The organism is Limimonas halophila (assembly GCF_900100655.1).
In the GTDB taxonomy this organism is placed as follows: Bacteria; Pseudomonadota; Alphaproteobacteria; order Kiloniellales; family Rhodovibrionaceae; genus Limimonas; species Limimonas halophila.
This window is the reverse complement of sequence record NZ_FNCE01000004.1, coordinates 112,390-157,331: the sequence shown is the minus strand read 5'-3', so window position 1 is coordinate 157,331 and position 44,942 is coordinate 112,390. Positions and strand designations below refer to the sequence as shown.

Genomic DNA, 44,942 nt, shown 5'->3' with positions numbered 1-44,942 from the left:
AGGCAGTTCGACGCCGTCAGTCAGGCTGACGGACACCCGGCGCGTTTCCCCTCAGCGTCAATCTTGTCCTGGCGCGGCGGTTCCTGGCGTGCCTGGTTCCGACCGCCGGACGGTAGGCATTTCGATCCCATCCGTCACGCCGATGGATGCCCGCGACGCCCGATCGCGGGAGAATCCCGGCAAAGGTGGGAGCCCGCTGGACGCCCGGCATTGCCCGCGCCACGTCCCGAACGCAAGCAATCGCGCGAACCGGGCGAGGAGGCGACGGGCATGGGTGCGACACACGACAGCGCCGCGTGGGCGCGGGTTTTGGAGGCGGCCGTGGCGCACGTCTTCGACTCCGTGATGGTGACGGACGCCGAGTCCCGCATCGTCCACACCAACGCGGCGTTCACGGAGCTGACGGGCTACACGCTGGCCGAGGTCGAGGGCCACACGCCGCGATTCCTCCAGGGGCCGGCCACCGACCGCGAGGTCATTGCCCGGCTGGAGCGCACGATCGCGGACGGCGGCGTGTTCGAGGGCAGCACGGTGAACTACCGCAAGGACGGCACCGCTTTTGACATCGCCTGGCGCGTGGTGCCGGTCCGCGATGACGCCGGCGCGCTCTCGCACTACGTCACGGTCCAGCGCGACGTCTCCGCCAGCAAGACCGGGTAGCACGCGGCCCAGCGGTTCCCCTCGCGCGTCTCCTGTGATCCGCTGCACCTCACAACGCCCCGATGCGGCGGTCCAGGGCGTCGATGCGCGCCTGAAGCTCGCGCACGGCCCACAGCAGCCCCTCGCCCGGCACGCCGCCGCCCATGCCGGCCTCGCGCAGCTCCACCCGCGCATCCACACCGTCCGCGACGCGGTCCGCGAGCACGCCCAGCGCCTCCATCGCCCCGCGCAGCTCCGCCATTTCAGCTTCAAGCTCCTGCCGCCACGTCGGGCCGGCCACGACGGCCGCTTCGCTCGCATCGGGCGCTGAATCGGGCATGACGACCTCCTGACATTCGGCATTTTGCCTAATCATAGGCATAACGCCGATCCGCCGCATGTCAAGCGTATCGCCCAATCTTGATCGCATCGCTGAACCTGGCTAAGCGCGCCGTATGACCCCAGCCCAATGCCGAGCCGCGCGCGGCCTGCTCGATTGGACGATCCCCGACCTCGCGGCTGCCGCCGAGGTCAACCGCAACACCGTCAGCCAGTTCGAACGCGGCAACCGCCACCCCAACCGCCACACCCTCCGCGCCATGCGCGAAGCCCTCGAACACCACGGCGTCGTCTTCACGAACGGGCGGGAACCGGGGGTGAAGTTGGGAGAACACTCACATTCGCAGCAGAAGAGCTAACCACACACAGCCGATGTCAGGCGCCACGCTTAACCCTTTCCCATTCACGCTTCAGAATTGCATTCGACAACCTAATTATAACTGTTATAAGATCTTTTCTTTGATCGTCATCAGTAATATCATAATTAAATCTACTCTTAAGATTCGCTTTTACCGGCTCGTCAATTTTTATTGGTTGAAAACCCAACGCTTGCCGCAGAAAGAACGACAAAGTTCTATGATCTGGTTCAGATGGGTTGATGAGCAATTCAAGTTTTATTCTTGCCTTATTTGCTTCACTATCTCCTGACAAATTTAAATTTTTCAAATCTATCTCGTATTCATTTACCGGAGAAGGAATGTGAGCTATAATCTTACCTATCTATGTTCTAAAATCGTTAATCCACTCTATCCGATTTTTCGACTGAACTTGCGCACGAATCTGTATAGCGCTTACGATCGCAGTTAAAAACAACACTCCGCCGCCGCCAATAGCCACCCTCCAGTAAAATTGGCCGTCTTGGCTCGGAAATTTAGGATCAAAAAAGAATGTTGCCCAAAACACAAAAATTAAGGCTGTAATTGACAAAAATATATACACTGCATTTCTTATAATATAACCGTATTTACAAAATTTATGCCATATATATCTTGTTATGCCCTTCAGACCTTCTTCTCCATAAATCGTCTTGATACCCTTTGTGGATTTAGTATTAACATCCCCAATGGGATCACTATCGATAATTGCCGCCACGTCGTCCCAAGATACGCCTGACCCTTTTTTCGATTTTGGATGCCACCAAGTCTCGCATCTCAAATTTGTCCAATACTTTATTGATATGCAAGAAACTATGGTAATCGCCGCGATAACCCATAAAGCAAACATATCTATCATGAGCGAATCTTCCAAGATTTTCTCCAGAAATTGCCAAATTGGTGATTTTTCATTTTTCTCAAAAACTACTGGAAAACGCACGCGCCCCAAGAATTTACTTTCGATCATGACACTCTACCCACCAAGTCATTCAACTCTGAAAAACCGCCACACACTCCGCACGATCAGCGCCAGCAGACCGTAGGCGACGGCCACGGTGGCGAGGATGAGCCACGCGGGCGTGTAGGCATGGCCGATCTCGACGGCGTTCCGGGCAACATAGACGCCGAGCGCAACGATCAGGCCGTCGCGCCCCTCCGGAAACCCGCGCGCCAACAGCGAGAAAAGCTGGTCTAGCATCGCTTCCATGCACGGCCCGCGCCGGTCTTTGGCTTCGGGTGCACGAAGCGCGCGAGCACGCTGGCGGCGACGAAGGCCATGAAGCCAAGGACGGTCAGCGCGTTCGTCCACATCGCCGGGGCAATGACGCTCGCGACGAGGCCGATCGCCGCGACCAGCAGACCGGCAAGCCCCAGCGCCACGACCAGCAGCTTGTAGGCGAAGGGCGCGTTCGATCCCGTCTTCCCGGAGCGGGTCGTGTAGGCGATCGTCTTGATCGGCGTCCGGAACGCTTCCGCATGCCAGCGCATCGTCATTGGCCGGTCGCCTCGTGCGCTCCCGTGTGGTACCAGACATAGCCGCAGTTGCCGCAGATGCGGACCCTGACGGGGAGCCCCACGTGCCCGTTCGCCGTGTCGGCCATCAGGATCGGCTGGAATCCCGCGCGCAGCTCTTCTTCCTCGGGCGTCGGCTCGCCCCACTGCTTGGCGTCGCAAATGGGACACGCCGGCGAGATGCGCTGGCCGTCCCGCGTTTCCAGGATCACTTCATGCGCCCGGTTGGACTCGTCATTGCTCATCGCGTGCGCCGCATTTGCTCCGTCACGGTCCGTCACCCGCATACGATTGAAGCGTGGCAGGCGCGTCAAGGCGCCGCAACACGGCCTGTTCCCGCCCGCGTGCCCATCTCGTGCACCGCACGCATGGACACACGCGCGGGCGCGCGGTAGGTAGCGCGTGTCGGAAACCGGATGGGGAATCGCAGCGGTGAAAGCGCGCGTTCACGTCACGCTCAAATCGGGGGTGCTCGACCCCCAGGGCAAGGCCATCGAGCACGCCCTTACGCAGCTCGGCTTCGAGGGCGTGGATAGCGTCCGCGCCGGCAAGGTCATCGACCTGGAGCTGAGCGACACCGACGAGGCCAGCGCCCGCGAGCGCGTGGACGCCATGTGCCAGCAGCTCTTGGCGAACACCGTGATCGAGACCTATTCCATCGAGTTGAGCGCGTGATGCGCGCCGCCTACGTCGTCTTCCCCGGCTCCAACTGCGACCGCGACGTGGCCGTCGCGTTGGAGCAGGCCACGGGCCGCCCGCCGCACGCCGTCTGGCACAAGGCCGCGGCGCTGCCGGACGTGGATCTGGTTGCCCTGCCCGGCGGCTTCACCTACGGCGACTATCTGCGCCCCGGCGCCATCGCCGCGCACTCCCCCGTCATGCGGGCGGTGTGTGCGCACGCGCACAAGGGCGGCGCGGTGCTCGGCATCTGCAACGGCTTCCAGGTGCTCACCGAGAGCCACCTGCTGCCCGGCGCGCTGATCCAGAACGCCTCGCTGCGCTTCGTCTGCAAGGACGTGCACCTGCGCACGGAAACCGCAACCTCGCCCTTCACCGCCGGCTACGCGCGCGGGCAGGTCGTCACCTTCCCGGTGGCGCACGGCGACGGCAACTACGTCATCGGCGACGACGACCGCAAGCGCCTGGAAGACCAGGACCGCATCGCCTTCCGCTACTGCGAGGCCCACGGCGCGCTGACCGAGAGCGCGAACCCCAACGGCTCGGTCGCCAACATCGCCGGGGTGCTGAGCGAGAACCGGCGCGTGCTCGGCCTCATGCCGCACCCGGAGCGCCTGGCCGACCCCATGCTCGGCGGCAGCGACGGCGCGCGCCTGTTCGCCTCGGCCGTCGAGCAGCTCGCGGCGGCGTGAGGCGAATTGCTGCTACGCGCGACGTGAAGGACAGGGCCTCATCCTGTCCTTCTCCTGAAGGAGAAGGAACCCAGCCGAAGCTCCGCAGAAGCCCCCTCTCCTTCAGGAGAGAGGCGCGAAGCCGGCCGGCTTTGCGGGGGTGAGGCAACGGCCCGAAGATCACCCCTTGGCGCCGCCATCCACGGAACAGTGCCAAATATCCCATGACCGATAACACCACCCCCGAAATCACCCCCGAGCTGATCGCCGAGCACGGTCTGACGCCCGAGGAGTACCAGCGCGTCGAGGCCATCCTGGGCCGCGCGCCCAACCACGTGGAACTCGGCATCTTCTCCGTCATGTGGTCGGAGCACTGCTCCTACAAGTCGTCCAAGACGTGGCTGAAGCAGCTCCCCACCGAGGGGCCGCGCGTCGTCCAGGGCCCGGGCGAGAACGCCGGCGTGGTGGACATCGGCGACGGCCAGGTGGCGATCTTCAAGATCGAGAGCCACAACCACCCCAGCTACATCGAGCCCAAGCAGGGCGCGGCGACGGGCGTGGGCGGCATCCTGCGCGACGTCTTCACGATGGGCGCGCGGCCCGTTTGCCTGCTCAACGCGCTGCGCTTCGGCGATCCGCAGGACTCGCGCACGCGCCGCCTGGTCGACGGCGTGGTGCGCGGCATCGGCGGCTACGGCAACTGCGTGGGCATCCCCACGATCGCGGGCGAGGTCGGCTTCCACCGCGCCAACAACGCCAACAACCTCGTCAACGCGATGTGCGTGGGCGTCGCCGACCGCGACAAGGTCCACTACGCCACCGCCGCCGGCACGGGGAACCCCGTGGTCTACGTCGGCGCGCGCACGGGCCGCGACGGCATCCACGGCGCCACGATGGCCTCCAGCAGCTTCGAGGCCGACAGCGGCGAGGACCAGCGCCCCACGGTCCAGGTCGGCGACCCCTTCACGGAAAAGCTGCTGATCGAGGCGTGCCTGGAGCTGATGGCGACCGACGCCGTCGTGGGCATTCAGGACATGGGCGCGGCCGGGCTCACCTCCTCCTCGTTCGAGATGGCGTCCAAGGCCGGCACCGGCATCGAGCTGGACCTGGACCACGTGCCCCGGCGCGAAACCGGCATGAACGCCTACGAGATCATGCTGTCCGAAAGCCAGGAGCGCATGCTGATGATCCTGCGCCCCGGCTGGGAGGACACCGCGCGCGCGATCTTCGAGAAGTGGGACCTGGAGATGGCCGTGGTCGGCCGCGTCACCGAGACGGGCCGCATGGTCATCCACAACGAGGGCCAGCGCGTCGCCGACCTGCCCATCGACCCGCTGGCCGAGGAAGCGCCCGAATACCAGCGCCCCTGGGAGGCCACCCCCGCGCAGGCCGTGGTGAACGGCGTCGACGTGCCGGCCCCGGCCGATGCGGCGGACGCGCTCAAGCGCCTCATGGCCTGCCCCGACCTGGCCTCGAAGCGCTGGGTGTGGGAGCAGTACGACCACATGGTGGGGGCCGACACCGTCCAGCGCCCGGGCGGCGACGCCGGCGTGGTGCGCGTCCACGGCACCCGCAAGGGCCTGGCGGTGACGACGGACTGCACGCCGCGCTACGTCGAGGCCGATCCTGTCGAGGGCGGCAAGCAGGCGGTCGCGGAATCCTGGCGCAACCTGACGGCCGTGGGCGCCGAGCCGCTGGCGCTCAGCGACAACATGAACTTCGGCAACCCCGAAAAGCCGCGCATCATGGGCCAATTCGCCGGCGCGGTGGACGGCATGCGGCAGGCGTGCACGGCGCTCGCCTACCCCGTGATCTCGGGCAACGTCTCGCTCTACAACGAAACCGGCGACACGGCCGTGCAGCCCACGCCCACGGTCGGCGGCGTGGGGCTGCTGCCCGAGCTGGACGCCATGAGCACCGCGGCCTTCCGGCGCGAGGGCGACAGCATCGTGCTGCTGGGCGCCACCGAGGGCCACCTGGGCGCCTCGCTCTACCTGCGCGAGCTGTGCGGACGGGAGGAAGGCGCGCCGCCGCCGGTGGACCTGGAGGCCGAGCGCCGCGCGGGCGATCTGGTACGCCGGCTCATCCGCGACGGCCGCGTGTCGGCCTGCCACGACGTTGCCGACGGCGGCCTCGCGGTGGCCGTGGCGGAGATGGCGCTGGCCGGCGACGTGGGCGCCGAGATCGCCCAGCCGGACGGGGCAAAGGGCCCAATCCACGCGTGGTTGTACGGCGAAGACCAGGGCCGCTACTGTGTCGCCACGCCGTCGCCGGATGCGGTGCTGGACGCCGCGGCGGCGGCCGGCGTGCCGGCGGTCGCGATCGGCCGCACCGGCGGTCGCGCGTTGAAGCTGCCGGCCGGGGAAACCATCTCCCTGGACGATCTGCGCGCGGCGCACGAGGGCTGGCTGCCCGCCTACATGGCGGGCGACGCCTGAGCCCGACGACCAAACATCCCGGCGACGGAGCGGTGGCCGCCATGGCGATGAACGCCCACGAGATCGAGCGCCTCATCAAGGAGGGCATCGAGGACGCCCAGGTCACGATCGAGGACCTGGCCGGGGACGGCGACCACTACGCCGTCTACGTCGTCTCGCCCGCCTTCGAGGGCAAGACGCGGGTGCAGCAGCACCAGATGGTCTACAAGGCGTTGCAGGGCGCGATGGGGAACGAGCTGCACGCGCTCGCCCTGCAGACCTCGCCGCCGCAGCGCCAGACCAGCTAAGCCGTTCACACATTTATTCGCACGCGCGATGCGAGGGATCGAGCCATGACCGAGCAGTCGGTGGAAGACCGGATCAGCCAGGAAATCCAGGATCACGATGTCGTCGTCTACATGAAGGGGACGCCCGTGTTCCCGCAGTGCGGCTTCTCCGCCGCCGTGGTGCAGGTGCTCAACCACCTGGGCGTGAAGTTCCACGGCGTGAACGTGCTGGAGGACCCGGCGCTGCGCCAGGGCATCAAGGACTTCTCGCACTGGCCGACCATTCCGCAGCTCTACGTGAAGGGCGAGTTCGTCGGCGGCTGCGACATCGTCCGCGAGATGTTCCAGACCGGCGAGCTGCAGGAGACGCTGCAGAACAAGGGCGTGCAGGCCGAAAACGCGGGCTGAGGCTCGCACCGGCGGCGGGGCCGCGCGCCCCTGACCGCCGGACAAGGCGGTGCTACCCTGGCTGGACAGACCAGGGGGATCGATGTCGGACGTTCGGGACCGGCCGCGCTATGAGCGGGACTTTTACGCCTGGACCCAGGACCAGGCGGCCCGCCTGCGCGCGCTGACGGGCAGCAACGCCATCGACAGTGAGCATCTGGCCGAAGAGGTCGAGGACTTGGGCCGAAACGCGCTGAATCAGGTGCACACGCATCGCGCATGATGCGACAACGCTGAAGCCAGCGCGCCGCATAATGCGCCGTTTCTCCTTCAGTATTCGGGCATGATTGCGCGCCTGCGGCGCGCGAGCCTGCTCAGGCAGGCTGTCCAGAGCCCAGGCCTTTCCAGACCTGACCTCATCATGCCCGTGTCCAGCTTTTCGCCCACCTCCTGGTCGCCGCGTGGTCGCCCAGCCGGGAGCCGCAAAGGTCTCATCGTGATGGACGGGTCAATTTTACGCCCAAGGTGTTCCACCTTGACCGAATTGACCCGTGGCGCAGCGAAATCCGCCAGCACCATCTGCACGCAACGGTCGCGTTCTCCCCAAGCATGCGGCAAAAACTGGATCTGGATCGCATCTGGCGCCAGGGCGTCGCGCTGGCCAACGACAAGCTGGCCGATGCGGGCGAAGCGCAGCTTCCCAGCTCGCTTGCCTGCCCCTTCACGCTCGACGAGATCTTGAGCGAGGCGCTGGATCTGGACGCCGCACGCTCGCGCGCAGCGGACACACTGAAAGCGGCGAGCCGTCCGGCGTAGCGCGCTCACCACCCTACTGATGCGGCTCCAGGTGCGAGCGGATGTCCTCGCGCAGGTAATCCAGCTCATCGATGCGGTTGCGCGCGGCGATCATGGCCTGGTCGATTTCGTCCAGGTAGTGCTCCCACATGCCGGAGGGCGCGCTTAGGTCCGCCAAGCCATCCGTGATCAGGCGGCGTTTTTCGTCCAGTTCCTGCAGGTGCTGGGTTTCCGTGCGCAGGAGCTGTTCCGTCAGGGCCAATTCCGCGTTCAGCCGCGCGCGTTCGGGCTGCTCACCCTGGGCCATGGCCGCCTCCCGTGCACACCCATCAGCCGCGCGTGAACAAGCCGGGCCGCACCATCCAGGCGAGCGCCCAGCCCTCGTCCGTCCGGTCCAGGCCCACGGCGCTGCCGGGCTCGAAGGCCACGGTCATGCCCGCCGGATCGCCCGTGAGCAGGCGGCTCGCCAGCCGGCCCAGAAAGGGCTGATGCCCCACGATCATCAGATCGCTCTGCCGCTCGGCAAGCTCGGCGGCGACCGGCTCGACGTCGTCGCTCGGCCCGAGGCCGTCGCGCGCCGCCGCGGCGTTGCCGACCGAGAGGGTTTCCGCCGTCTGCCGGGCGCGCGGCTTCCCGCTGTGCCAGACCGTCGGCGGCACGGCCTCGGCGCGGCCGAGAAAGCTGGCGAGCGCATCCGCGTCCCGCCGGCCGGTGTCGGTGAGCGGCCGGCTGGGGTCCTGATCCTTGGGAACGGCTTGCCCGTGTTGCACCAGCACCAGCTGCATCACGCGCCTCCCTGCTCACCGTCGTGTCGAGCCCCGCATGATGGACCCGCGCCCGTGCGAGCGTCGAGAGGCCGCCGAGCTCACTCGAACAGCATGAAGTAGCCGTAGGCTACCATCACGGCCGGCACCGCCGAATAGAGCGTGGCGACGATGGCAGCCTTCGGGGCGATGGCGATGGCCGGGAAGAGCGCGTCGCCGTCGTTGGAGATGGCGTTGCCCAGCTGGGCCGAGAGCGGCACCACCTCCTGGATGTAGAGCGTCGTCACGACGATCTGCGGGCCGCACCCCGGCAGGAAGCCGACCACCACCGCCAGCAGCGGCACGAGGTAGGCCCAAGTGTGGAAGATCCCGCCCAGGTCGATGCCCGTGAAGTGCACGCCCAGCTCGTAGACCAGGAAGCCCACGACCACCCACACGGTGACAAAGTTCGTGGTGTCCATCATCCGGGTCATGGGCCCACCCGACCGGCACACGCCGGGGTCGAAACGCTGCTCGGGGTCCAGCGTCCACATGCCGAGCGCGAGCAACGCGCCCACCATGCCGATCGCCTGGGTGGGCTCGTAGGCCGCGAGTGGACCGAAGAGCGCGTCGGTATCGACCTCCAGCAGCAACAGCACGCCCAGCACGAAGCCCGGCACGACGACCGCGAACCAAGCCGGCCGCAGCGGGTTCAGGCGCGCCCCATCGCTCTGGGGGATCTGCGGGCTGACGTCCAGGCGCGCCTGACGCATGAAGTTGGGGCCGTGGATCAGGTCGATGATGGTGCCGGAGACGATGCCGACGCCCGCGCCCAGCGCGTACACCGCCACGGCCGTGGTGGGTTCGGCCGCCAGCAGCAGGAACGCGGCGTCGCCCATCGTCGCCGTGAGCACGGCCACCACGGCGCCGAAGCTGATCGCCCCGCGCACGTATTGCACGACCACGACCACCGCGCCGCCGCAGCCCGGTAGCGCGCCCAGCAGCGCGGCGATGGGGATCTGCCAGCGCCGGTGCTGATCCAGAAAGGTGGCGAAGTCGGTCTTCTGCCGGGACTCGACGAAGTAGATCAGCCCCAGCGTGGCGGCGACGAAAACGGACACCTGCAAATAGGCGTCCGCCAGCATCGCGGCCATGATTTCGCGCGTCTCCGGCCCCACCAGCGCGAGCCCGGCCAGGATCGCCAACAACAGCAGCTTCGCCGGCCCCAGCGACCGCGCGTAACTGGCGGAGTACGTCAAACTCGTCATCGCGCTTGCAACCAGTGTCGTCATGCCCCGTCCCGCGCCGCGCCTGTCACCCGGAGGGTCGTTCAGCAATGGCTCCGGAATTCGGTATGGTCGTCAGAATTAAGCCGTGGCTAAACTTGGGCGCGGTCGCGGCTTTTGTCAATTCGGCTGCGTGCGGTAGAACGCCTCAGCGTGGCGACCCTGGAGCTTCCATGCCGACCCGCGACCCCAATCAGCCCAGCAGCGGCGATCAGCTGATCGCGCCGGACGCCCACGCGCGCCAGCACGAGCGCGTCCGCCAGGCGCACCAGACCGAGCTGATCGAGGATTACGTGGAGCTGATCGCGGACCTGATCGACACCAAGGGCGAGGCCCGCGCCGTCGAGGTCGCGCGGCGGCTGGGCGTGCGCCAGGGGACCGTGGGCAAGATGGTGGCGCGCCTGCGCGAACAGGGCCTGATCCACAGCGAACCCTACCGCGCCATCCACCTCACCGACGAAGGCCGCCGGATGGCCGAGGACTCGCGCGCGCGCCACGCTGTCGTATTGCGCTTTCTGCGGGCCATTGGGGTTTCCGAGGAAACGGCGATGACCGACGCCGAGGGCATCGAGCATCACGTCAGCGAGGAAACCCTGCGCGCCTTCCGCGACGTGGCGGCCAAGCTGGACCCGGAGTCCAGTCGCTGAAAAATCCCGTTCGCCGTTCCACCCAACACACACGAGCGCGCACAAAAAACCCCGGCCGTGAAGGCCGGGGCTTTTGTCGTCTCGGCCCGGTCGGGCGCCGCGCCGGGCACGCCATCTCGGCGAGTGATGCCGAGGGTGATTCGTGGCGTGTCTGGCGCGACCAGACCGGATTAAACTGCGTCCAGTTTATTAGCGCGAGTAGAACTCGACGACGAGGTTCGGCTCCATCTGAACCGGGTACGGCACGTCGGCCAGCTTCGGCGCCTGGAGGAAGGTCGCCTTGAGCGCGTCGTGGTCGACCTGGATGTACTCCGGCACGTCGCGCTCGGGCGCGTCCACGCCCTCGGCGATGAGCTGGTTGTCCTTCATCGCGTTCGCGACCTCGATCACGTCGCCGTCGCGCAGGGAGTAGGACGGGACGTTGACGCGCTTGCCGTTCACGAACACGTGGCCGTGGTTCACGAACTGGCGCGCGGCGAAGACCGTGGGCACGAACTTGGCGCGGTAGACCACCGTGGCCAAGCGGCGCTCCAGCAGCTCGATCAGGTTCTCGGAGGTGTCGCCCTTCCGGCGCTCGGCCTCCTCGTAGTACTTGCGGAACTGCTTCTCGCCGATGGAGCCGTAGTAGCCCTTCAGCTTCTGCTTGGCCTGGAGCTGCAAGCCGTAGTCGGAGGGCTTGCGGCGGCGCTGGCCGTGCTGACCGGGCGCGTACTGGCGCTTGTTGAACGGGCTCTTCGGGCGGCCCCAGAGGTTGACGCCGAGGCGGCGGTCAATCTTGTACTTCTGCGTCTTGCGCTTGGACATGGCGCAACGGATCTCCGGTTTGTTGGACGCGTCTCGCGTGGGCTCCCGGTCATCCCGATCCGCAGCGGTCCGTTCCATGCAGAGCATGCGAGCGAACCGCGGGTGGGCGGGGCACGACGGCCGGCGGCTTTGGGCACACCTGACCCTCGGCCCGCATCCCGGGAGGGGCGCACCGTACAAACCGGGGCGCCCGAGTCAAGGCGGGGTCAGCCCTCGCCGTCCCCGTCGTCGCGGCGCACCGGCGGCGCGCCCTTGGGCAGGCGCAGCAGGGCGGAGACGATGCCGTGCAAGGTGTTCACCTCCGCCCGCGTCAGCCCGGTGCGCGCGAAGATGTTGCGCACCTGGCGCTGGACGAGCGGGCGCTTGGCGTCGTCGGTGTAGAAGCCGGCGTCGGCGAGCGCCCCCTCCAGCCGGCCGTAGAAGTTCTCCAGGTCGGCCTTGGTGGCGCGCGGCCCCGCCCCGGTCGAGGCGAGCGTGCGCATGGGGCTGGTGTCGCCGAGCTGCCACCACTCGTAGCCCACCAGCAGCACGGCCTGGGCGAGGTTGAGCGAGGGAAAGTCCGGGTTCAGCGGCACCGTCAGCACCGCGTCGGCGTGCGTCATGGCCCAGTTGGTCAGGCCCGTGCGCTCGGGGCCGAAGAGCAGGCCCGTCGTCTCGCCCATGCCGCCGGCCTCGCGCAGCTCCTCCGCGGCGCGCTTGGGCGTGACCGTGGGCTTCACGGTCTCGCGCTGGCGGATGCTGGTGGCGTAGACGCGCGTGAGATCCGCCAGCGCGTCCGTGAGGTCGTCGTAGACCTCGGCGCGGTCGAGAATCCAGGTGGCCCCCGCAGCGGCGTCCCAGGCGTGGTGGTTGGGCCAGCCGTCGCGCGGGGCGACAAGCCGCATGTCCGTCAGCGCGCAGTTCGCCATGGCGCGCGCGACCATGCCGATGTTCTGGCCGAGCTGCGGCTGATCGAGGACGACGACCGGCGGCGTCGATGCGGGCGCGCTCATTCGGCGGCCGCCGCGATGGCGGGCGCCCCCTCGTGGTAGAGCTTCCAGGTGATGCCGTCGTGCAGCGCGTTGAACGAGGCGTCCACGATGTTGGCCGAGACGCCGACGGTGCACCAGTGCCGGCCCTGGCGGTCGGCGCTTTCGATCATCACGCGCGTCACCGCGCCTGAGCCGGCCTGCGGCGTGAGGATGCGCACCTTGTAGTCCGTCAGCCGCATGTCGGCGAGCTGCGGGTAGACGCCCAGCAGCGCCTTGCGCAGCGCGAGGTCGAGCGCGTTCACGGGGCCGTTGCCGGTGGCGACCGTCATCACCTCCTCGCCGCGCACCGTGGTGGTGACGGTGGCCTCGGACTCCGTCACCAGCTCGCCGCGCGCGTTCCAGCGCCGGTCGTCCATGACGCGGAAGCGGTTGAGGCCGAAGTAGTCCGGCACCTGCCCCAGCGCGCGCCGGGCCAGCAGCTCGAAGCTGGCGGCGGCGCCGTCGTAGGCGTAGCCCTCGAACTCGCGCGCCTTCACCGTCTCCACCAGCTTCGTGACCTGCGGATCGTCGTCCGGCAGCTCCAGGCCGATCTCGTGGAAGCGGGCCAGGACGTTGGCGCGCCCGGCCTGGTCGGAGACGACGATGTGGCGGCGGTTGCCGACCTGCGCGGGGTCGATGTGCTCGTAGGTGCGCGGGTCGCGCTGGACGGCGGAGACGTGCAGCCCACCCTTGTGGGCGAACGCGCTCTCGCCGACGTAGGGCAGCCCCTGCGAGGGCGCGCGGTTCAGGCGCTCGTCCAGCTCGCGCGACACGCCGGTCAGCTCGCGCAGCTGCGCGTCGGTCAGGTTGGTCTTGAAATCCGTCTTGAGCGCCAGCGTCGCCATGCAGGAGATGAGGTTGGCGTTGCCGCAGCGCTCGCCCAGGCCGTTGAGCGTGCCCTGCACCTGCCGCGCGCCCGCGCGCACGGCGGCCAGGGAGTTGGCGACGGCGTTGCCGGTGTCGTCGTGGCAGTGGATGCCGAGCTGGCGGCCGGGGATGCGCGCGCTCACCTCGCCCACGATGCGCTCGACCTCCTCGGGCAGCGTGCCGCCGTTGGTGTCGCACAGCACGATCCAGCGCGCGCCGGCCTCGTAGGCGGCTTCCACGCAGGCGAGCGCGAACGCGGGGTTGTTCTTGTAGCCGTCGAAGAAGTGCTCGGCGTCGAACATGGCCTCTTCGGTGTGCGCGGCGGCGTGGGCCACGCTGTCGCCGATGAGGTCGATGTTCTCCTGGCGGTCGATGCCGAGCGCCACGTCGACGTGGAAGTCCCACGTCTTGCCCACCATGCACACGCCTTGCGCGCCGGCGTTGATCAGGCCCGCCAGCGCGGGGTCGTTGGCGGCCGAGCGGCCGGGCCGCCGCGTCATGCCGAACGCGATGAGGCGCGCGTGGCTGTAGCGGGGCCTGTCGGCGAAGAAGGCGTCGTCCGTGGGGTTCGCGCCGGGCCAGCCGCCCTCGATGTAGTCCACGCCCATGCGGTTGAGCGACGCCGCCAGCGCCTGCTTGTCGGCGACGGAAAAGTCCACGCCCTGGGTCTGCGCGCCGTCGCGCAGGGTGGAATCGTAGAAGGTGACGGGCTCGCCGGTGGTCATCTGCGCGCCATGCCTGTGTGGCCTGTTCGATCCGAAGATGGTGGTACGCGGGCGCGCGGGCAAAGGTCAACGCCCGCGCGTCGGCGCGCTCACCCCACGGGCGCGTCGCTGCCGCCGTCGCCGGCCCAGCGCCAGGCCTCGCCGTAGCAGGCCATGTCCAGAAAGCCCTGTTCGTAGTGCAGGCTGATGGCGAACGCCTGTCTGGCGGCGGCGCGGTCGGCCTCGCCGGCCGCCGCGGCGGCGTCGTCCAGCGCCTGCGCGTGCGTGGCGATGTAGGGGTCCAGGTTGCCATCCTGATAGGCGCGCAGCCACGTCTTGTAGATGGGGTCCGCCGGCGCGGCGTCGACGTAGCGCCGGCCGAACTGGCTGTAGAGGTGCGCACACGGCAACAACGCCGCCAGCACGGTCACGCGGTGACCGTCGGTGGCCCGCGCGTGCAGGTGGTTGGCGTAGGCATAGGTCGTGGGCAGCGGCACGAACTCGGCGGCATCGGGCGCGCCGCCGACGTGTTCCAGCAGCACCCGGTGGCGGCTGTGCTCGTCGACGTTGAGCTGATCGATGAGGGCGGCGAGCCGCGCCGCTTCGGCCAGGGTCGGCGCGCGGCTGGCCGTGACGGCGAACACCTTCGCCTCCTCGGCCAGGATGTAGAGGTCCTGTTCCAGGAAGCGCCGAAAGCAGGCGTGCGGCAGGGTTCCGGCGGCAAGCTCGACGAGGAACGGATGGGTGATCAGGCGGTCGACGAGGTTGGCGTGGCCGTCGCAAAGCTCCGCGGCGAAGGGCATCCTGCGTCCTCGAATCCGGCGGGGCCGGGCCGCTTCGCCGCCCGGCCGCGGTTCCGTCGTTGTCGTGGCTGTTAAGTGTTTTGGAAAAAAATCGTTAATATTCGTTTGACGGCCGAACGTTGAAAGCGCGCCGCGCCGGGTGCACGCGAGCGCGTCGCCGGTCAGCCATCGCCGGCGTCTTGCGGGGTTTCGAACGCCCAGGCGTCCCCCGTCAGCACCATGTCCAGGAAGCGGCGCTGGTGGTGCAGGCTCACGGCGAACGCCCGGCACGCCGACAAGCGCGCCACCTGATCGGCCTCGGCGCCGGCGTCGTCGATCAACGCGCCCAAGGTTGCGACACTCCGTGGCAGGGAGTCGCCTCGATAGTAGTCCAGCAGGTTGCGCACCAGCGGATCGGCGGGCTCGCTGTCGGCGAAGTGGCGGCCGACGCAGGTGTAGAGCCAGGGCGAGGGGTAGAGCGCCGCCAGGATTTCCAGCAGCCCGCCGTCGAACGCGACCGAGCGCAGGTGGCTGACGTAGGCATGGGTTGCGGGCGCCGGCGTAACGGCCAGGGGATCGACGGGCTGGCCCAGGTGCGTCGCCAGGGTCTGGTGGCGGAGGCTCTCCTCGGCGTTGACCTCCCGCACCAGCCGCGCAATGCGGGACGCGGCGTCGAGGCTGCGCGCCTTGCTGGCGGCGTGGGCGAGAACCTTGGCCTCCTCGCGCAGATAAACGAGATCCTGATGCAGATAGACCAGGAAGCGGTCCCGGGGGAGCCGGCTGGCGAAAAGCTGATCCAGCGCCGGATGCGCGACGCAGTGCTGGAGCTGATCCGCGTGCGCCGCGCACACCTCCTCGATCCAGGACATCCCCCGGCGTTCCCCCCTAGCCGCCTCAACCGACTTTAACGCACAATCGGCTAAAATCCGTTAAACACGGGTAAAGGGTACCCGCGTGGATGGCGGGAGAAAACATCCATCAACCGGGGGAATTGAACGCCGGGCGGGCGACCCCCTCGCCTGCGCCGACGGGAGCTCAGGCCTTGCGCCAGGTCGTGCCCTGCGGCCCGTCCTCCAGCGCGATGCCGCGCGCCTTGAGGTCGTCACGGATGCGGTCGGCGGCGGCGAAGTCCTTGCGCTTGCGTGCATCCGCGCGCTCGGCGATCAGGCGTTCGATCTCGGCCGCCTCGTCCGGCGACACCGTGCCCTTCAGCCAGGTCTCCGGGGCCTCGCGCACCAGGCCCAGCAGCGCCGCGCCACCGAGCAGCGCCGCCTTGTGCTCCGCCGCCTCGGCAATGTCCGCCGCCTTGTTAAGCGCGTTGGCGCGCGCGTGCAGCGCCGCCAGCGCCTCCGGCGTGTTGAGGTCGTCCGCGAGCGCGGCCAGCACGCCCGCGTCCGGCCCGGCATCGGCGGCCTCGACGTGGGCGGCGTGGTGAAGCGCGGTATAAAGGCGGTCGAGCTGCGCGCGCGCGTCGCCCAGCTTGTCGCGGGTGAAGTCCAGCGGGTGGCGGTACTGCGCCGACAGCAGCACGAGGCGGATGGCCTCGCCGGGCCAGCCCTCGTCCAGCAGCTCGCGCACGGTGAAGAAGTTGCCCTCGGACTTGGACATCTTCTCGCCGTTCACGAGCAGGTAGCCGTTGTGCAGCCAATAGCGCGCGAACTCGCCGTGGCCGGCGCAGGTGGACTGGGCGATCTCGTTTTCGTGGTGCGGGAAGATGAGATCCTGCCCGCCGCCGTGAATGTCGAAGGTCTCGCCCAGCAGCTCGCCGCTCATGGCGGAGCACTCGATGTGCCAGCCGGGCCGGCCGCGCCCCCACGGGCTGTCCCAGCCGGGTTCGTCCGCCCCGGCGGGCTTCCACAGCACGAAGTCGGCCGCATCGCGCTTGTAATCGGCGACCTCCACCCGCGCGCCGGCGATCATGTCCTCGCGCGAGCGCCCCGAGAGCTTGCCGTAATCCGGCATCGACGGCACGTGGAAGAGCACGTGCCCGTCGTCGGTGGCGTAGGCGTGGCCGGTTTCCACCAGCCGCGCGATGAGCCGGATCATGGCCGGGATGTACTGCGTGGCGCGCGGCTCGTGCGTGGGGTCGAGCGCCTGCAGCGCGCCCATGTCCTCGTGGAAGTCGCGCGTGGTGCGCTGGGTGATCGCGTCGATGGGCTCGCCGGTTTCGCGCGCCTTCGCCAGGATCTTGTCGTCCACGTCGGTGATGTTGCGGGCGTAGGCGACGTGCTCCGCGCCGTAGACCTGGCGCAGCAGGCGGTAGAGGGTGTCGAACACCACAACGGGGCGCGCGTTGCCGATGTGCGCGCGGTCGTAGACCGTGGGGCCGCAGACGTACATGCGCACCCGCCCCGCATCGAGCGGCTGGAAGGTTTGCTTGCGGCCGGTCAGGGTGTTGGTGAGCTGGATGTCCACGGCTGCGCCCGTCGTGTGGTGGGGGGAACGGCGTTCGTGTAGCAAACGCCCGCGCACGGGGCCAAGGGCGCGGCGATCAGGCCGTCCACCCGTGCAGCCTTGCCGCGGCGGTGTCGTGGCCGATCAGCGGCAGCAGCGCGTTCATGGGCGGCCCGTGCTCGCGCCCCGTGAGCGCCTTGCGCAGCGGTTTGAAGAGCTTCGCGCCCTTGCGCCCCGTCGCCGCCTTCACGGCGTCGGTCCAGGTCTTCCAGGTGGTGTCGTCCCACGGCTCGGGCGGCAGGTGCGCCGCCGCCTCGGCGAGGAAATCCGGCTCCTCGATCCACGGGTCGAGGGGATCGTGGCAGACGGCGTCCCAGGTCTTCGCGTCCGACAGCCGCCCCAGGTTGCCGCGCACGGCCTGCCAGAACGCGGCGTCCACGCGGCGCACGCCAAGGGCACGCAGGCGCTCGGCCACGGCCTCGACCGGCAGAAGCTGGAGCACGCGCGCGTTGAGCCGCAGCAGCTCGTCCCAGTCGAACTTGGGCGCGGCGCGGCCGAAACGGCCGAGGTCGAAGCCCGCCACCAGGGCGTCGAGGTCCGGGTGCGCGTCGATGGGATCGGGCGTGCCCAGCTTCGCCAGATAGGAATTGAGCGCCATGCCCTCGATCCCCTCGCGCTCCCGCAGGCTTTGCAGCGAGAGATCGGCTTCGCGCTTGGACAGCTTGCGCCCCTCGGCGTCCGTCATCAGGCTCAGGTGGGCGAAGCGCGGCGGCTCCCCGCCCAGGGCGCGGAAAAGCTGGATCTGCGCCGCCGTGTTGGCGAGGTGGTCGGCCCCGCGCACGACGTCCGTGATCCCCAGTTCCAGGTCGTCCACCACCGAGGTCAGCGTGTAGAGCGGCCGCCCGTCCTCGCGGATCAGCACAGGGTCGGAGACGCTGCCCGCCTGGAAGGTCTGCTCCCCCGTGATGCGGTCGGTCCAGGCGACCGTTTCGGGCGCCAGCTTGAAGCGCCAGTGCGGGCGCCGCCCCTCGCCTTCCAGGCGCGCGCGCTCGGCCGCCGAGAGGTTGAGCGCCGCGCGGTCGTAGACGGGCGGCTTGCCGCGCGCCTCCTGCGCCCGACGCTTGTCCGCCAGCTCGTCCGGCGTTTCGTAGCAGGGGTAGAGCCAGCCCGCTTCGCGCAAGCGCTCGGCGGCGGCGGTGTAGCGGTCCAGGCGGTCGGCCTGGCGCACCTCTTCGTCCCAGTGCAGCCCGACCCAGTCCAGGTCGGCGCGGATGGCGGCCGTGTAGGTCTCGTCCGAGCGCGCGGCGTCGGTGTCGTCCAGGCGCAGCACGAAGGTGCCACCGTGGGCGCGCGCGTGCAGCCAGTTGATGAGCGCGATGCGCGCGTTGCCGACCTGGAGATAGCCCGTGGGACTGGGCGCGAAGCGGACGCGGACGGTCATCTTGCAAGCCTCATCGCATGGCCGCGCTCGGAGTGTTTGCAGCGCCGAGGACGGAACTGACCCCAACCCCCTCTGTCATCTCCCCCTTCCCCTTTCAAAGGGGAAGGGGGAGAGAGGCTCGGCCTGTACGCCGAGCCTAGAGGGGGATGGGGTTTGCCCGCGCGACATTTCTTGGCCCGACGCATCTACCCCCGGAAGCCGTTGGTCATGGGGTAGCGGCGGTCGCGGCCGAACTGGCGGCGCGAGACCTTGGCGCCCGGCGCGCCCTGGCGGCGCTTGTACTCCGCGCCCTCCAGCCGCCGCTGCACCTCGCGCACGAGGCCGGCATCGTGGCCGCGCGCCGCCACGGTCTCGACGCCCTGATCGTCCTCCACCAGCCCTTCCAGGATGGCGTCCAGCTCGCCGTAGGGAGGCAGGGAGTCCTGATCGGTCTGGTCGGGCTTCAGCTCCGCCGAGGGCGCCTTTTCCAGCACGCGCTCGGGCATGACGCGGCCGGCGGGGCCCAGGCCGTCCTCGGGCGCCTGCTGGTTGCGCCAGCGCGCCAGTTCGTACACCTGCGTCTTGTAGACGTCCTTGAGCACGTTGTAGCCGCCGCACATGTCGCCGTAGAGCGTGGCGTAGCCCACGGCCAGCTCCGACTTGTTGCCCGTCGCCAGCACCATGGGCCCGAACTTGTTGGAGATGGCCATGAGCGTCAGCCCGCGCAGGCGCGACTGGATGTTTTCTTCCGTGGTGTCCGCCGGCAGGTCGTCGAAGACGGGCGCCATCATGTCCTGCACGGCGGTCATGGCCGGTTCGATGCCGAGCGTGTCCAGGCGCGCGCCGAGCAGACGCGCGACCTCTTCCGCATCCTCGCTGGACGAGGCGCGCGTGTAGGGCGAGGGCATGAGCACGCAGCGAAGCTGGTCCGGGCCGAGCGCGTCGGCGGCCACGGCGGCGGTGAGCGCGGAATCGATGCCGCCGGACAGCCCGACCACTGCGCCGGGAAAGCCGTTCTTGCGCACGTAATCGCGCAGGCCGAGCACGAGCGCGCGGTAGACGGCCTCCGGCCCCTCGGGCGGGGCGACGCGCGGGCCGTCGGTGGCGGTCCAGTCGCCCTCGCCGTCCGGCTGCCATGTGGTCACGGCGAGCATTTCCCGGAAGGCGGGCAGTTGCGCCACGAGGTTCCGGCCGCTGTCCAGCGCGAAGGAGGCGCCGTCGAACACCAGCTCGTCCTGGCCGCCGACTTGGTTCAGGTAGATCAGGGGCAGCTCGCATTCGCTCACGCGCGCGAGGGCGAGTTGCAGGCGGATGTCGGGCTTGCCGGTGTCGAAGGGCGAGCCGTTGATGGCGACGAGGATCTGGGCGCCGTTTTCCTGCAAGCTCTCGGCGACGTCGGGGGTCCACATGTCCTCGCAGACCATGAGGCCCAGGCGCACGCCGCGCACCTGCACCGGCCCCGGCAGCGCGCCAGGGGTGAAGAGGCGCTTTTCGTCGAAGACGCCGTAGTTGGGCAGGTCCCACTTGGCGCGGACGGCCTTCACCTCGCCGCCGTCGAGGACGAGGGCGACGTTGTAGAGGCGGCCGTCGTCGGCGCGTTTGCGGGTTTCCGGGTCCTCGCGCCAGGGCGCGCCCAGGACGACCGCCGGGCCGCCGTCGCCCGTGTCCGCGGCCAGGGCGCGCACGGCGTCCTCCACGCGGTCCAGGAAGCTCGCCCGGCGGACAAGGTCTTCGGGCGGATAGCCGGCGATCACCAGTTCCGTGGCGATGAGGACGTCGGCACCTTCTTCGGTGGCCTGTGCGCGGGCGTCGCGCAGGCGCTGGAGGTTGCCGTCGACGTCGCCGACGACGGGGTCGAGCTGGGCGAGCGCGATGGCGAGGCGGTCTTCGGACATGCTGGCTTCCGTCCCGGCGCTGGACACACGACCCGGTGCTTACGCCACGCGCGCCCGGCTCGGCAAGCCACGCGCGGCCCGCACCGCCACCGACAATCGCGCTTCCAACCCGTTAAGCAAGCCGCCCCCGCCTCACCTCACAACGTCGCACTGACACCCACTGCCTCCAAGCGGCCCCTTCCCTGCATAACGCCCAGACATTAGCATAAACTAACAGACAACTATGCTGTCCATCCTGCAATTTAACGACCTTCAAACAAACCAGTCTGCGATACACTAAACGCCGTCTTAATTCTCACATTGCACCCACGACGCGCCGCGAAGCTTCATTCCTTAGCACACATCTAGAATCGTCCATCCTCAGCCCACGCGACCAAAACATAACTTCCTTTCCACGACTACGATTGAGCAGGGAGTAAGAGATATCCAAATCCAACCCCTCAGCTTCTTTATACAAATCCCGAATCTCATCCGAATTATCGTAAGTCAAAATCCAATAGTACGGCGCTTCCTTTGATGTCAGATAATGCGCAAGACGACTATGCTGACTTCCAATAAACCCATTGTGATACAATTTGCCTTTCGGTTTTACGTACGGTGGATCGAGATACAAAAGGGCCGCATTACCCCAATGCCTGCACCTCAACAATGTCTCAGCGTCGTTGTTACAAATCTCGACGCGGGACCGATATTGAGCAATCAGTTCAATTTTATCGCACAACGATTCGCGGTTGAATCGCGCATCGATCTTATATCTCCCCTCCTGCGAACGTCCTCCAATCGGGCCCGCTGAAATTAACCCACTCCTATTAACCCTATTTAAAAAGAAAAACGCCCAAGCAAGTTCATCCATCCGAACCGATTGCGCCGATTCTACAACCCGCTTAGCATAATCTCTAGTCGCTAGAGTGCAATCCGAACTATGAATCCTTTCGCACAAGTTCGCTGTTTGATCAAAAACGCAACGCCAAAACGCATAAACAGCATAACTTGCGTCATTGATAACCAACCGGCTTATACGTTCTCGAAGCAATAGATTTATACCTGCGCCTACTCCACCTGCAAACGGCTCAACGTAGGTACCGTCGAAAAGGCCGTTTTCCTGAAGCACCGCCTCAAAGAAATCGGTAAGAAACGCTTTGCCTCCCGGATATCGAAGCGGACTATATGTTTTCGCCTTTGTCATATTTCGCACTCTTCCATTATATACCGAATCAATGGCTCGTAATGGGTCAAATGTTCAACAACTTCTTTTTCACTAGTATAGTAATATTGATTATGCACATAAGCATTCAAAGATTCCGTCGAAACCATCATCTCGGGATGGGCTACCGCCCGCTTTGCGATTTTCTTCAAATCTTTATCTCCTATAAGGTCCGAGTTTCCGTCCCCTATATATGCCATCATTTCACTAAGGGATGGATTATTCCTTTTTCTAGATACATTCTCTAACTCCCCGTTCTCATACAGAGCTTGCCTGAGCAAAAGTTCTAAAAAACTGCGAAACAAAACCGCGGCTGCATTCGGATATCTATCTAATGGAATCTTCTGCAATTCTTCAAATATATAGCGAATTTTAGCATTCTTGCTTCGACATTTCACATCTGTTGGAACAATGCGCTTTTTTGTACTTTTAGGCTCTTCCCGACCACTGCTCTCGCCTTGCGACCATTGTTCCCCCCGTTGCTCTGCTCCTCCTTGAGCATGCGATTGTGCACCGCCTACGTTACGCATGTCCGAAGCGTCGGACTGCGCTCCAGAATCTTGAAAGCAACTTGAATTGTTTTTATCGGTTTGGCTTTTACTGTTATCTCTTGACTCAAACAATAATGAATTAATTGTGTTAACATACCTCTCAACGTCCTCGTTACTATTTATATTTCGTGTATTTATGCGCTTATCCCTCATATCTCGCAAGATTGTAGATACAATAATAATTAGGCGACTGTCATTTTCATCATATGACAAATCCCCCTGATTAGACAACGAAACCCCAGCAAAATCTCGAAAATGCTGATTATCGAATAGACGCTCCAAGACAGTTATCGGAATTTTTTTCTCGTCTTTAATTTCTAAGCTGCATTCGTTACGAAGCAATACTTTTGACACCAAATCGTACATCGAGGAGATTTTTATGAAGTTTGCGAGGTTACTACGCGCTAGGTTGTAGAACTGCATGATATCGTCGAAGGAATATCCCATATTCATTATATTAGTATAAAATCGGGCTTGCTGTATTCTGCTCCATTTTTCAACGGGCGTGGTCGTATGTTTATCAGCAACAATAATATTAGCTTCATCTCGGCTCGGCGCAATAATAGAGGGAACTTCGCGCAAAAATCTTAGGGTTTTATTATCTAAACGAGACCGCAGAGTGCGATATTTTTTCGCTCCCTCGTCTAGAATATCTGGGTTTTGCAGTAGTTTCAGAGCCGCGGTGCGTCGATTCCCCTCAACCACGCGATACTTATACTTTGTTCCCGTGACTAGTACGATTCTCTCGGTCGGATAATACCCCTGAGTGCAGAATGCTGCTGCGAGGTTATACAATTCGCCTGCCTGATCGAGATACCGAATAATATCGGCCTGTGCGGCATAATTACCGGTGACACGCGGATTCCTGTCGTCGAGCTCGATATCTGCGACGCGGACGTTTTGGCTTTCCCAGTTCGCAAATCTTGGACTTGCCATAACACTCTCAGGGCTTTTTCAGGTGAGCGCATTCTGCGCAACCAAAACAGGTGCGCTGAGAGATTTCAACAACTGAGAAGGGCCGAGTTGGCTCTAGTGTCGTCGGCGGAGTGAAGCTGAGCTTCACTCCGCCGCGAGGGCCGTGTGCAGTGGGGTGTGGCCGCGCTGGTTCTTGAGCTCCTCGGCCACGCGGAAGGCGAGTTCCAGGGCCTGCGTGGCGTTGAGGCGCGGGTCGCAGTAGGTGTGGTAGCGGTCGCCCAGGCGCTCTTCGCTGATTTCCTGCGCGCCGCCGATGCACTCCGTGACCTCCTGGCCCGTCATCTCGATGTGCACGCCGCCGGGGATGGTGCCCTCCGCGCGGTGGATGGCGAAGAAGCTCTGCACCTCGGACAGGATGCGGTCGAAGGCGCGGGTCTTGTAGCCGCTGCTCGCCTTTTCCGTGTTGCCGTGCATGGGGTCGCACGACCACACGACCTTGCGGCCGGTCGCCTCGACGGCGCGGATGAGCGGCGGCAGGTGGCTGTCGATCTTGTCCGCGCCCATGCGGGAGATGAGCGTGATGCGCCCCGGCTCGTGGTCGGGGTCCAGGCGGTCCAGCAGGCGGCACAGCTTGTCGCCGTCCAGGTCGGTGCCGAGCTTGACGCCGATGGGGTTCTGGATGCCGCGCAGGAACTCGACGTGCGCCTCGTCCAGGTCGCGCGTGCGGTTGCCGACCCAGATGAAGTGCGCCGAGCAGTCGTACCAGGCGTCGGTCATGTGATCGACGCGGGTGAGCGCCTCCTCGTAGTTGAGGAGCAGCGCCTCGTGGCTGGTGTAGTACTCGGTTTCGCGCAGCTCGCGCACGGAGGAGGCGTTGATGCCGCAGGCGTCCATGAAGGCCAGGGCCTCGTCGATGCGCCGGGCCAGCTCCTCGTAGCGCTCGCCCTGCGCGCTGTCGGCCACGAAGTTGAGGTTCCAGCGGTGGACCTGGTTGAGGTCCGCCAGCCCGCCCTGGGCGAAGGCGCGCAGCAGGTTCAGCGTCGCCGCCGCCTGGTTGTAGGCGCGCACCATGCGCTGCGGGTCCGGGCTGCGCGACTCCGCATCGAAGTCGATGGCGTTGATGATGTCGCCGCGGTAGGCCGGCAGCTCGGTATCGCCCTGCGTCTCCGTGGGCTTGGAGCGCGGCTTGGCGAACTGCCCGGCCATGCGGCCGACCTTCACCACGGGCACGGCGGCGCCGTAGGTCATCACCGCCGCCATCTGGAGCATGACCTTGAAGGTGTCGCGGATGCTGTCGGCGTTGAACTGGGCGAAGCTTTCCGCGCAGTCGCCGCCCTGGAGCAGGAAGGCGCGCCCGTTCGCCGCGTCCGCCAGGTGCTGCTTGAGCGCGCGCGCCTCACCGGCGAAGACGAGCGGCGGGTAGCCGCCCAGCTCTTTCTCCGTCGCCGCGAGGGCGTCGGCGTCCGGGTAGTCGGGCACCTGCTGGATGGGCTTGTCGCGCCAGGTCTGCGGGCTCCAGCTGCGGTCGGTCATGATATCCGTCGCGGTCCGATTGCGGTTTGTTCGCGGGCAGATATACGCACACGCCAGCGGCACGCCAAGGGGCGGTCAGGCCGCGCGGTCCTCGCCGCCGGTCGCGGTCTGCAACGCGCGGACATTCTCACAGAATTCCTTCGCGCTCGCCATGAGGCCGTCCACGTCGGTCTTAAGCTGGTCGTAGCTCTGCCGCACGCCGCCGGCGGCCTCGCCGCTGCGCTGGATCTCCGCGGCGAGTTCGCTGATGCGCGTGACCAGCTGCTGCGTCTGCTGGTCGGCTTCGCCGGTCTGGCGGTTGATCTCGCTGGCGGAGGTGGACTGCTGCTCCACCGCGCGGGTGATGGCGCCCGTGGCCTCGTCGGCATTGCCGATGCGCGTGCGGATGTCCTGCATGGCCGCGGCGGTGGATTCCACGTTGCCGCGCATCTGCTGGATCTGCTCGGTGATCTGCTCGGTGGCGCGCTGGGTCTGGTTGGCCAGCGACTTGACCTCGTCGGCCACCACGGCGAAGCCCTTGCCGGCCTCGCCGGCGCGGGCGGCCTCGATCGTGGCATTGAGCGCCAGGAGGTTGGTCTTCTCCGCGATGTCGTTGATGAGGTCGATGACCTCGCCGATCTTCTGGGCGGACTGCGAGAGCGTCTGCACCGTGCCGTCGGTTTCCTCGGCCTTCTGGGCGGCGCTGCGGATCTTCTCGGCGACGCTTTCGGACTCCTGGCGGATCTGATCGACGGCCTGGTCGATTTCCTGCGTGGCGCTGGCGACCGAGCGCACGTTCTCGTGCGTGCCCGTGGCGCTTTCCTCCACCACCCCGGCGTGCTCGCGCGTGGTGGCGTGGGTGGAATCCAGCGTCTCCGCCGCCTCGCCGACGGTGTTCAGGGCGGCCTGCACGCGCCCGAGCGTGTCTTCGATGTTGGCGTCGAAGTCGCGGACGAGCTGCATCAGCTCTTCGCCCCGGCGGGCTTCGGCCTCCTGCTCCTGGGCGCGCTGGCGCTGGCGCTCACGGTCGGCGTTGGCGTTCTCGCGGAAGACCTCGATGGCGCGGGCCAGCTCGCCGATCTCGTCGGCCCGCTCCTGCGAGGGCACCGCGCGATCCTCGGTGCCGTTGGCGAGCGCCGTGGTGGTCTGGGACAGCGCCGCGAGCGGGCGCGTGATGCGTCGGCCGGCAACGATCACGAAGGCCGCCGCGGCAAGGCCAACCACCACCGTCATGATGCTCATGGACCAGACGATGAAGGACACCGTGCTGGAAACCAGCGGACCGAACTTGCGGTCGTGGGTGACCATCTCCTCGTGCATCGTGCGCAGGGTTTCCAGCGTCGGCGCGAACCCGGCCGTGCCCGCCTCGAAGCGGTCCAGCGCCTCGAGCCCCCGGTTCGCGGAGGCGATGTCGGCGTGACACATCTCGATGGCGCCGTAGGTGCCGATCAGGCGCATCGTCAGGCGGTCGAGGATGTTGGTGGCATCGAGACAGCCCTGCGGCTGCGCGCGCACGTCCTTGATGGCCGTGCGCAGCTCGCCGAGCACGGCGGCACTGCTGCCGGCCTCGGGCTCGCGCGCGGCGAGCCGGTCCAGCTTGTCGTCGACGACGTTGACGTATTTCAGGTGAAGCCGGCTCAGCTGGTAGAAGTGCGCCCCCTTGCTGATCTGCAGATTGGCAAAGGTCGCAATCGCGATCATCGCCACGAACGCGCCGCAAATGATCTGCATGCGCCGCCGGATCGGCATGGCGTCCTCCGCTGCCAGAAAGGCATGTTAACCACGTGATTTTTTACCGTTTTTCAACCGAAATTGCAATACCAATGTATTAATATTTATCTTATGTTTAACGAATGTTGGCCGGACATGCGCGCACCCCGGCGGGCGGTGCACCCGCCGGGGTCGCGCCGGCTGCGGCAACCGGCCGGTCAGAGCTTCCAGGTCAGCCCCCCGCCGAGCTGCCATATGGAGCCGTCCGCCTCGAAGCGTCCGATCTCTTCCTCGCCGTCGAAGCCGTAGGAGCCGTGCAGGTCGAAGCGCAGCCCTTCGAGGATCTGGACGCCGAAGCCGAGCGAGACGCTCTGGCTCCAGTAGCCGTCGGTGATCGTGGTCTGCGCCAGCTGCAGGAAGGTCGGCGTAACGGGCAACGAATTCGGCGAGTTGGGGGCACTGACCTGGCTCACGCCGCCGAAGCTGTTCCCGAGGTCGCCGGCATCCTTCACGATGTCCGAGGAATACGTGTAGCCGGTGCGCAGCGTCACCGCGCCCGGCCCGCTGCCGATGCGGTGCTGCGCGCCCAGCGAGCCCAGGAACTGGTCGTCCCAGACCGAGGAATAGCCGTCGGCGTCCGACCAGTTCTTCCAGCGGAATTCCGCCGCGATCAGGGTGTCGGCCAGCAGCGCGTCGCTGGTGGCGATGCCCGCCTGAACCTCGCGCGGCTGCTCCAGCTTGAGGTCGGAGAAGCTGTCCTGGCCGGTTTGCAGGACGTTGTCGTAGGTGATGTCCAACTCGCTCTTGTAGGCGGCGCCCAGGATCACCGGCCCGGCATCGAAGGTCATGCCGCCCGTGCCGCCGACGCCGAAGTTGTTCACCGTGCCGGAGGAGTTGGTCAGCCCCATCTGCAGCTGCCCGATGCCGAGCGTGCCCACGGCGCCCAGCGTCAGGCGGTCGGTGACGTCGTAGGCGACACCGAAGTTGGCGCCGAAGATCTTCAGATCGGAGACGAGGTTGGGCAAACCGCTGACATTGCGGAAATCGCCGCCGAGCCCGGAAATCGCCGAAATTCCCATGCCGGCGACGAGATCCTCGGAAAAGCGCTGGATGGCGGCGGCGTTCGGCGCCACGGAGGCGTCCAGATCGGACTCGCCGTCGAATTGGCCCGTCAGCGGCGGTGAGGGATCGTTGTCCGGCGCACTGCCGTCCAGCTCCGTCGGTTGGCCGCTGGCATCCAGGTCCGGCGAAACGAAAGTGCCGCCGAGCAGGAACTCGTGCTCGGTCGTCGCCTGACCGAGCGTTGCCGGGTTGGAAAACAGCATGCCGATGGAATCCACGGGCCTGGCGACGGCCACACCTTCCATCCCGCCCGACGCCGGCCCGAGCGAAGCGTCGAATTCACTGCCGCGCGGCGAGGCGTTCGCCTGAAGGGCGGTCAGCCCGATGCCGGCCATCCCGGCCAAAACCCCGGCGCGGCGCGCCCATGTTGTAACACTCGTCATCCGTCCCCCCTGCCCTTGTGTGGTTTCCCCAGGTGCAAGGGGACGGTGTGCGCCCGCATTCGTTCAGCAAAAGTTTAGAATGATCGGTTGAAATGCCGAAGAGAACGCAAACTATTAATTGCCCTATGATGCGTAAAAACTGATGATTTTCGGAAGCCAAACAATCAAGAAAAAGGCCGGTCCGACGACCGGCCTTTGGCTGCAAGACGAACTGTAGAGCGCGATCACCCCCGGCGCGCGACGGGCTCGCGCATCGTGACGAACTCCTCCGCCGAGGTCGGGTGGATCCCGACCGTGGCGTCGAAGGTCTCCTTGGTCGCGCCGGCCTTCACGGCCACGCCCATGCCCTGCATGATCTCCGGCGCGTCCAGGCCCACCATGTGGACGCCGAGCACCGCGCGGCTGGCCGCGTCCACGACCAGCTTCATCATCGCCTTTTCGTCGCGGTTCGGCAGGGTGTACTTCATGGCCCGGAACTGCGTGCGGTAGATCTCCACCGCGTGCCCGGCCTCGACGGCCTCTTCCTCGGTCAGGCCGACGCTGCCGATCGGCGGGTGGCTGAACACGGCCGAGGGCACGTTGGCGTGGTCCATGGCGCGCGGCCGATCCTTGAACAGCGTGTCCACAACCGCCATGGCCTCTTCGATCGCCACGGGGGTGAGCTGCACGCGGTCCGTCACGTCGCCCACGGCGAAGATGGTGTCGGCCGAGGTGCGGCTGTAGGCGTCCACCTTGACGGCGCCGTTGTGCTCGGTTTCCACCCCGGCGCGCTCCAGCCCGAGCCCCGTGGTGTTGGGGCGGCGGCCGGTGGCGAACATGACGGCGTCCGTCTCCAGCGTGCTGCCGTCCTTCAGCGTCACCAGGATGCTGCCGTCGGGCTGACGGTCCAGGCGGGCGGCATCCGCGTGGGTGCGGATGTCGATGCCCTTCTTGCCCATCTCGGCGGTCAGGGCGTCGCGCACGTCCTCGTCGAAGCCGCGCAGGATCTTGTCGCGCCGGTAGAGCTGCGTGACCTGCGCGCCCAGGCCGTTGAAGATGCCCGCGAACTCGACGGCGATGTAGCCGCCGCCCATGATGGCGACGCGCCGCGGCAGCTCCTTGAGGTGGAAGGCCTGGTCCGAGGTGAAGCCCAGCTCCGCGCCCGGAATGTCGGGCACCACGGGATGGCCGCCCACGGCGATGAGGATGTTGCGCGCGGTGATCTGGTCCTCGCCCACGGCCACGGTGTGCTGGTCGATCAGGCGCGCCCGGCCCTGGTGCACCGTCACCCCAGCGTTGGCGAGCAGCTTCTGGTAGATGCCCTCCAGCCGGTCGATCTCGGCGTCCTTGTTGGCGATCAGCGTCGGCCAGTCGAACGTGCCGTCCGGCACCGTCCAGCCGTAGCCGGCCGCGTCCTCCAGTTCGTCGCGCACGTGCGCCGCGTAGCTCAGCAACTTCTTGGGCACGCAGCCGCGGATCACGCAGGTGCCGCCGAAGCGGTCGTTCTCGGCGATGCCGACGCGCGCGCCCGCCTGGCTGGCCATGCGCGCTCCGCGCACGCCGCCGGAGCCCGCGCCGATCACGAACAAGTCGTAGTCGTAGGCCGTCATTCGCCCTCTCCCAGCCTTCGCAGAACGCGGCGCACCATATGGGAAACGGTCGCCCGTTTCATCCCATCCGGTGCGCGGGCGCGGCCGGTGGTGGTGACGGCGGCGATCAGCTCGCGGCGATACCACGGCTCGCCGCGCATCACGCTGGCGGCGAGTGCGGACTTGGGTCCGCCGCCTCAGCTCGCGGCGAACACGCCCCGCGATCTCGTGCGACGTGACGGGCCGGCGGAAGCTGTCCGCTCAAAACCTCGAACGGGCGCGATCAAACGTGCTTACGTTTGGTCGTGAGGACCCCATTCATCTCGACGAGACACCGGTGTCGAGTGACAGACGCGGTTAAGCTGGCTTCAGCTTAGGCCCATGCACATGTATTTGAGTTCCAAGAAGTCATCGATGCCGTACTTGGAGCCTTCGCGGCCGATGCCGCTTTCCTTCACGCCGCCGAAGGGGGCGAGTTCGGTGGAGACGAGACCGGTGTTGATGCCGACCATGCCGTATTCCAGGGCCTCGGCGACGCGCCAGACGCGGCCCAGGTCGCGGGCGTAGAAGTACGCGGCGAGGCCGAAGGGCGTGTCGTTGGCCTGGCGGATCACCTCGTCCTCGTCGGTGAAGCGGTAGAGCGGCGCGACGGGCCCGAAAGTTTCCTCATTGGTGCACTTCATGTCGCTGGAGACGTTCGTGAGCACCGTCGGCTGGTAGTAGGTGCCGCCGAGCCGGTGGCGCTGGCCGCCGGTGAGCACCGTGGCGCCCTTGCTCACGGCATCGGAAACGTGCTCCTCGACCTTGGCGAGCGCGTGCTCGTCGATCAGCGGGCCCTGGCGCACGCCCTCCTGGCGGCCGTCGCCGACCTGAAGCGCGTTCACCTTTTCCGCGAGCTTTTCGGCGAACTGATCGTAGACGCGGTCGTGGACGTAGATGCGGTTGGCGCACACACAGGTCTGACCGGTGTTGCGGTACTTGGCGACCATCGCGCCCTCGACCGCGGCGTCGACGTCGGCGTCGTCGAAGACGATGAAGGGCGCGTTGCCGCCGAGTTCCAGGCTGACCTTCTTGAGCGTCTGCGCGGACTGCTCCATGAGCAGCTTGCCGACGGCGGTGGATCCGGTGAAGGTCAGCTTGCGCACCGTGCGGCTGCTGGTGAGTTCGCGGCCGATGCCCGCTTCCTCGCCGCACACGACGTTGAGCACGCCAGCGGGCACGCCAGCGCGATCGGCCAGTTCGGCGAGCGCCAACGCGGTCAGCGGCGTCTGTGGGGCGGGCTTGATGACGACGGGGCAGCCGGCGGCGAGCGCCGGGGCGACCTTGCGCGTGATCATCGCCAGCGGGAAGTTCCAGGGCGTGATCGCGGCGGTGACGCCGATGGGCTGCTTGGTGACGACGATGCGCGCGTCCTGGGTGTGGGCGGGGATGACGTCGCCGTCCACGCGCTTGGCTTGCTCGGCGAACCATTCGACGAAGCTGGCGCCGTAGGCGACCTCGCCGCGCGATTCCACGAGCGGCTTGCCCTGCTCGGCGGTCATGAGCCGGGCGAGGTCTTCCTGCGCGGTCATAATGCGCTCGTACCAGTCACGCAGGATGTTGGCGCGCTGCTTGGCGGTCTTGGCGCGCCAGTCCGCCCAGGCGATGTCGGCGGCGCCGACGGCGCGACGCACCTCCTCGGGCATGAGGTAGGGCACGCTGCCGATCGTGTCCCCGGTAGCGGGATCGGTGACGGGCGTGGTGGCGCCGGAGACGGCGTTCACCCACTCACCATTGATGTAACACTGCTGGCGCAGCAGGCCGCGGTCGGCAAGCTCGGGCTGCGCGGCTGCGTCGGCGCTCATGGCGGTCGTCCTCCTGCCCGCTAGGGCGCGATGAGACCACGTCGAATCACCTGACGAGCCTCATCCCGCCCTATGTCATTCATGTGCGGGCATGATTGAGAGCCCAGGCTGATGCAGCCCGACCTCATCATGCCCTGGGCCGGTGTGCGGCGGAAGTATAGGGAAGCGGCATCCCTCGCGGAACCGAGGGATGCTGCCCAAGGTGGGTAGTGCCCCTACTCCACGGTCACCGCCTTTGCCAGATTGCGCGGCTGGTCGACGTCGGTGCCCTTGGCGACGGCGGCGTGGTAGGCGAGCAGCTGCACGGGGATGGCGTAGAGCAGCGGCGCCACGAAGGGATCGACCTTGGGCAGCTCGACGCAGGCGGTCGCGCCCTCGCCCATGCGCTCCAGGCCCTCGCGGTCGGAGAACAGCACCACCTTGCCGCCGCGCGCGATCGTCTCCTGCACATTGCCCGCCATCTTGTCGAAGACGGGGCTGGTGCTGGGCGCGCACACGATCACGGGCACGCCCTCGTCGATTAGCGCGATGGGGCCGTGCTTCATCTCGCCGCCGGCGTAGCCCTCGGCGTGGATGTAGCTGATCTCCTTGAGCTTGAGCGCGCCTTCCAGCGCCAGGGGGTACATCGTGCCGCGCCCCAGGTAGAGGACGTCACGCGCGGCCGCCACCCACTCGGCGATGCGCTGGATGCGGCCGTCGTGGTTGAGCACCTCGGCCGCGCGGGCGGGCACCTCCAACAGCGCGTTGGTGAGCGCTTCCTCACGCTCGGGCGAGATCGTGCCGCGCGCCCGGCCCATGGCGATGGCCTGACACGCCAGCACGGTGAGCTGGGTGGTGAAGGCCTTGGTGGAGGCGACGCCGATCTCCGGCCCGGCGAGCGTCTGCATCACGCCGCCGGCCTCGCGGGCGATCGTGCTTTCCGGCACGTTGACCACACCCAGCGTGGCCGCGCCGCGCTCGCGGGCGAAGCGCAGCGCGCCCAGGGTGTCCGCCGTCTCCCCGGACTGCGAGATCGCCGTCACCAGCCCGTCGTCGGCCAGCGGCGGCGCGCGGTAGCGCCATTCCGAGGCGATCTCGACCTCGGCGGGCTGGCGCGCCTCCTGCTCCAGCCAGTAGCGCGCAACCATCCCGGCGTAGAAGGCGGTGCCGCAGGCCGTGAGGGTGACGCGCGAGACGCCGCCGGGGTCGACCGGCAGCTCGGGCAGGCGCACGCGCTGGCCGAGCGGGTTGAGGAAGGTGTGCAGCGTGTCGCCGATGACGGCCGGCTGCTCGTAGATCTCCTTCAGCATGAAGTGGCGGTATTCGCCCTTGCCCACCAGCGCGCCGGACAGCGCCGTGCGGGTGACGGGGCGATCCACCACGGCACCGGTTTCGTCGCGGACGGTGGCACCCGTGCGCGTCAGCTCCACCCAGTCGCCTTCCTCCAGGTGGCAAACGTGCTCGGTGAGCGCGGAGAGCGCGACGGCGTCGGAGGCCAGGTACATCTCGCCCTCGCCGTAGCCGACGGCGAGCGGGCTGCCGCGCCGGGCGCCGAAGATGCGCCCGTCTTCCCCGGCGATCAGGATGGCGAGCGCGAACGCCCCCTCCAGCCGCGTGAGGGCGGCCGAAACGGCGTCGCCGGCGTCCGCGTGGCGGTCCAGTTCGTCGGCGACGAGGTGGACGACGACCTCGGTGTCGGTGTCCGTCTCGAAGGCGTGGCCGCGGCCTTCCAGCTCGCGCCGCAGGGCCTGGAAGTTCTCGATGATGCCGTTGTGGACGACGGCGACGCGGCCGTTCGCGTGCGGGTGCGCGTTGTGCGTGGTCGGCCGGCCGTGCGTGGCCCAGCGGGTGTGGCCGATGCCGACCGTGCCGTTGATGGGCTCGCGCTCCAGCAGGGAGGCGAGGTTATTCAGCTTGCCCTCGGCCCGGCGGCGGGCGATGCCCTGCGCGGTAAGTGTGGCGACGCCCGCCGAGTCATAGCCGCGGTATTCCAGCCGCCGCAGGGCGTCCAGCAGCAGCGGCGCCACGTTCTGGCGCCCGTTGATGGCGATGATGCCGCACATGATGTCTGTCCAGGTCCCGGTGGCGGGTTAGCCGCGCTCGCTCTCGCGCCGCGCCGCACGGAAGCGGCTGGCCGCCCCGGCGCGGTTGTGCTGCTTGCCGCGGGCGACGGCCACGGCGTCGGCGTCCACGTCGAGCGTGATCGTGCTGCCGGCGCCGACGATGGCGTTCTCGCCCACGCTGACCGGCGCCACCAGCGCGGTGTTGGAGCCGATGAAGGCGTTCGCGCCGATCTGCGTGCGGTGCTTGGCGATGCCGTCGTAGTTGCAGGTGATCGTGCCCGCGCCGACGTTCGCGCCCGCGCCGACCTCGGCATCGCCCAGGTAGGTGAGGTGGTTGGCCTTGGCGCCCTCGCCCAGCGTGACCGCCTTGGTCTCGACGAAGTTGCCGATGGCCGCGCCCTCGCCGACGTCCGTGCCGGGGCGCAGGCGCGCGTAAGGGCCGACGCTGGCGTCCGGGCGGACGTGTGCGCCCTCCAGGTGGCTGAAGGCGCGGATGGTGGCGCCGTCGTCCACGGCAACGCCGGGGCCGAAGACGACGTGCGGCTCCACCAGCACGTCCGCGCCCAGCTCGGTGTCGTGGCTGAGGAAGACGGTCTCGGGCGCGACCAGCGAGGCGCCGCCGCGCATCGCAAGCTGGCGCAGGCGGCGCTGCATCGCGGCCTCGGCCTGCGCCAGCTCCGCGCGCGAGTTCACGCCCTGCACGGTTTCCAGGTCGGCCTCCGCGAGGGCCGTGGTTTCGCCCGCCTCGGTCGCCAGCCCGAAGACATCGGTGAGTTGGAACTCGCCGCTGGCGTTGTGGTTGCCCACCTGGGAGAGAAGCTGCTGCAAAAGCGGCGCGCGGGCGCACAGCGTGCCGGCGTTGCACAGCCCGATCTCCAACTGCTCGGCCGTGGCGTCGCGCGCTTCGACGATGCGGCGCACCGTGCCGTCCTCGTTCTGGATCAGGCGACCGTAGTGCCCCGGCTCGCCCGTGCGGAAGCCCAGGATGGCCAGCCCGGCTTCGGAGTCGCTGCGCGCGCGGCTCAGGCGCTCCAGGGTGTCGCCGGTCACGAGCGGGGTGTCGCCGTAGACGACCAGCACCTCCGCCTTGGGATCGTCGGCCATGTCGCCCAGCGCCGGGCGCGCGGCCTCGACGGCGTGGGCTGTTCCCAGGCGCTCCGTCTGCTCGACGACGGGATGCGGCGCCGCCGCTTCGGCGACGCTGTGCATGTCCGGGCCGACGACCACGACGACCTTTTCGGGCTCCAACTCGCCCACGGCGTCCAGCACGTGGTTGAGCATGGGCCGGCCGGCGACGGGATGAAGCACCTTGGGCCGCGCCGAGCGCATGCGCGTGCCCTCGCCGGCGGCCAGGACGACGACGGCGCGGCGGGGTCGGGTCATCATATCCACGGTCGTGCCTCCCTGGGATGATCCGTCCGGAGGCCGGAGCCTGCCACGCGCGCACCGCGCCCGCCAACGCCGGGGCCGTAGTCATTTGGTGGCTGGATCGGGGCACGCGGCTGTGGCACACCCCTGCGGCCGCCGCACGCGCAACAAACCGTTGGAGGACCGATGCGCCGCGCCGTGTTGTGCGACCTGGACGGGACGCTCGTGGACACCGTCGCCGATCTGGCGGCGGCGCTGAACGGCCTCCTGGCGGAACTGGGCTATCCGGCGCTGTCGCGCCGGCGCATCCGCCGCTTCGTCGGCGGCGGCGCGGTCGGCCTCGTCTCGGGCGGGCTGGCGGAGGTGGGCCACGCGCCCGCCGACGAGGAGGCTCGGCAGCGGCTGGTGGCACGTTTCCTGGAGCTGTACGCGGCCGCGCCCGCGGCCCACAGCCGCCCCTTTCCCGGCGTCGCGGACACCCTGGCGGCGCTGGCGGCGGACGGCTGGCGGCTGGCGGTGTGCACCAACAAGCCGCAGCACCTGGCCGAGCGCATCCTGGCGGATCTGGATCTGGACCGGCACTTCGGCGCCGTTGTCGGCGGCGACAGCGTGCCCGCGAAGAAGCCCGACGCCGGCCACATCCGCACCACCCTGGATGCGCTGGACGTGCCGCACCAGGGCGGCGTGCTGGTGGGCGACAGCCGCACGGACCGGCTGGCCGCGCGCAACGCGGAAATCCCGGTGGTGCTCGTGACCTACGGCTACACCGAGATGCCGGTGACGGGCATGGGGGCGGCGCGCGTCATCGGCAGCTTCGACACTCTACCCGCCGTCCTGGATGGGCGGAACCTCGGCGTCGGTATGGTCCGCCAGTGGCAGTAGCTTGCGCGCTGACAGCTGCGCGGCATCGCCGTCGTTCATTGTGACCAGGTGGGCGCGCAGCGCGCCCAAGAGCGTCACCGCTTCCAGGCGCACCGGCAGCGGGGGCAGCCCCTCCTTCACCTCCGCCAGGAAGACGCGGATGGTGTCGGGGTACTTGGACTCGCCGCCACCGCCGCTGCCGCCCTTGCCGCGGTTGCGGCCGTTGTCCTGCTCGAAGCCGTGCACGCGGCGCAGCGTCAGCTCGCACACCCGCGCCGGGCCGCTGTACATCGTGTAGGCGCTTTTGCGGATCTGCTTGGTGCCCTGATCCTGGGCGATCAGGTTGAAGCGGCGGCGGCCGTCGAAGATGGCCACTTTGCCGTCGCAGCCGTCCGCAGCCTGGCGCAGCAGGGTGTAGACCGCGCTCACGGGGTCCAGCGTGGCGCGCCGGGCGCGCTCGGGGACGACCTCGCGGTCGCGCTCGTCGGCTGGGTCGGGCCATGCCTTGAGGGTAGGTGCGCCGTCGCCGGCGGGGTAGTCCAGCGCGGCCCAGCGGATGCGCTCACTGCCCTCCCGGCTGGCGGTGTGGAAGCGCCCGGGATCGGGCAGCTCGCCGTCGACGGCGCCGACGCTGCGGGCTTCCAGCACGAAGGGGAAGAGCGTGCTGGTCCAGCCCTTGGTCTGCGCCTGGAGCGCCAGGTCGTAGCGATTCGCGTCCAGCTCGACGCGGGCCTTCATCGTCAGCCCGTGCAGGCCGCCCACCCACAGCTTGTAGGTCAGCCCGACCTGCTCGGCCGTGGCGGGCGTGGCGAGCAACGCCGCCATCAGCGGTGCGGCGCACAGCCCCCGAAGCGTTCCCGGCATGACGACCCTCGCGATAACGCGCGGCGCGGATGCGGCCAGCCTGCCACGCGCTTCACATGGCGCAAGCCGTGGCCCCTCATCGCCACCGCCCCAATGGCGGCGTTCGCGTGTTGACACCGCACCGGGGCGCCGCCTAGAAAACGCAAACCATCCGCGGTAGCCGATCCCGCGGCCCTTGGGCGCGTAGCTCAGCGGCAGAGCGCCTCGTTCACACCGAGGAGGTCCCTGGTTCAAATCCAGGCGCGCCCACCATTCAAGTCCTTGAAAAAGCCGGATTTCAAAGTTCGCCTCGCAAGGCGCGAGCGTGTATGGGCGTGTTGGGGTCACAGCGGCCGTCCATAATGGACTGGGAACGCGATTAAGCCACCACCGATACGCCAGCGTATCCATAAGCCGAGCGCAACGATTGGGCGCTGGTGCGTCGCCTACGCACGCCATCCGGCTACAGCCCTCGGATTGCGCACGCCAGGGATAGCCCGCGACCTTCCGCGAAGCCCGCCAATGCCCCCTGTGGCTGCTGCGGGTCGCGGAAACGGCTTTTTGCGGGGACTCCGTTCCATCGCGCCCCGTGCGCCATCAAAGCCTCAACAGCCGCTATACCGCGCGGCTGTGCCCGTCGCTCGGCGCGAAATAGGGGTCGAACGCGCTGCATGCCAGGCGTGTCCACGGCCACGCCTCGGGCGCCAGCGTGACCCGCCACCCCCGGCGCTCCAGCAAGCCTTGCCGCTCGAGCGGCGCCAAGGCCGTCCAGCCGTTCGCGAACAGCTGCGGCGCGTAGCCGTGCGCCTGGGCGCAGGCCGCAAGGTCCACCGTCTGATACGCCATCAGCGTGGTGATGGCGCTGCGCCGGCAGGCATCTTCGGCGCTCACCTCAATCCCCTTGTGGATGGCGAGGCCGCCGTCGCGCACGCGGTGGCGGTAGGTGCGCAGATGCGGGCTGGCCTGGGCGTAGCCCTGCGGCACGGCGCTGATCGCCGACGCGCCCACCCCGAGCAGCCACTGGCACGGATCGTCCGTGTAACCCTGGAAATTGCGCCGCAATGTGCCGGCAGCGTGCGCGCGGGCCAGGCCGTCGGCCGGCTTGGCGAAGTGGTCGATGCCGATGGCGCGGTAACCGGCGGCCTGAAGGACCGTGCGCGCCGTCCGGGCCTGGTCCAACCGGGCTTGCATGCCCGGAAGCGCGCCGCTGTCGATCTGACGCTGATGCGGTTTCGCCCATGGAACGTGCGCGTACCCGAACACGGCCAGCCGGTCGGGCGTCAGCCCAGCCACGCACTCGGCCGTTTCTGCCACGCTGGCCGCGGTCTGGTGCGGTAGCCCGTACATCAGGTCGACATTGAGGCCGGCGATCCCCGCCGCACGCACCGCCGCCACGCTCTCCGCCACCTGGCGGTAGGGTTGCACCCGGTTGATGGCCGCCTGAACCGTTTCGTCGAAGGTCTGCACCCCCAGGCTGACCCGGTTGATCCCCGCCGCCGCGAGCTCCCCGGCCATATCGGGCGTGATGGTCCGCGGATCCAGTTCCATGGCCAGCTCGGCGTCCGGCCGGATCGCGAACAGGTCGTCCACCGCGGCCATGATGCGGTGGAAGCTGTCCGGCACCAGGATGCTGGGCGTGCCGCCGCCAAAGTGCAGGTGCGTCAGGGGCGCGCGGGTGCCCAGGCTTGCCGTCAGCTGGCGGAGATGCGCGATCACCGTTTCGGCATAGGCCGCCAGCGGCTCGTTGCGGCTGGCCGCGCGCGTGTGGCAGCCGCAATACCAGCAGAGTTGCCGGCAGTACGGCACATGGATGTACAGGGAGATCGGGCTGACGCCGTCGTGCGCCGCGAGCCAGCCGCGCAGCGTATCGTCGCCCACGGCGCCATCGAACTGCGTGGCGGTGGGGAAGCTGGTGTAGCGCGGGACCGCAACGTCGAGGCCGTTGCTTGCGAGATTCCAGGCTGCTGCGGTGGCCGTCATTCCCCTCTCCGTTCGGCGAGCACACGGCGCGGCCAGCGTGTCGCCCTCGACCGGCTGAAGCCTTGCGCTGAATCAAAGATGCGCTTGCGGGCACTCGGCCAGACGCCCCATCTACTCGGCACGCGCCGTCAACAACATCGGGGCGTGGGAGAGCGCATAGCCGCCGAACGCAGCGATCCACGCCGCTGCCGAGAGCCCCATGAGGCCGGGCGCCAAGGCCGGGCTCATCCCCGCGACAACCCGCAAGAGCCCAGACGCGATCACCAGCCCGTAGAGCGCGGCCGTGACGGCATCGGCGCGCAAGGGGCGTCCGGTGTGGCCGCGCGGCACGCGCGTCATCATCGCCAGCATCAGCGTTCCCATCAGCCCGGCCGTCAGGGCGTGGAGGGCGGCCGTCGCGGGAACGGCGCCGGCCGCGTGCAGCGCGATCAGCCCAAAGCCTACGGGCAGCCACGCATAACCCAGGTGCAGCACCCAGAGCAGGGGTTCGGTGTGCGCGCGCCAGCCCCGCCAGCGGGCCAGGCGCACGGCCGTCAGCACGGCCGCACAGCCCGCGAGCACGGCCGTCAGCGGGTGCGCGCCCAGCCCCACCCAGGCCGCGAGCGCCGCCGCGGCCGTCACCAGGCCCAGGCGGTCGAGATCGTCCGGCTCGGCCGGATACGGCCCGCCGCGCCCCGTCTGCCGCAGCCAGTTGCGCGTGAACGCGGGCACGATGCGCCCGCCGATCAGCGTGGCGAGCAGCGCGATCGCGGCGATCCCCAGGCGGTTCCCGGCACCCGCCAGCGGCGCCATGCCAAGGGTCTGCACGTGGACGACGGCGTTGCCCGCGACCAGCACGCCCAGGGCCGCCAGCACCGGTAGGTTGCGCCAGTTGCCGGTGCCCACGATCACGCGCGCCACCCATCCCAACAGCACCAGTCCGAAAGCCATGTCCGTCGCCGCCACCACGGCGACCGGCAGGCCGCCACCGAGCGTCATCACCGCGCGCCCGAGCAGCCAGAGGCCGGCGAGACCGGCCAGCGGCGCGCCCCGCAACGGCCCGGTCGCGGTCCAGTTGGGCACGGCGGTCAGCAGGAAGCCCGCGACGATCGCGAGCCCGAAGCCGTAGACCATCGCGTGCCCGTGCCAGACGAGCGGGGGCAGCGCGCTGGCGGGCGCGCCGGTGCCGTGCAGCGCCGCCATCCACAGCGCCAGCGCGCCGGCCGCCCAGAGGGCGCCGCCGAGGAAAAAGGGCCGGAACCCGTGCTGGAAAACGGCCGGTAGCGGCCGGCCGCCCGCCGCCCCCACGCTCATGCCAGCGCCCTCATGCCGGCGCGGTCCCGGGCTGCGTCGGTAGCCCCAACAGGCGGTCGAGCGCCCGACCCGGCCGCGTCAACTCGGCGAGGGTGTAGCCGTCGAGCACGGCGAAGAAGGCTTCGCGCGCCTCCGCCAGCGCGGTGCGCAGCACACACGCCGGGGTGATGCAGCACGCGTTGCCCGAGGCGAAGCATTCCACCAGGGGCGTGCCGCCTTCGGCCCAGCGCGCGACCTCGCCCACGTTCACCGTCTCGGGCGGACAGGCCAGGCGGACGCCGCCGCCGCGCCCGCGCTCGGTGGTGACGTAGCCGGCCCGGCCCAGGTCGTGGACGATCTTCATGATGTGGTTGCGCGAGATGCCGTAAGCCCCGGCGACACCGGCGATCGTCGCCTTCTCCGGCGCCACGCGCGCCAGATAGATCAGCGTGCGCAGCGTGTAGTCGGTGTAGGTGGTGAGCCGCATAAAACCTGCACGACAGATATTGCAATTAGCCTGACCCGATGATAGCGCGAAAAGAACCATAGACGAAACACCTTTTCGCGGAGGCGGCATGGCCGACCGCATGCAGCGCTACGTCCACATTTCCGGCCATCAGCCGGACAAACGCGCCGCCCAACCGACCTCCCGTTCTGCGCTGCTAGAATCACATATATATTTAATACATGTCTTCACCATGCGCCTCGACACGCCAGCGGTTGCAGCCCGCGCACCGGCCCGAGCGCGGGCGAGAGGTGGGACATGACGCCGCAGCGCTGCCATCGTGGACACATCGCGGAGCCATCGGGAACCGCGCGGCGCTGCGCACCAAAGCACGGAGGAGCACCCCGATGACGCCGGCGAAATCCGTATGCGCCTTGACGATGCTGGCCGCGATCCTCGCGGCTTCGCCAACTTCCGCTGGCGACGGGCCGCAGCCGGTCGGCCCCAAGCTCCCGGCAAAGGTGCGCGGACTCCTGATTCAGGAAATGAACGCCGTGCTGGACGCGACCCACGACATCCTGGACGCGCTGGTACGTGGACGGGATGAGGTGGTCGCCGAAAAGGCGCAGGCGATCCACGACAGCTTCATCCTGAAACAGGAGATGACGGCCGCCGACCGCCGGGCGTTCCGTGACGCGGTTCCCGAAGCCTTCGTGGCGCGCGACAAGGCGTTTCACGAGCTGACGGCGGACCTCGCCGAAGCCGCACGGGACCGCGACCGCGCGCGCCAGCACCGGCTGTTCAGGGACATGACCGAGGCGTGCACGGCCTGCCACGCGCGCTACGCCCCCAACCGCTTTCCGGGCTTCGGGGAATGAGCGCGCGGCGGGCGACGCACGGGGCGTGGCGCGCCGTGTCGGGTGTCCCCTCGTCCGGCGCGGGCAAGACGTGCTGTTCGACTTGATCCGCCCCGACGAAAGCGGGCGCGTCCGTCTTGGGGGCCGTTGCCATCGGCGTAGACGAGCGAAAACCTGGCGTTCCCGGTGCTTTCACGTCACGCTATCCGGATGGCCCGGGTTTCACGATGATCGACCGGACGAGCGACACCCCCGGACAGCGGATGCCACCCCATGAAATCCGATTTTGCTTTTAAAACCATCCGCGAGCTCAGCCACGGCTTGGCCTTCAAGCACTTTTCGCCCGTGGAATTGCTTGAAGACGTCATCGCGCGTTCCGAAAAGCTGGAACCGCAGCTGAAGATGTTTTGTTATGTCGATTTCGACCGCGCACGGGCGGATGCACGGGCCGCCGAGACGCGCATGATGCGCGGCGACCGGTCGAGCGAGCTTGACGGCATCCCGACCGCGATCAAGGACCTGATCCCCGTGAAGGGGATGCCCCAGCGTTTCGGCTCGCGTGCGGTTCCGGACACGCCCGTGTCCCTCGATGCGCCCAGCGTGGAACGGCTGCGCGACGCCGGCGCCGTCATTCTCGGAAAGTCGACGACGAGTGAGTTCGGCAGCAAGGCCGTCGGCGACAGCCCCTTGAGCGGAACGACCCGCAATCCCTGGAACGTCGAGATGACGCCCGGCGGTTCGAGCTGCGGCGCGGCCGCGATGGTGGCGGCCGGGCTGGTTCCCTACGCCCTGGGCACGGATGGCGGCGGATCGGTGCGCATTCCCGCCGCGCTGACCGGTCTTTGCGGCATCAAGGCCCACTTCGCGCGCGTGCCGGTTTTTCCCGCGCCCGCCACGCCGAGCCTCGCCCATGTCGGCCCGGTGGCGCGCACCGTGGAAGATACGGCGACCGTGCTTTCGGTGATTGCCGGGTATGACCGGCGCGATCCGTTTACCCTTCCCGGCGGCGTCCCCGATTTCGTCGGCGCGACGAAAACGTCCAGAAAAATGAAAATCGCGTGGAGTCCCACGCTCGGGTACGGGCGCGCCGATCCCGAGGTGACGGGCCTGTGTGAGCGGGCGGTCCGGCGCATCGAGGGCATGGGCTTTGCGGTCGACCGGCTCGACGACGTGATGGACGACCCGTTCTCCCTGTGGGCCGCGGAATTCTACGCGGGCGTGGGAACCAAGCTGCGCAAAATCATCGCGGAGCAGCCCGAGCTTCTCGACCCCGCCGTCTTGGACGTCCTCAAACAGGCGCTGCGCCAGGATCTGCACACCTACTACCAAAGCGTCTTCGATCGCTACGCCTTTCGGGAAAAGGTGCGCCAGCTCTTCGAAACCTACGACCTGCTTCTCACGCCCACCGTGCCGGTTCCGGCCTTCGCGGCCGGACGCAATCTCCCGCCCGGTTATGAAGACAGGGACATCGTTTCCTGGGCCACCTTCACCTACCCCTTCAATCTGACCGGTCAGCCCGCCGCCTCGCTCCCCGTCGGCTTCAACGACGACGGCTTGCCCGTCGGCCTGCAAATCGTCGGTCCCGCCCACGACGAAGCCGCCGTTCTCTCGCTGGCGGGGACGTATGAGCAAGCAAACACGGACCACATTCGTGCCCGGCCGGCGATGACCTGGGCCACGTGAACGATCTGCTTCGAGCCGGTCGCGGAGCGAACCCGGATCTCGACGGCGTCGCGGCCGCTTCAGGCTGCCCGCCGCCAAGGACGGTCACCGGGATCTACTGCCGTTTCTGGCTGACGATCTTCCAGGCGCCGTCGGGTTGCCGGCAGGCCGTGCCATAGGTCTGCACCGTTTCGCCGCCGATCGTGGATGTCGCCGTGTACTCGCGGCGGTACCGGCCGCTTTCCGTCTGATAGGTTTCGCGCGGCGTCACTTGATGGCGGCGGTGGGTGTCGGGGTTCCGCCATTCGACGGTGCGGCCGGTCGGGGCGTTTTCCAGCGCCTGATCGACGCACAAGTGGTCGGCCCGGTCCATGGCCCGGCCGATCTCGCCGCCCAAGAGCACCCCGGCGATGGCGCCGCCGATGATGGCGGCAATACGCTCGTCGCCGTCCCCGATCTGCGACCCGGCCGCGGCGCCGGCCGCGCCACCCAGGATGCGCCCGAGCGCTTCGCGGTTGCATCGGCCCGCGTCGAGATAACCGCGGTCGCGCCGGGCGTGCCCGCGCTCGTGCCGCTGCCGGTGGCCGCGATCCGGCGGTCCCGCATGGGCCGGCGGACCCGCGTGCGCCGGCGGGCCGCGCCGCTTCTTGCCGTGGTGGGGGCCGCGATCTTCGTAGCCGCGGCTGTGGCCGGACTCGTCCTTCCACGGGTCGGCGGCGGCAAGCGACGGGCTCGCCACGAGACTCAACACGGTCAAAGCAGCCACCAAGCGCCGCAGGAGAGGCATTCCGGTATTCCCCGATCGAACGTTCATCCTAAGTATGCCGGAGGTGGGGAGCCGGAACACGGTTTTTCAGCCCCTGTCACGGTTCGATCACAGCGCAAACAATCTGCGGCATGTCTGCACAAAACCGTCATCCGGACGGCCTTTCATACCGCTCGAATGGAAGCGGGAGGAGCCGCCATGCAGATGAAACGCCAAATCGAGGACGCCTTCGAGAAGGCCAAGCCGGTCATCGGCGGCGCGCTGGGCGGCGCCGCGGTGGTCACGATCGCCGGCTTCGCCGCCGGCTGGGTTGTGACCAGCGGCACGCTGAAAGCCGAGGTCAAGGACGCCCGCGTGAGCGCCCTTGCAACCGTTTGCGCGCAGGAAGCCAAGGCGCATTGGCTGGACGAGGGGAAGAAGTTGGCCGCCCTCGACGGCTACACCAACGACAAGCGCGAAAAGCTCGCCGAGTCCTTCTCCATGAGCGTCCGCGACTGGAACCTAGAAAGCAGCGTGCAGGAGCACTGCAACGAGGAACTGCAGGAGGCCATCGACGCCTGAGGTGTTGTCACGTGGCCGTGGCGATATGAGACCGCGCGTGCAGGGCCGCCAGGACCACGTGCGGCACCGTCAGGGCCGCAAGCCCGACGAAGACCGTGGCGATCGCGGCGGGAACGGCGTTCACGGCGCCAGTCAGCCCCCACCACGCCAAGGTGCCCGCCGCGATCGTCACCAGCGTCAACGGCCAGGCCGCGCGCGCGAAGCGGATCAGCCCGCGCCGCGCGTCCGCCGGGCTCAGGCGCGCCGCCACCGTCAGGGTGTGCCGCGGCGCGTGCCACAGACAGAAGTAGACGACGAAGGCCAGCAGCGGCGGCAGCACCCCCACCGCCACCGTCAACGCCAGCACCTCCACGGCCGTGCCCCGCCGCCCGCTCGCCCAGGCGATGACGGCGAACGCCGCCAGCGCACCGGCGAACACGGGCGCGCCCCAGGCCAGCGGCACCAGCACGGCCTGCACGCCCGCCGCCGACGATCCCGGCAGCAGGTACGCGAACAGCTCCCCCGTGCGCTCGGGATGGAAGAGCACCGGCCCCAGCACCGGGATCGCGCCGCGCAGGCCAGCTTCCAGCACGCGCAGCGGACCGCGCGGCGCGGCCGGGTCGGCGGCCACGTCCTCGGCGCCGAAGTGCCCCGCCGCGAGCAGCAGGAATCCCACGAGCAGCCCGGGCGGCCACAGCAGCCACGCCGCCACGACGACGGTGGCCGCCGCCACGTAGAGCGCCCCGAACACCAGCCACCACGCACGGCCCACGCGCGGCGCCAGGAGCGTCTGCCCTTCCAGGTGGTCCACCGCACCGTGCGGCAGCCCCAGCACCGCCACCAGCG

At 67.9% G+C, this 44,942-nt stretch carries 45 protein-coding genes and 1 tRNA gene (1 of these 46 running past the window's edge); 15 read left to right on the top strand and 31 right to left on the bottom strand.

Going from position 1 to position 44,942, the window contains the following annotated elements; genetic code table 11:
* Positions 1-270: 270 nt before the first annotated feature.
* Complete coding sequence (locus tag BLQ43_RS07620) at positions 271-660, top strand: PAS domain-containing protein (RefSeq protein ID WP_090019540.1); 390 nt, start codon at positions 271-273, stop codon at positions 658-660.
* 49 nt (positions 661-709) lie between these two features.
* On the opposite strand, the gene BLQ43_RS07615 is transcribed toward BLQ43_RS07620, so the two are convergent.
* Positions 710-979 (bottom strand): hypothetical protein, encoded by a 270-nt coding sequence (locus tag BLQ43_RS07615; RefSeq protein ID WP_090019539.1) that lies wholly within the window; start codon positions 977-979, stop codon positions 710-712.
* Between the two features lie 115 nt (positions 980-1,094).
* On the opposite strand from BLQ43_RS07615, the gene BLQ43_RS07610 reads away from it, so the two are divergent.
* Positions 1,095-1,337 carry a helix-turn-helix domain-containing protein gene (locus BLQ43_RS07610; protein ID WP_090019538.1) on the top strand — a complete coding sequence of 81 codons (243 nt, stop codon included), beginning with the start codon at positions 1,095-1,097 and terminating at the stop codon, positions 1,335-1,337.
* A 361-nt stretch (positions 1,338-1,698) separates the two neighbouring features.
* Here BLQ43_RS07610 and BLQ43_RS14335 read toward each other — a convergent pair whose 3' ends face one another.
* Genes BLQ43_RS14335 through BLQ43_RS07595 form a run of 4 tightly spaced genes read right to left on the bottom strand, consistent with a single transcriptional unit; the run spans position 1,699 to position 3,109 of the window.
* Positions 1,699-2,319: a hypothetical protein gene (locus tag BLQ43_RS14335; protein WP_143006192.1), complete on the bottom strand. Its 621-nt coding sequence runs from the start codon at positions 2,317-2,319 to the stop codon at positions 1,699-1,701.
* Between the two features lie 18 nt (positions 2,320-2,337).
* On the bottom strand, positions 2,338-2,550 hold the full coding sequence (locus BLQ43_RS07605; protein WP_143006191.1) for a hypothetical protein: 213 nt from the start codon (positions 2,548-2,550) through the stop codon (positions 2,338-2,340).
* Positions 2,544-2,846 (bottom strand): hypothetical protein, encoded by a 303-nt coding sequence (locus BLQ43_RS07600; protein ID WP_143006190.1) that lies wholly within the window; start codon positions 2,844-2,846, stop codon positions 2,544-2,546. Before BLQ43_RS07600 ends, BLQ43_RS07605 begins: the two co-directional genes overlap by 7 nt.
* Positions 2,843-3,109, bottom strand: coding sequence for a hypothetical protein (locus BLQ43_RS07595; protein ID WP_090019535.1), 267 nt, complete (start codon positions 3,107-3,109; stop codon positions 2,843-2,845). The genes BLQ43_RS07600 and BLQ43_RS07595 overlap by 4 nt, the downstream gene beginning before the upstream one ends.
* A gap of 187 nt (positions 3,110-3,296) precedes the next feature.
* Here BLQ43_RS07595 and purS point away from each other — a divergent pair, with 187 nt between their 5' ends.
* The 7 genes from purS to BLQ43_RS07560 all read left to right on the top strand — a co-directional run bounded on the left by purS (position 3,297) and on the right by BLQ43_RS07560 (position 8,120).
* Complete coding sequence (gene purS, locus BLQ43_RS07590) at positions 3,297-3,539, top strand: phosphoribosylformylglycinamidine synthase subunit PurS (protein ID WP_090019534.1); 243 nt, start codon at positions 3,297-3,299, stop codon at positions 3,537-3,539.
* Complete coding sequence (purQ, locus tag BLQ43_RS07585; RefSeq protein WP_090019533.1) at positions 3,539-4,234, top strand: phosphoribosylformylglycinamidine synthase subunit PurQ; 696 nt, start codon at positions 3,539-3,541, stop codon at positions 4,232-4,234. Before purS ends, purQ begins: the two co-directional genes overlap by 1 nt.
* Positions 4,235-4,437: 203 nt before the next feature.
* Positions 4,438-6,651 carry a phosphoribosylformylglycinamidine synthase subunit PurL gene (gene purL, locus BLQ43_RS07580; RefSeq protein WP_090019532.1) on the top strand — a complete coding sequence of 738 codons (2,214 nt, stop codon included), beginning with the start codon at positions 4,438-4,440 and terminating at the stop codon, positions 6,649-6,651.
* A 41-nt stretch (positions 6,652-6,692) separates the two neighbouring features.
* Positions 6,693-6,938 (top strand): BolA family protein, encoded by a 246-nt coding sequence (locus BLQ43_RS07575; RefSeq protein WP_090019531.1) that lies wholly within the window; start codon positions 6,693-6,695, stop codon positions 6,936-6,938.
* Between the two features lie 45 nt (positions 6,939-6,983).
* Complete coding sequence (grxD, locus tag BLQ43_RS07570) at positions 6,984-7,325, top strand: Grx4 family monothiol glutaredoxin (protein ID WP_090019530.1); 342 nt, start codon at positions 6,984-6,986, stop codon at positions 7,323-7,325.
* Positions 7,326-7,407: 82 nt separating this feature from the next.
* Complete coding sequence (locus BLQ43_RS07565) at positions 7,408-7,587, top strand: DUF29 family protein (RefSeq protein ID WP_090019529.1); 180 nt, start codon at positions 7,408-7,410, stop codon at positions 7,585-7,587.
* Positions 7,588-7,829: 242 nt separating this feature from the next.
* A complete protein-coding gene (locus tag BLQ43_RS07560) occupies positions 7,830-8,120 on the top strand; it encodes a DUF29 family protein (protein WP_176758572.1) in 291 nt (96 codons plus the stop codon).
* A 13-nt stretch (positions 8,121-8,133) separates the two neighbouring features.
* Here the strand turns inward: BLQ43_RS07560 and BLQ43_RS07555 are convergent, their stop codons facing one another.
* The 3 genes from BLQ43_RS07555 to BLQ43_RS07545 form a co-directional block, all read right to left on the bottom strand.
* Positions 8,134-8,406 (bottom strand): hypothetical protein, encoded by a 273-nt coding sequence (locus tag BLQ43_RS07555; protein WP_090019527.1) that lies wholly within the window; start codon positions 8,404-8,406, stop codon positions 8,134-8,136.
* Positions 8,407-8,428: 22 nt separating this feature from the next.
* On the bottom strand, positions 8,429-8,884 hold the full coding sequence (gene sixA, locus BLQ43_RS07550) for a phosphohistidine phosphatase SixA (protein ID WP_090019526.1): 456 nt from the start codon (positions 8,882-8,884) through the stop codon (positions 8,429-8,431).
* A gap of 80 nt (positions 8,885-8,964) precedes the next feature.
* On the bottom strand, positions 8,965-10,134 hold the full coding sequence (locus BLQ43_RS07545; RefSeq protein ID WP_090019525.1) for a putative manganese transporter: 1,170 nt from the start codon (positions 10,132-10,134) through the stop codon (positions 8,965-8,967).
* Between the two features lie 167 nt (positions 10,135-10,301).
* Here BLQ43_RS07545 and mntR point away from each other — a divergent pair, with 167 nt between their 5' ends.
* Positions 10,302-10,775 (top strand): manganese-binding transcriptional regulator MntR, encoded by a 474-nt coding sequence (gene mntR, locus BLQ43_RS07540; RefSeq protein ID WP_090019524.1) that lies wholly within the window; start codon positions 10,302-10,304, stop codon positions 10,773-10,775.
* A 189-nt stretch (positions 10,776-10,964) separates the two neighbouring features.
* Here mntR and rpsD read toward each other — a convergent pair whose 3' ends face one another.
* From rpsD to glmU, 17 genes are all read right to left on the bottom strand, one after another.
* Positions 10,965-11,579 carry a 30S ribosomal protein S4 gene (gene rpsD, locus BLQ43_RS07535; protein ID WP_090019523.1) on the bottom strand — a complete coding sequence of 205 codons (615 nt, stop codon included), beginning with the start codon at positions 11,577-11,579 and terminating at the stop codon, positions 10,965-10,967.
* A gap of 206 nt (positions 11,580-11,785) precedes the next feature.
* On the bottom strand, positions 11,786-12,571 hold the full coding sequence (locus BLQ43_RS07530) for an RNA methyltransferase (protein ID WP_090019522.1): 786 nt from the start codon (positions 12,569-12,571) through the stop codon (positions 11,786-11,788).
* Positions 12,568-14,181: a citramalate synthase gene (cimA, locus tag BLQ43_RS07525; protein ID WP_090019521.1), complete on the bottom strand. Its 1,614-nt coding sequence runs from the start codon at positions 14,179-14,181 to the stop codon at positions 12,568-12,570. The genes BLQ43_RS07530 and cimA overlap by 4 nt, the downstream gene beginning before the upstream one ends.
* 89 nt (positions 14,182-14,270) lie before the next feature.
* Positions 14,271-14,963 (bottom strand): TenA family protein, encoded by a 693-nt coding sequence (locus BLQ43_RS07520; protein ID WP_090019520.1) that lies wholly within the window; start codon positions 14,961-14,963, stop codon positions 14,271-14,273.
* 161 nt (positions 14,964-15,124) lie between these two features.
* The gene (locus tag BLQ43_RS07515; protein WP_090019519.1) at positions 15,125-15,811 is read right to left on the bottom strand and encodes a TenA family protein; all 687 of its coding nucleotides are present in this window, start codon (positions 15,809-15,811) and stop codon (positions 15,125-15,127) included.
* A gap of 166 nt (positions 15,812-15,977) precedes the next feature.
* On the bottom strand, positions 15,978-17,357 hold the full coding sequence (gene cysS, locus BLQ43_RS07510; protein ID WP_090019518.1) for a cysteine--tRNA ligase: 1,380 nt from the start codon (positions 17,355-17,357) through the stop codon (positions 15,978-15,980).
* Between the two features lie 76 nt (positions 17,358-17,433).
* On the bottom strand, positions 17,434-18,777 hold the full coding sequence (gene gltX / locus BLQ43_RS07505; protein ID WP_090019517.1) for a glutamate--tRNA ligase: 1,344 nt from the start codon (positions 18,775-18,777) through the stop codon (positions 17,434-17,436).
* 185 nt (positions 18,778-18,962) lie between these two features.
* The gene (locus tag BLQ43_RS07500; protein ID WP_090019593.1) at positions 18,963-20,651 is read right to left on the bottom strand and encodes an NAD+ synthase; all 1,689 of its coding nucleotides are present in this window, start codon (positions 20,649-20,651) and stop codon (positions 18,963-18,965) included.
* 295 nt (positions 20,652-20,946) lie between these two features.
* Positions 20,947-21,837: a DNA adenine methylase gene (locus BLQ43_RS07495; RefSeq protein WP_090019516.1), complete on the bottom strand. Its 891-nt coding sequence runs from the start codon at positions 21,835-21,837 to the stop codon at positions 20,947-20,949.
* Entirely contained in the window at positions 21,834-23,342 is a 1,509-nt protein-coding gene (locus tag BLQ43_RS14330) for a hypothetical protein (RefSeq protein WP_143006189.1), read from the bottom strand. Before BLQ43_RS14330 ends, BLQ43_RS07495 begins: the two co-directional genes overlap by 4 nt.
* A 123-nt stretch (positions 23,343-23,465) precedes the next feature.
* The gene (locus tag BLQ43_RS07490) at positions 23,466-24,854 is read right to left on the bottom strand and encodes a class II 3-deoxy-7-phosphoheptulonate synthase (protein WP_090019515.1); all 1,389 of its coding nucleotides are present in this window, start codon (positions 24,852-24,854) and stop codon (positions 23,466-23,468) included.
* A gap of 75 nt (positions 24,855-24,929) precedes the next feature.
* A complete protein-coding gene (locus tag BLQ43_RS07485) occupies positions 24,930-26,582 on the bottom strand; it encodes a methyl-accepting chemotaxis protein (RefSeq protein WP_090019514.1) in 1,653 nt (550 codons plus the stop codon).
* A 179-nt stretch (positions 26,583-26,761) separates the two neighbouring features.
* Positions 26,762-28,048 (bottom strand): OmpP1/FadL family transporter, encoded by a 1,287-nt coding sequence (locus BLQ43_RS07480; protein ID WP_090019513.1) that lies wholly within the window; start codon positions 28,046-28,048, stop codon positions 26,762-26,764.
* A gap of 224 nt (positions 28,049-28,272) precedes the next feature.
* On the bottom strand, positions 28,273-29,637 hold the full coding sequence (gene gor / locus BLQ43_RS07475) for a glutathione-disulfide reductase (RefSeq protein ID WP_090019512.1): 1,365 nt from the start codon (positions 29,635-29,637) through the stop codon (positions 28,273-28,275).
* A gap of 347 nt (positions 29,638-29,984) precedes the next feature.
* Positions 29,985-31,460 carry an NAD-dependent succinate-semialdehyde dehydrogenase gene (locus BLQ43_RS07470; protein ID WP_090019511.1) on the bottom strand — a complete coding sequence of 492 codons (1,476 nt, stop codon included), beginning with the start codon at positions 31,458-31,460 and terminating at the stop codon, positions 29,985-29,987.
* 215 nt (positions 31,461-31,675) lie between these two features.
* On the bottom strand, positions 31,676-33,502 hold the full coding sequence (gene glmS / locus BLQ43_RS07465) for a glutamine--fructose-6-phosphate transaminase (isomerizing) (protein ID WP_090019510.1): 1,827 nt from the start codon (positions 33,500-33,502) through the stop codon (positions 31,676-31,678).
* Between the two features lie 27 nt (positions 33,503-33,529).
* Positions 33,530-34,885: a bifunctional UDP-N-acetylglucosamine diphosphorylase/glucosamine-1-phosphate N-acetyltransferase GlmU gene (glmU, locus tag BLQ43_RS07460; protein WP_090019592.1), complete on the bottom strand. Its 1,356-nt coding sequence runs from the start codon at positions 34,883-34,885 to the stop codon at positions 33,530-33,532.
* Positions 34,886-35,056: 171 nt separating this feature from the next.
* Between glmU and gph the strand changes: the two genes are divergently transcribed.
* Positions 35,057-35,752 (top strand): phosphoglycolate phosphatase, encoded by a 696-nt coding sequence (gene gph, locus BLQ43_RS07455; protein WP_090019509.1) that lies wholly within the window; start codon positions 35,057-35,059, stop codon positions 35,750-35,752.
* Here gph and BLQ43_RS07450 read toward each other — a convergent pair.
* On the bottom strand, positions 35,693-36,595 hold the full coding sequence (locus BLQ43_RS07450) for a DUF3108 domain-containing protein (RefSeq protein ID WP_090019508.1): 903 nt from the start codon (positions 36,593-36,595) through the stop codon (positions 35,693-35,695). The genes gph and BLQ43_RS07450 overlap by 60 nt on opposite strands.
* Positions 36,596-36,772: 177 nt before the next feature.
* Here BLQ43_RS07450 and BLQ43_RS07445 point away from each other — a divergent pair.
* Positions 36,773-36,847 (top strand) — tRNA-Val (locus BLQ43_RS07445).
* A 342-nt stretch (positions 36,848-37,189) separates the two neighbouring features.
* Here the strand turns inward: BLQ43_RS07445 and hemN are convergent.
* The 3 genes from hemN to BLQ43_RS07430 form a co-directional block, all read right to left on the bottom strand.
* Positions 37,190-38,554: an oxygen-independent coproporphyrinogen III oxidase gene (gene hemN / locus BLQ43_RS07440; protein WP_090019507.1), complete on the bottom strand. Its 1,365-nt coding sequence runs from the start codon at positions 38,552-38,554 to the stop codon at positions 37,190-37,192.
* Between the two features lie 111 nt (positions 38,555-38,665).
* Positions 38,666-39,847: an NnrS family protein gene (locus BLQ43_RS07435; RefSeq protein ID WP_090019506.1), complete on the bottom strand. Its 1,182-nt coding sequence runs from the start codon at positions 39,845-39,847 to the stop codon at positions 38,666-38,668.
* Positions 39,848-39,857: 10 nt separating this feature from the next.
* Positions 39,858-40,313: an RrF2 family transcriptional regulator gene (locus tag BLQ43_RS07430; RefSeq protein WP_090019505.1), complete on the bottom strand. Its 456-nt coding sequence runs from the start codon at positions 40,311-40,313 to the stop codon at positions 39,858-39,860.
* A 365-nt stretch (positions 40,314-40,678) separates the two neighbouring features.
* Here BLQ43_RS07430 and BLQ43_RS07425 point away from each other — a divergent pair, with 365 nt between their 5' ends.
* Both BLQ43_RS07425 and BLQ43_RS07420 read left to right on the top strand, forming a co-directional pair.
* Positions 40,679-41,149, top strand: coding sequence for a cytochrome c (locus tag BLQ43_RS07425; RefSeq protein WP_176758571.1), 471 nt, complete (start codon positions 40,679-40,681; stop codon positions 41,147-41,149).
* Positions 41,150-41,449: 300 nt separating this feature from the next.
* Positions 41,450-42,811 carry an amidase family protein gene (locus tag BLQ43_RS07420; protein WP_245659502.1) on the top strand — a complete coding sequence of 454 codons (1,362 nt, stop codon included), beginning with the start codon at positions 41,450-41,452 and terminating at the stop codon, positions 42,809-42,811.
* Between the two features lie 94 nt (positions 42,812-42,905).
* Here BLQ43_RS07420 and BLQ43_RS07415 read toward each other — a convergent pair whose 3' ends face one another.
* A complete protein-coding gene (locus tag BLQ43_RS07415) occupies positions 42,906-43,577 on the bottom strand; it encodes an RT0821/Lpp0805 family surface protein (RefSeq protein ID WP_090019502.1) in 672 nt (223 codons plus the stop codon).
* Positions 43,578-43,760: 183 nt separating this feature from the next.
* Between BLQ43_RS07415 and BLQ43_RS07410 the strand changes: the two genes are divergently transcribed.
* Positions 43,761-44,117, top strand: coding sequence for a hypothetical protein (locus BLQ43_RS07410; protein ID WP_143006188.1), 357 nt, complete (start codon positions 43,761-43,763; stop codon positions 44,115-44,117).
* A gap of 7 nt (positions 44,118-44,124) precedes the next feature.
* Here the strand turns inward: BLQ43_RS07410 and BLQ43_RS07405 are convergent, their stop codons facing one another.
* Positions 44,125-44,942 carry the 3' portion of a Brp/Blh family beta-carotene 15,15'-dioxygenase gene (locus tag BLQ43_RS07405; protein ID WP_143006187.1) on the bottom strand. The gene runs 127 nt beyond the window's last position, so only the last 818 of its 945 coding nucleotides appear in the window; its start codon lies off the right edge, out of view — the gene reads right to left on this strand; the stop codon is at positions 44,125-44,127.

Coding starts and splice junctions, on each gene's coding strand:
- BLQ43_RS07620 (WP_090019540.1), top strand. CDS start 271: ATGGGTGCGACACACGACAGCGCCGCGTGGGCGCGGGTTTTGGAGGCG.
- BLQ43_RS07615 (WP_090019539.1), bottom strand. CDS start 979: ATGCCCGATTCAGCGCCCGATGCGAGCGAAGCGGCCGTCGTGGCCGGC.
- BLQ43_RS07610 (WP_090019538.1), top strand. CDS start 1,095: ATGACCCCAGCCCAATGCCGAGCCGCGCGCGGCCTGCTCGATTGGACG.
- BLQ43_RS14335 (WP_143006192.1), bottom strand. CDS start 2,319: ATGATCGAAAGTAAATTCTTGGGGCGCGTGCGTTTTCCAGTAGTTTTT.
- BLQ43_RS07605 (WP_143006191.1), bottom strand. CDS start 2,550: ATGCTAGACCAGCTTTTCTCGCTGTTGGCGCGCGGGTTTCCGGAGGGG.
- BLQ43_RS07600 (WP_143006190.1), bottom strand. CDS start 2,846: ATGACGATGCGCTGGCATGCGGAAGCGTTCCGGACGCCGATCAAGACG.
- BLQ43_RS07595 (WP_090019535.1), bottom strand. CDS start 3,109: ATGAGCAATGACGAGTCCAACCGGGCGCATGAAGTGATCCTGGAAACG.
- purQ (WP_090019533.1), top strand. CDS start 3,539: ATGCGCGCCGCCTACGTCGTCTTCCCCGGCTCCAACTGCGACCGCGAC.
- purL (WP_090019532.1), top strand. CDS start 4,438: ATGACCGATAACACCACCCCCGAAATCACCCCCGAGCTGATCGCCGAG.
- BLQ43_RS07575 (WP_090019531.1), top strand. CDS start 6,693: ATGGCGATGAACGCCCACGAGATCGAGCGCCTCATCAAGGAGGGCATC.
- grxD (WP_090019530.1), top strand. CDS start 6,984: ATGACCGAGCAGTCGGTGGAAGACCGGATCAGCCAGGAAATCCAGGAT.
- BLQ43_RS07565 (WP_090019529.1), top strand. CDS start 7,408: ATGTCGGACGTTCGGGACCGGCCGCGCTATGAGCGGGACTTTTACGCC.
- BLQ43_RS07555 (WP_090019527.1), bottom strand. CDS start 8,406: ATGGCCCAGGGTGAGCAGCCCGAACGCGCGCGGCTGAACGCGGAATTG.
- sixA (WP_090019526.1), bottom strand. CDS start 8,884: ATGCAGCTGGTGCTGGTGCAACACGGGCAAGCCGTTCCCAAGGATCAG.
- BLQ43_RS07545 (WP_090019525.1), bottom strand. CDS start 10,134: ATGACGACACTGGTTGCAAGCGCGATGACGAGTTTGACGTACTCCGCC.
- mntR (WP_090019524.1), top strand. CDS start 10,302: ATGCCGACCCGCGACCCCAATCAGCCCAGCAGCGGCGATCAGCTGATC.
- rpsD (WP_090019523.1), bottom strand. CDS start 11,579: ATGTCCAAGCGCAAGACGCAGAAGTACAAGATTGACCGCCGCCTCGGC.
- BLQ43_RS07530 (WP_090019522.1), bottom strand. CDS start 12,571: ATGAGCGCGCCCGCATCGACGCCGCCGGTCGTCGTCCTCGATCAGCCG.
- cimA (WP_090019521.1), bottom strand. CDS start 14,181: ATGACCACCGGCGAGCCCGTCACCTTCTACGATTCCACCCTGCGCGAC.
- BLQ43_RS07520 (WP_090019520.1), bottom strand. CDS start 14,963: ATGCCCTTCGCCGCGGAGCTTTGCGACGGCCACGCCAACCTCGTCGAC.
- BLQ43_RS07515 (WP_090019519.1), bottom strand. CDS start 15,811: ATGTCCTGGATCGAGGAGGTGTGCGCGGCGCACGCGGATCAGCTCCAG.
- gltX (WP_090019517.1), bottom strand. CDS start 18,777: ATGACCGTCCGCGTCCGCTTCGCGCCCAGTCCCACGGGCTATCTCCAG.
- BLQ43_RS07500 (WP_090019593.1), bottom strand. CDS start 20,651: ATGTCCGAAGACCGCCTCGCCATCGCGCTCGCCCAGCTCGACCCCGTC.
- BLQ43_RS07495 (WP_090019516.1), bottom strand. CDS start 21,837: ATGACAAAGGCGAAAACATATAGTCCGCTTCGATATCCGGGAGGCAAA.
- BLQ43_RS14330 (WP_143006189.1), bottom strand. CDS start 23,342: ATGGCAAGTCCAAGATTTGCGAACTGGGAAAGCCAAAACGTCCGCGTC.
- BLQ43_RS07490 (WP_090019515.1), bottom strand. CDS start 24,854: ATGACCGACCGCAGCTGGAGCCCGCAGACCTGGCGCGACAAGCCCATC.
- BLQ43_RS07485 (WP_090019514.1), bottom strand. CDS start 26,582: ATGCCGATCCGGCGGCGCATGCAGATCATTTGCGGCGCGTTCGTGGCG.
- BLQ43_RS07480 (WP_090019513.1), bottom strand. CDS start 28,048: ATGACGAGTGTTACAACATGGGCGCGCCGCGCCGGGGTTTTGGCCGGG.
- gor (WP_090019512.1), bottom strand. CDS start 29,637: ATGACGGCCTACGACTACGACTTGTTCGTGATCGGCGCGGGCTCCGGC.
- BLQ43_RS07470 (WP_090019511.1), bottom strand. CDS start 31,460: ATGAGCGCCGACGCAGCCGCGCAGCCCGAGCTTGCCGACCGCGGCCTG.
- glmS (WP_090019510.1), bottom strand. CDS start 33,502: ATGTGCGGCATCATCGCCATCAACGGGCGCCAGAACGTGGCGCCGCTG.
- glmU (WP_090019592.1), bottom strand. CDS start 34,885: ATGACCCGACCCCGCCGCGCCGTCGTCGTCCTGGCCGCCGGCGAGGGC.
- gph (WP_090019509.1), top strand. CDS start 35,057: ATGCGCCGCGCCGTGTTGTGCGACCTGGACGGGACGCTCGTGGACACC.
- BLQ43_RS07450 (WP_090019508.1), bottom strand. CDS start 36,595: ATGCCGGGAACGCTTCGGGGGCTGTGCGCCGCACCGCTGATGGCGGCG.
- hemN (WP_090019507.1), bottom strand. CDS start 38,554: ATGACGGCCACCGCAGCAGCCTGGAATCTCGCAAGCAACGGCCTCGAC.
- BLQ43_RS07435 (WP_090019506.1), bottom strand. CDS start 39,847: ATGAGCGTGGGGGCGGCGGGCGGCCGGCCGCTACCGGCCGTTTTCCAG.
- BLQ43_RS07430 (WP_090019505.1), bottom strand. CDS start 40,313: ATGCGGCTCACCACCTACACCGACTACACGCTGCGCACGCTGATCTAT.
- BLQ43_RS07425 (WP_176758571.1), top strand. CDS start 40,679: ATGACGCCGGCGAAATCCGTATGCGCCTTGACGATGCTGGCCGCGATC.
- BLQ43_RS07415 (WP_090019502.1), bottom strand. CDS start 43,577: ATGCCTCTCCTGCGGCGCTTGGTGGCTGCTTTGACCGTGTTGAGTCTC.
- BLQ43_RS07410 (WP_143006188.1), top strand. CDS start 43,761: ATGAAACGCCAAATCGAGGACGCCTTCGAGAAGGCCAAGCCGGTCATC.